Source organism: Pseudomonas sp. CFBP 8771 (genome assembly GCF_014841695.1).
GTDB classification, from domain to species: Bacteria; Pseudomonadota; Gammaproteobacteria; order Pseudomonadales; family Pseudomonadaceae; genus Aquipseudomonas; species Aquipseudomonas baltica.
On the sequence record NZ_JACYUJ010000004.1, the window covers coordinates 226,857 to 283,868 of the forward strand.

Annotated in this window: 52 protein-coding genes and 1 pseudogene (2 of these 53 running past the window's edge); 26 read left to right on the forward strand and 27 right to left on the reverse strand. The window is 63.0% G+C overall.

Features of this window, described 5'->3' with window-relative positions:
* Positions 1-646: the 5' portion of a murein hydrolase activator EnvC family protein gene (locus IFT80_RS10910; RefSeq protein WP_192137554.1), read on the reverse strand. 647 nt of this gene lie to the left of the window's left edge; the window shows 646 of its 1,293 coding nt (coding positions 1-646); the start codon lies at positions 644-646; its stop codon lies beyond the left edge, outside the window.
* A 3-nt stretch (positions 647-649) separates the two neighbouring features.
* The gene (gpmI, locus tag IFT80_RS10915; protein ID WP_122480490.1) at positions 650-2,185 is read right to left on the reverse strand and encodes a 2,3-bisphosphoglycerate-independent phosphoglycerate mutase; all 1,536 of its coding nucleotides are present in this window, start codon (positions 2,183-2,185) and stop codon (positions 650-652) included.
* 217 nt (positions 2,186-2,402) lie between these two features.
* Between gpmI and IFT80_RS10920 the strand changes: the two genes are divergently transcribed.
* The 3 genes from IFT80_RS10920 to secB are packed head-to-tail and all read left to right on the forward strand — an operon-like array spanning position 2,403 to position 3,603.
* On the forward strand, positions 2,403-2,816 hold the full coding sequence (locus IFT80_RS10920) for a rhodanese-like domain-containing protein (RefSeq protein WP_122480489.1): 414 nt from the start codon (positions 2,403-2,405) through the stop codon (positions 2,814-2,816).
* Between the two features lies 1 nt (position 2,817).
* Positions 2,818-3,072 (forward strand): glutaredoxin 3, encoded by a 255-nt coding sequence (gene grxC, locus IFT80_RS10925; RefSeq protein WP_122480488.1) that lies wholly within the window; start codon positions 2,818-2,820, stop codon positions 3,070-3,072.
* A 45-nt stretch (positions 3,073-3,117) separates the two neighbouring features.
* A complete protein-coding gene (gene secB, locus IFT80_RS10930; protein ID WP_122480487.1) occupies positions 3,118-3,603 on the forward strand; it encodes a protein-export chaperone SecB in 486 nt (161 codons plus the stop codon).
* 102 nt (positions 3,604-3,705) lie between these two features.
* On the opposite strand, the gene trmL is transcribed toward secB, so the two are convergent.
* Positions 3,706-4,161 (reverse strand): tRNA (uridine(34)/cytosine(34)/5-carboxymethylaminomethyluridine(34)-2'-O)-methyltransferase TrmL, encoded by a 456-nt coding sequence (trmL, locus tag IFT80_RS10935; RefSeq protein WP_122480486.1) that lies wholly within the window; start codon positions 4,159-4,161, stop codon positions 3,706-3,708.
* On the opposite strand from trmL, the gene IFT80_RS10940 reads away from it, so the two are divergent.
* The gene (locus IFT80_RS10940) at positions 4,160-4,600 is read left to right on the forward strand and encodes a hypothetical protein (RefSeq protein ID WP_192137555.1); all 441 of its coding nucleotides are present in this window, start codon (positions 4,160-4,162) and stop codon (positions 4,598-4,600) included. The two genes, trmL and IFT80_RS10940, sit on opposite strands and share 2 nt — an antisense overlap.
* An 856-nt stretch (positions 4,601-5,456) precedes the next feature.
* On the opposite strand, the gene ntrC is transcribed toward IFT80_RS10940, so the two are convergent.
* From ntrC to glnA, 5 genes are all read right to left on the reverse strand, one after another.
* Positions 5,457-6,893, reverse strand: a complete 1,437-nt coding sequence (gene ntrC / locus IFT80_RS10945; RefSeq protein ID WP_122480484.1) for a nitrogen regulation protein NR(I) — start codon at positions 6,891-6,893, stop codon at positions 5,457-5,459.
* Positions 6,890-7,975, reverse strand: a complete 1,086-nt coding sequence (gene glnL / locus IFT80_RS10950) for a nitrogen regulation protein NR(II) (protein WP_122480483.1) — start codon at positions 7,973-7,975, stop codon at positions 6,890-6,892. Before glnL ends, ntrC begins: the two co-directional genes overlap by 4 nt.
* 277 nt (positions 7,976-8,252) lie before the next feature.
* Positions 8,253-8,849, reverse strand: a complete 597-nt coding sequence (locus tag IFT80_RS10955) for a DUF4124 domain-containing protein (protein WP_192137634.1) — start codon at positions 8,847-8,849, stop codon at positions 8,253-8,255.
* Positions 8,849-9,364, reverse strand: coding sequence for a DUF4124 domain-containing protein (locus tag IFT80_RS10960; protein ID WP_192137556.1), 516 nt, complete (start codon positions 9,362-9,364; stop codon positions 8,849-8,851). The genes IFT80_RS10955 and IFT80_RS10960 overlap by 1 nt, the downstream gene beginning before the upstream one ends.
* Positions 9,365-9,496: 132 nt before the next feature.
* Positions 9,497-10,903, reverse strand: a complete 1,407-nt coding sequence (gene glnA / locus IFT80_RS10965; protein ID WP_122480480.1) for a glutamate--ammonia ligase — start codon at positions 10,901-10,903, stop codon at positions 9,497-9,499.
* Between the two features lie 422 nt (positions 10,904-11,325).
* Here glnA and thiI point away from each other — a divergent pair, with 422 nt between their 5' ends.
* From thiI to IFT80_RS10980, 3 genes are all read left to right on the forward strand, one after another.
* Positions 11,326-12,780 carry a tRNA uracil 4-sulfurtransferase ThiI gene (gene thiI / locus IFT80_RS10970; protein WP_192055847.1) on the forward strand — a complete coding sequence of 485 codons (1,455 nt, stop codon included), beginning with the start codon at positions 11,326-11,328 and terminating at the stop codon, positions 12,778-12,780.
* Positions 12,781-13,043: 263 nt separating this feature from the next.
* Entirely contained in the window at positions 13,044-14,864 is a 1,821-nt protein-coding gene (gene typA / locus IFT80_RS10975) for a translational GTPase TypA (protein ID WP_122480478.1), read from the forward strand.
* 194 nt (positions 14,865-15,058) lie between these two features.
* Positions 15,059-17,056, forward strand: a complete 1,998-nt coding sequence (locus tag IFT80_RS10980) for a methyl-accepting chemotaxis protein (RefSeq protein WP_192058982.1) — start codon at positions 15,059-15,061, stop codon at positions 17,054-17,056.
* Between the two features lie 69 nt (positions 17,057-17,125).
* Here IFT80_RS10980 and IFT80_RS10985 read toward each other — a convergent pair whose 3' ends face one another.
* A complete protein-coding gene (locus tag IFT80_RS10985) occupies positions 17,126-17,536 on the reverse strand; it encodes a YkgJ family cysteine cluster protein (RefSeq protein ID WP_122480476.1) in 411 nt (136 codons plus the stop codon).
* Positions 17,537-17,723: 187 nt separating this feature from the next.
* Between IFT80_RS10985 and IFT80_RS10990 the strand changes: the two genes are divergently transcribed.
* The 15 genes from IFT80_RS10990 (at position 17,724) to IFT80_RS11060 (ending at position 36,306) form a co-directional block, all read left to right on the forward strand.
* Positions 17,724-20,174, forward strand: a complete 2,451-nt coding sequence (locus IFT80_RS10990; protein WP_192048040.1) for a glycogen/starch/alpha-glucan phosphorylase — start codon at positions 17,724-17,726, stop codon at positions 20,172-20,174.
* Positions 20,175-20,504: 330 nt separating this feature from the next.
* A complete protein-coding gene (locus IFT80_RS10995) occupies positions 20,505-21,515 on the forward strand; it encodes a class 1 fructose-bisphosphatase (RefSeq protein WP_122714533.1) in 1,011 nt (336 codons plus the stop codon).
* Positions 21,516-21,882: 367 nt separating this feature from the next.
* Positions 21,883-22,371: a lipocalin family protein gene (locus tag IFT80_RS11000; RefSeq protein WP_446730990.1), complete on the forward strand. Its 489-nt coding sequence runs from the start codon at positions 21,883-21,885 to the stop codon at positions 22,369-22,371.
* A gap of 146 nt (positions 22,372-22,517) precedes the next feature.
* Positions 22,518-23,228, forward strand: coding sequence for a histidine utilization repressor (gene hutC, locus IFT80_RS11005; protein WP_240998863.1), 711 nt, complete (start codon positions 22,518-22,520; stop codon positions 23,226-23,228).
* A gap of 114 nt (positions 23,229-23,342) precedes the next feature.
* Positions 23,343-24,311: an ABC transporter substrate-binding protein gene (locus IFT80_RS11010; RefSeq protein WP_122480471.1), complete on the forward strand. Its 969-nt coding sequence runs from the start codon at positions 23,343-23,345 to the stop codon at positions 24,309-24,311.
* 45 nt (positions 24,312-24,356) lie between these two features.
* On the forward strand, positions 24,357-25,208 hold the full coding sequence (locus tag IFT80_RS11015) for an ABC transporter permease (protein WP_122480470.1): 852 nt from the start codon (positions 24,357-24,359) through the stop codon (positions 25,206-25,208).
* Complete coding sequence (locus IFT80_RS11020) at positions 25,205-26,026, forward strand: quaternary amine ABC transporter ATP-binding protein (RefSeq protein WP_192058986.1); 822 nt, start codon at positions 25,205-25,207, stop codon at positions 26,024-26,026. Before IFT80_RS11015 ends, IFT80_RS11020 begins: the two co-directional genes overlap by 4 nt.
* A 134-nt stretch (positions 26,027-26,160) precedes the next feature.
* Positions 26,161-27,306 (forward strand): PheS-related mystery ligase SrmL, encoded by a 1,146-nt coding sequence (gene srmL, locus IFT80_RS11025; RefSeq protein ID WP_192102835.1) that lies wholly within the window; start codon positions 26,161-26,163, stop codon positions 27,304-27,306.
* A gap of 104 nt (positions 27,307-27,410) precedes the next feature.
* Positions 27,411-28,382, forward strand: a complete 972-nt coding sequence (gene pip / locus IFT80_RS11030; protein ID WP_122480467.1) for a prolyl aminopeptidase — start codon at positions 27,411-27,413, stop codon at positions 28,380-28,382.
* Positions 28,379-28,816 carry a D-aminoacyl-tRNA deacylase gene (gene dtd / locus IFT80_RS11035; protein WP_122480466.1) on the forward strand — a complete coding sequence of 146 codons (438 nt, stop codon included), beginning with the start codon at positions 28,379-28,381 and terminating at the stop codon, positions 28,814-28,816. Before pip ends, dtd begins: the two co-directional genes overlap by 4 nt.
* A 262-nt stretch (positions 28,817-29,078) precedes the next feature.
* Positions 29,079-30,824, forward strand: coding sequence for a glucan biosynthesis protein G (locus tag IFT80_RS11040; RefSeq protein ID WP_342214340.1), 1,746 nt, complete (start codon positions 29,079-29,081; stop codon positions 30,822-30,824).
* Positions 30,817-33,393 carry a glucans biosynthesis glucosyltransferase MdoH gene (gene mdoH / locus IFT80_RS11045; protein WP_192058990.1) on the forward strand — a complete coding sequence of 859 codons (2,577 nt, stop codon included), beginning with the start codon at positions 30,817-30,819 and terminating at the stop codon, positions 33,391-33,393. The genes IFT80_RS11040 and mdoH overlap by 8 nt, the downstream gene beginning before the upstream one ends.
* A gap of 350 nt (positions 33,394-33,743) precedes the next feature.
* A complete protein-coding gene (locus tag IFT80_RS11050; RefSeq protein WP_122480464.1) occupies positions 33,744-34,541 on the forward strand; it encodes a transporter substrate-binding domain-containing protein in 798 nt (265 codons plus the stop codon).
* Between the two features lie 75 nt (positions 34,542-34,616).
* On the forward strand, positions 34,617-35,579 hold the full coding sequence (locus tag IFT80_RS11055) for an ABC transporter permease subunit (RefSeq protein ID WP_192137558.1): 963 nt from the start codon (positions 34,617-34,619) through the stop codon (positions 35,577-35,579).
* Positions 35,572-36,306: an ATP-binding cassette domain-containing protein gene (locus tag IFT80_RS11060; RefSeq protein ID WP_185795002.1), complete on the forward strand. Its 735-nt coding sequence runs from the start codon at positions 35,572-35,574 to the stop codon at positions 36,304-36,306. Before IFT80_RS11055 ends, IFT80_RS11060 begins: the two co-directional genes overlap by 8 nt.
* Positions 36,307-36,433: 127 nt before the next feature.
* Here IFT80_RS11060 and IFT80_RS21885 read toward each other — a convergent pair whose 3' ends face one another.
* From IFT80_RS21885 to ubiE, 11 genes and pseudogenes are all read right to left on the reverse strand, one after another.
* Positions 36,434-37,297 carry a methyl-accepting chemotaxis protein gene (locus IFT80_RS21885; RefSeq protein WP_425312022.1) on the reverse strand — a complete coding sequence of 288 codons (864 nt, stop codon included), beginning with the start codon at positions 37,295-37,297 and terminating at the stop codon, positions 36,434-36,436.
* Positions 37,289-38,350: pseudogene (locus IFT80_RS21890) on the reverse strand (methyl-accepting chemotaxis protein); the annotation flags it as partial. The pseudogene IFT80_RS21890 and the gene IFT80_RS21885, both read right to left, overlap by 9 nt.
* A gap of 128 nt (positions 38,351-38,478) precedes the next feature.
* A complete protein-coding gene (locus tag IFT80_RS11070; protein ID WP_185794931.1) occupies positions 38,479-39,186 on the reverse strand; it encodes a 16S rRNA (uracil(1498)-N(3))-methyltransferase in 708 nt (235 codons plus the stop codon).
* Positions 39,183-39,971, reverse strand: a complete 789-nt coding sequence (gene tatC / locus IFT80_RS11075) for a twin-arginine translocase subunit TatC (RefSeq protein WP_122480460.1) — start codon at positions 39,969-39,971, stop codon at positions 39,183-39,185. Before tatC ends, IFT80_RS11070 begins: the two co-directional genes overlap by 4 nt.
* Positions 39,968-40,444: a Sec-independent protein translocase protein TatB gene (tatB, locus tag IFT80_RS11080; RefSeq protein ID WP_192137560.1), complete on the reverse strand. Its 477-nt coding sequence runs from the start codon at positions 40,442-40,444 to the stop codon at positions 39,968-39,970. Before tatB ends, tatC begins: the two co-directional genes overlap by 4 nt.
* A 3-nt stretch (positions 40,445-40,447) precedes the next feature.
* Positions 40,448-40,708, reverse strand: coding sequence for a twin-arginine translocase TatA/TatE family subunit (locus IFT80_RS11085; protein ID WP_122480458.1), 261 nt, complete (start codon positions 40,706-40,708; stop codon positions 40,448-40,450).
* Positions 40,709-40,733: 25 nt separating this feature from the next.
* Positions 40,734-41,069 carry a phosphoribosyl-ATP diphosphatase gene (locus tag IFT80_RS11090; protein ID WP_122480666.1) on the reverse strand — a complete coding sequence of 112 codons (336 nt, stop codon included), beginning with the start codon at positions 41,067-41,069 and terminating at the stop codon, positions 40,734-40,736.
* A complete protein-coding gene (gene hisI / locus IFT80_RS11095) occupies positions 41,062-41,463 on the reverse strand; it encodes a phosphoribosyl-AMP cyclohydrolase (protein WP_122480457.1) in 402 nt (133 codons plus the stop codon). Before hisI ends, IFT80_RS11090 begins: the two co-directional genes overlap by 8 nt.
* A 52-nt stretch (positions 41,464-41,515) precedes the next feature.
* Positions 41,516-43,123 (reverse strand): ubiquinone biosynthesis regulatory protein kinase UbiB, encoded by a 1,608-nt coding sequence (gene ubiB, locus IFT80_RS11100; RefSeq protein WP_192137561.1) that lies wholly within the window; start codon positions 43,121-43,123, stop codon positions 41,516-41,518.
* Positions 43,120-43,743: a ubiquinone biosynthesis accessory factor UbiJ gene (locus IFT80_RS11105; RefSeq protein WP_192137562.1), complete on the reverse strand. Its 624-nt coding sequence runs from the start codon at positions 43,741-43,743 to the stop codon at positions 43,120-43,122. The genes ubiB and IFT80_RS11105 overlap by 4 nt, the downstream gene beginning before the upstream one ends.
* A complete protein-coding gene (gene ubiE, locus IFT80_RS11110; RefSeq protein WP_043191385.1) occupies positions 43,743-44,513 on the reverse strand; it encodes a bifunctional demethylmenaquinone methyltransferase/2-methoxy-6-polyprenyl-1,4-benzoquinol methylase UbiE in 771 nt (256 codons plus the stop codon). The genes IFT80_RS11105 and ubiE overlap by 1 nt, the downstream gene beginning before the upstream one ends.
* A 129-nt stretch (positions 44,514-44,642) precedes the next feature.
* Between ubiE and IFT80_RS11115 the strand changes: the two genes are divergently transcribed.
* Positions 44,643-44,921: a polyhydroxyalkanoic acid system family protein gene (locus IFT80_RS11115; RefSeq protein ID WP_043191383.1), complete on the forward strand. Its 279-nt coding sequence runs from the start codon at positions 44,643-44,645 to the stop codon at positions 44,919-44,921.
* Here the strand turns inward: IFT80_RS11115 and IFT80_RS11120 are convergent.
* The 6 genes from IFT80_RS11120 to IFT80_RS11145 all read right to left on the reverse strand — a co-directional run bounded on the left by IFT80_RS11120 (position 44,918) and on the right by IFT80_RS11145 (position 52,437).
* Positions 44,918-45,295: a gamma-butyrobetaine hydroxylase-like domain-containing protein gene (locus tag IFT80_RS11120; protein ID WP_122480453.1), complete on the reverse strand. Its 378-nt coding sequence runs from the start codon at positions 45,293-45,295 to the stop codon at positions 44,918-44,920. The two genes, IFT80_RS11115 and IFT80_RS11120, sit on opposite strands and share 4 nt — an antisense overlap.
* Before the next feature lie 153 nt (positions 45,296-45,448).
* On the reverse strand, positions 45,449-46,786 hold the full coding sequence (gene hslU, locus IFT80_RS11125) for an ATP-dependent protease ATPase subunit HslU (protein ID WP_122480452.1): 1,338 nt from the start codon (positions 46,784-46,786) through the stop codon (positions 45,449-45,451).
* Between the two features lie 87 nt (positions 46,787-46,873).
* Complete coding sequence (gene hslV, locus IFT80_RS11130) at positions 46,874-47,404, reverse strand: ATP-dependent protease subunit HslV (protein ID WP_043191380.1); 531 nt, start codon at positions 47,402-47,404, stop codon at positions 46,874-46,876.
* A 204-nt stretch (positions 47,405-47,608) separates the two neighbouring features.
* Complete coding sequence (locus tag IFT80_RS11135) at positions 47,609-48,298, reverse strand: SPOR domain-containing protein (RefSeq protein ID WP_122480451.1); 690 nt, start codon at positions 48,296-48,298, stop codon at positions 47,609-47,611.
* A 1-nt stretch (position 48,299) separates the two neighbouring features.
* Positions 48,300-50,036 carry an arginine--tRNA ligase gene (argS, locus tag IFT80_RS11140; protein WP_192137563.1) on the reverse strand — a complete coding sequence of 579 codons (1,737 nt, stop codon included), beginning with the start codon at positions 50,034-50,036 and terminating at the stop codon, positions 48,300-48,302.
* A gap of 181 nt (positions 50,037-50,217) precedes the next feature.
* On the reverse strand, positions 50,218-52,437 hold the full coding sequence (locus IFT80_RS11145; protein WP_192102838.1) for a primosomal protein N': 2,220 nt from the start codon (positions 52,435-52,437) through the stop codon (positions 50,218-50,220).
* A 303-nt stretch (positions 52,438-52,740) separates the two neighbouring features.
* Here IFT80_RS11145 and rpmE point away from each other — a divergent pair, with 303 nt between their 5' ends.
* The 3 genes from rpmE (at position 52,741) to IFT80_RS11160 (ending at position 55,213) form a co-directional block, all read left to right on the forward strand.
* Positions 52,741-52,959 (forward strand): 50S ribosomal protein L31, encoded by a 219-nt coding sequence (gene rpmE, locus IFT80_RS11150; protein WP_043193699.1) that lies wholly within the window; start codon positions 52,741-52,743, stop codon positions 52,957-52,959.
* 50 nt (positions 52,960-53,009) lie between these two features.
* Complete coding sequence (locus IFT80_RS11155) at positions 53,010-53,765, forward strand: thermonuclease family protein (protein ID WP_342214385.1); 756 nt, start codon at positions 53,010-53,012, stop codon at positions 53,763-53,765.
* Positions 53,766-53,944: 179 nt separating this feature from the next.
* The gene (locus IFT80_RS11160; protein WP_122714552.1) at positions 53,945-55,213 is read left to right on the forward strand and encodes a malic enzyme-like NAD(P)-binding protein; all 1,269 of its coding nucleotides are present in this window, start codon (positions 53,945-53,947) and stop codon (positions 55,211-55,213) included.
* 381 nt (positions 55,214-55,594) lie between these two features.
* On the opposite strand, the gene IFT80_RS11165 is transcribed toward IFT80_RS11160, so the two are convergent.
* A protein-coding gene (locus IFT80_RS11165; protein ID WP_446730991.1) for a penicillin-binding protein 1A crosses the window boundary here: on the reverse strand, positions 55,595-57,012 show its 3' portion. It continues 1,027 nt past the right edge of the window; only the last 1,418 of its 2,445 coding nucleotides appear in the window; its start codon lies beyond the right edge, outside the window; the stop codon is at positions 55,595-55,597.

Genomic DNA, 57,012 nt, shown 5'->3' on the forward strand with positions numbered 1-57,012 from the left:
GCAGCTTCTGGTCGCCTTGCTTGTACTGATCGTTGAGCTTGGCCAAGGCGACCTGACGCTCCTTGCGCACCTTGTCGAGGTCTTCGCGCTGGCTGTCCAGATTGCCTTGCTGCACCAGCAACTGCGCCTGCTGCAGATTGATGTCCTTTTCCACACCCGCCAGCTTGTGCAAGGTCTGGTTGAAGTTCTTCAGCTGTTCCAGGCGCGCCTGGCTCAGATAATCGTAATAAGTCAGGGTGCGGGCGAACTTCTCCGGATTCTGCTGATTGAGCAGCAGTTTCAGGTATTCCTGGCGCCCGCTCTGATAGGCCGCGCGGGCCTGGATGGCAATGAGACGTTGCTGTTCGACCCGGGCGGCCTGGAGCTTGGCTTTCTCGCCTTGCAGACGCTCCAGTTCGCCCTCAGTCTTTTTTAGTTCTTTCTGCAGGGCCTCCACCTGCTTTTCCAGCTTGCCCATCTCGGTTTCAGTGGTGCGCAGCTCTTTCTGCACCCCGGAGCGTTCCGCCTGCAGCTTGCCAAGGGTTTTCTGCAGCTCGGCGATGTCCTTGCGGGTGGCGTCGATCTGCTGCTGGGTTTGCGCGCGCTCGTCGGCGAAGGCCGGGCCGAGCAGGCATGTCAGGGTCAGGAACATCAGGACGCGGAGCATGGGTCAGCCTTGTACCAGGATCGAGGTGCCGGTCATCTCTTCGGGCTTGGGCAGGCCCATGAGCCAGAGCATGGTGGGCGCCACGTCGGCCAATACGCCGCCTGCGCGTACCTTGACGTCACGCTGGCCGACGTAGATGAACGGCACCGGCTCGGTGGTGTGCGCGGTATGCGCCTGGCCGGTGCAGACGTCTTCCATCTGCTCGCAGTTGCCGTGGTCGGCGGTGATCAACGCTTCGCCGCCGACCTTGTCGAGTGCCGCAGCGATGCGACCCACGCACGTGTCCAGGCACTCGACCGCCTTGATGGCTGCAGCCATGATGCCGCTGTGGCCGACCATGTCGCCGTTGGCGTAGTTGACCACGATGACGTCATAGCGCTGCTGCTCGATGGCTTCGACGATGCGGTCGGTCACTTCCGGCGCGCTCATCTCGGGCTGCAGGTCGTAGGTCGCCACCTTGGGCGAGGGCACCAGGATGCGTTCTTCGCCAGGGAACTCTTCTTCACGGCCACCGGAGAAGAAGAACGTCACGTGGGCGTACTTTTCGGTTTCGGCGATGCGCAGCTGGGTCTTGCCGTTCTTGGCCAGGTATTCGCCCAGCACGTTGGTCAGGCCGGTGGCAGCAAAGGCCGCCGGTGCCGGGATCTTTGCCGAATACTGGGTCAGGCCCACGTAGCCGGCCAGTTTGGGCTGGCGATTGCGCGGGAAATCGTGGAAATCGTCTTCGACGAATACGCGGCTGAGCTCGCGCGCACGGTCGGCGCGGAAATTCATGAAGATCATGGCATCGCCATCTTCGACGCGAACCGGCTCGCCGACCGTGGTGGCCTTGACGAATTCGTCGCTCTCGCCGCGCTCGTAGGCGGCCTGCAGGCCTTGCACGGCAGTGGCCGCGTGGAATTCGGAGGCAGCATCGACGATCAGGTTGTAGGCCGCGCTGACGCGCTCCCAGCGGTTGTCGCGATCCATGGCGAAGTAGCGGCCGATCAGGCTGGCGGTGCGCCCACGGCCAAGGCGGGCGAACGTGGCATCCATCAGTTCCAGCGAGGCCTGGGCGCTCTTGGGCGGAGTGTCGCGGCCGTCGAGGAAGGCGTGCAGGTAGATCTTCTGCGCACCGCGCCCGGCGGCCAGTTCGGCCATGGCCACCAGGTGATCCTGGTGGCTGTGCACGCCACCGTCCGACAGCAGGCCCATGAAGTGCACCGCCTTGCCGGCGGCCACGGCCTTGTCCACGGCTGCGCAGATAGTGGGGTTGGTGAAGAACTCGCCGTCGCGGATGGCTTTGGTCACGCGAGTGAAATCCTGGTACACCACACGCCCGGCCCCCAGGTTCATGTGGCCGACTTCCGAATTGCCCATTTGCCCGTCGGGCAGCCCGACATCCATGCCCGACCCCGAGATCAAGCCATTGGGCTGGCGTGCCATGAGGGCATCGAGCACCGGCTTGCGAGCCGAATAGACCGCGTTGTACTCGTGGTTTTCACTGTGACCGAAACCATCGAGGATGATCAGGACCAAGGGTTTGGGCGTGGCTGTCATGGATCCCACTCGCTATGTCAGAAGAGCATTCAGGAGAAGCCCGGCATTTTAGGGCATTGCGGGCCTGCGTGACGAATCATGGCGGTTTATTTCACCGCGGGTGCAAGAACAACAAGCACAGACCCGCAATCAGGCCGAGCGGTTCCGTCCGGCGGGCTTTGGCCGGACTTGGCGGCTGTGTATACTGGCCGACATTTTAACGCCCTGGAACCCGCTGATGGTCGCTCACCTGATTGAATTCGCCACAAATCACTATCTGCTCGTGACCGCGTTCGTGGTCCTGCTGGTCATGCTGATCATGCTGGAAATGAGCAAGGGCGCCAAAAGCCTCAGCCCCCGCGAGCTGACTGCGCTGGTCAACAGCGACCAAGGCGTGGTCGTGGATATCCGCAACAAGAAGGACTACGCCGCGGGCCACATCGTCGGCGCGCTGAGCATTCCCCAGGACAAGCTGGCCAGCCGCGTCGGCGAGCTGGAAAAATACAAGGGCAAGACCCTGATCGTGGTCGATGCCATCGGCCAGCACGCCGGCACTGCCTGCGCCGAGCTGGTCAAGGCCGGCCACACCGCCGCCAAGCTGGCCGGTGGCGTCTCGAGCTGGCGTGCCGACAACCTGCCAGTGGTGAAGTGACATGAAGCCGATCCTCGTCTACTCCAGCGACTATTGCCCGTATTGCTCGCGGGCCAAGTACCTGCTGGAAAGCAAGAAGGCGCCGTTCACCGAGATCAAGGTCGACGGCAAGCCCGAGCTGCGCCGCGAGATGGCGGCCAAGGCTGGCCGTACGTCGGTGCCCCAGATCTGGATCGGCGAGCTGCACGTCGGCGGCTGCGACGACCTGTTCGCCCTCGAGCGTGCCGGCAAGCTGGACGCGTTGCTGGGGGCCTGATCGGTCCCCTTACCCCCACACCTCTGAAGATCACAAGGATCTGCGATGACCGACCAAGCGAACAATGGCGCTGCTGCCGCCGAAAACGAACCGCAGTTCTCGCTGCAGCGCATCTACGTGCGTGACCTGTCGTTCGAGGCGCCGAAAAGCCCGGCGATCTTCCGCCAGCAGTGGGAACCCAGCGTTTCCCTGGACCTGAACACTCGTCAGAAAGGCCTGGAAGGGGACTTCCACGAGGTCGTGCTGACCCTGTCGGTCACGGTCAAGAACGGTGAAGAAGTCGCGTTCATCGCCGAAGTGCAACAGGCCGGCATCTTCCTGATCAAGGGCCTGGACGAGGGTTCGATGAGCCACACCCTGGGTGCGTTCTGCCCCAACATCCTGTTCCCGTATGCCCGCGAGACCCTGGACAGCCTGGTGACCCGCGGCTCGTTCCCGGCGCTGATGCTGGCTCCGGTGAACTTCGACATGCTCTATGCCCAGGAACTGCAGCGCATGCAGGAATCGGGCGAAGCGCCTGCGCCTCAGTAAGCGTTGGCTTGCAGTGAACAAAAAGCGCCTTTCGGGGCGCTTTTTCGTAGGTGCGTGGTGCCCATTTCGCAAGCCCTCTGCCCGCTAAGAGGCCCTCAAGCCCTACTCGAACCCCAGTTGCCGCCAAGCCTCATACACCGCCACTGCCACCGTATTGGACAGATTCAAACTGCGGCAGCCTTCGCGCATCGGCAGGCGCAGCTTGTGCTGGCTGTCCAGCGCGTCCAGCACCTCGGCGGGCAGCCCGCGGCTTTCCGGGCCGAACAGGAAGGCATCGCCCTTCTGGAAGCTGGCATCATGAAAAGGTCGCGAGCCCTTCGTGGTGAAGGCGAAAACCCGTGGCTGCCCCAGGCTTTCCAGGCAACTGGCCAGGTCGGCGTGGCGCTGCAGGGTGGCGTACTCATGGTAATCGAGGCCGGCGCGGCGTAGGCGCTTGTCGTCCAGCTCGAAGCCGATCGGCTCGATGAGGTGCAAGGCGCAGCCGCTGTTGGCGCACAGCCTGATAATGTTGCCCGTATTGGGCGGAATCTCTGGTTGAAAAAGGATCACGTGAAACATGCGCGGCACCGAACTGAAGGACGGGCAGCATTCTACTCCTGATCCGAGCGAGCGTTCGCAACTGTGGCCACGGGTGTTGGGCTCGCTGGCGATCATTGGCTTGCTGGTCGGACTGATGATCGGCCGCCTGGCAAATCCCGAGCCTGCCCGCTTGGACAACATCGAAGTGCACCGCGACCAGTTGGTGCTGTGGTTCAACGATGAGCCGCGGTTGCATGGCGAGGTGGTGGAAGGAACGGTGGCGATGCTGTTCGACGCCACCGGCGCTCCGGCCAGCGGGCGGTTGCTGGTGGGCGGCAAGCCGGTGACCTGGCGCATTCAGCGCAGTGATCAGGGGTTGTTGTTGACGGTGGTGGCAGCGCGTCCGTTGCAGATGCAATGGCGCGCGGTGCAGCTCGATGGACGCTGGCAAACCACCGTCGAGCTGCGCGAGCAATAAAAGAGGGGACCCCAGCCTGCCTGTACCGGGGCCCCCCAAGCGGGGTTGAAATACCAGGCCTTGCAGCCGGGCGTTTCGATGTAAAGAAGGGGAGTCCCGGCCTGCCTGTACCAAGGTCCCCAAAACAGTTGTGCGGTATTCCAGCCTTGGCTGGAGTCGCGGTGTAAAGAGGGAATCCCCGGCCTGCCTGTACCGAGGTTCCCGAAACTGGGTAATGGTTAGTACATTGCAGCGTGCGTGCCAGTTTTGTTGCAGAAGCTTTCTGAACGCCAAAAACGTTTTGTCTTGGAATCTATCTGATTGGAATGTAAGGGAAAATTATTTTTATCGGATAACAGTCTTTTAGCTCATTGAAACGGACGAGGTTTTATCCGAGCAATAAGCGATGTTCGCTAGCGCATCGTGTGGGTGCACTGCACAAGGCGAATGCACGAAAGCGGAGAGTTTCTTCAAACCCCCTGTAGCAGCGGCGCAAGCCGCGTCGGCGGTACGTGCGGTGCATCAGACCCAGCGCGGTGAGGCCGGACGCGGCTTGCGCCGCTGCTACAGAGATCGGGTATGCCGTGGGGTTGTGTGCTGGGCATCTGACGTACCGCTGTAGCAGCGGCGCAAGCCGCGTCGGCGGTATGTGCGGTGCGTCTGCCCCAGCGCGGTGAGGGCGGACGCGGCTTGCGCCGCTGCTACAGGGATCGGGTATGCCGTGGGGGTGTGTGCTGGGCATCTGACGTACCGCTGTAGCAGCGGCGCAAGCCGCGTCGGCGGTATGTGCGGTGCGTCTGCCCCAGCGCGGTGAGGCCGGACGCGGCTGGCGCCGCTGCTACAGGGATCGGGTATGCCGGTGGCGGTGTGCGGGACCTCAGGCTTCTTCGACTTCGTCTTCGTCGGCGCCGTCGACCTTCATGCCCAGCTCCTTGATCTTGCGCGTCAGGGTATTGCGACCCCAGCCCAGCAGCACGGCCGCATCACGACGTCGCCCGGCGGTGTGCTTCAGGGCGGTCTCGATCATGATCCGCTCGAAGCTGGGCACGGCGCTGTCGAGCAGGCTCGATTGCCCGCGTGCCAAGGCCTGGTCGGCCCATTGGCGCAACGCCTGCTCCCAGTTGGTCACCGGTGCCGCGTCCTGCGGCAGGCTCAGCAGCTCGGGCGGCAAGTCGCCGGTGTGCACTTCGCGGCCCGAGGCCATCACCGTGATCCAGCGGCAGGTGTTCTCCAGCTGACGCACGTTGCCAGGCCACGGCAAGTTCTTCAGGTAGTCCTCGGTCTCGCTCTTGAGCAGCTTGGGCTCGACCGCGAGTTCCTGGGCCGCGCGGCTGAGAAAATGTCGCGCCAGGGTCGGGATGTCTTCGCGACGGTCCGACAGACGCGGAATGTGGATGCGAATCACATTGAGGCGATGGAACAAGTCCTCGCGGAACTTGCCGGCGTGCACCAGGGTTTCCAGATTCTGGTGGGTGGCGGCAATGATGCGCACGTCGACCTTGACCGGTATGTGCCCACCGACGCGGTAGAACTCGCCATCGGCCAGCACGCGCAGCAGGCGCGTCTGGGTGTCGGCCGGCATGTCGCCGATTTCGTCGAGGAACAGTGTGCCGCCGTCGGCCTGTTCGAAGCGGCCTCGGCGCAGGTTGGCAGCGCCGGTGAAGGCGCCTTTTTCATGGCCGAACAGCTCCGACTCCATCAGGTCCTTGGGAATCGCCGCCATGTTCAGCGCAATGAACGGCGACGCGGCCCGCGGGCTGTGCCGATGCAGGGCGTGGGCGACCAGCTCCTTGCCGGTGCCCGACTCGCCATTGATCAACACGGTGATGTTGGAGTGGCTGAGGCGGCCGATGGCGCGGAAGACTTCCTGCATGGCCGGTGCTTCGCCGATGATCTCGGGCGTGCGGGTCAGTGCCGGTACTTCGGTCAGGCCTTGCTGTTCCTGGGCGTGCTGGTTGGCACGCTTGACCAGCGACACTGCCTCGTCGACGTCGAACGGCTTGGGCAGGTACTCGAACGCGCCGCCCTGGTAGGAAGCGACCGCGCTGTCCAGGTCCGAGTGCGCGGTCATGATGATCACCGGCAGGCGCGGATGCTGTTCGCGAATGCGCGCCAACAGGTCCAGGCCGCTGGCCCCGGGCATGCGGATGTCGGAGATGATCACGTCGGGCTGCTGGCGTGCCAGTCGGCTCATGACACCATCGGCGCTGTCGAAGCTCTGGGTGGTCATGCCTTCTTGCTGCAGGGCCTTTTCCAGTACCCAGCGGATGGAACGGTCGTCATCGACGATCCAGACAGTTTCACTACGGCTCATGACGAAGCGGCTCCTTGTTCCAGCGGCAGGAAGATCGAAAAGGTGGTGTGGCCGGGGTGGCTTTCACACTCGATCAAGCCCTGGTGCTGACTGATGATGTTCTGGGTAATGGCCAACCCCAGGCCGGTGCCGTCGGGACGGCCACTGACCATGGGGTAGAAGATGGTTTCCTGCAGTTGCGCAGGAATGCCCGGACCGTTGTCGGTGATCTCGATCTTGCTGACCAGGCGATGCCGCACATGGCCGATGGTGAACTGGCGCATGGCGCGGGTGCGCAGGCTGATGCGTCCCAGGCGTAGCTCGTTCTGGCCGCTGATCGCCTGCATGGCATTGCGCACGATATTGAGCACGGCCTGGATCATCTGCTCGCGGTCGATCAATACATCCGGAATGCTCGGGTCGTAGTCGCGCACCAGAGTGATGCAGCCCTGGCTTTCGGCCTCGACCAGGTTGGCCACGCGCTCCAGCACCTCGTGGATATTGGTCATGGCCAGCAAAGGCAGCTTGTTCGAACCGAGCATGCGGTCGACCAGATTACGCAGGCGGTCGGCTTCCTCGATGATGACGTTGGTGTAGTCCTTGAGGCTTTCCTCGGGCAGCTCGCGCGCCAGCAATTGAGCCGCGCCACGGATGCCACCCAGCGGATTCTTGATCTCGTGGGCCAGGCCGCGCACCAGCATCTTGGTGGTCTCCTGCTTGGACAGCTGGGCCTCTTCCTTGGTGATGCGCAGCAGACGATCGCGCGGATGCACTTCGAGCAGCAGCCAGGTGGCGCCGTTGCTGAGGATCGGCGTCACCGCGTAGTCGACCGTCAGCGTCTGCCCGGCCAGCGCGGTCAGCATCGCTTCGCGCTTGGTGAAGGGGTGAGCCTGTTCGACTGCCTGGCGCAGGGAGTTGAGGGCTTCGGTGGATTCGGTGAACAACTCGCTGATGAACTGACCATGGCTGCGTTGGCCACTGATCGCCAGCAGCATCTCGGCTGCGGGGTTCATGTACTCAAGGCGCAGGTCGGCATTGAGCAGAATGGTGGCAGTGGTGAGGTTGTCGAGTAACAGTCGGTGCAGGGCATCGCTGATGGTCATGGGGACAGGTGACCTCTTTTGGCACAGGGCGCCCGTGGCAGCGCCCGGGTTCGCGCGCGAAACAAACTCGCTGGTGCAGGGAAAATGCAAGAACCAAACCAAGGCTCCGAAAAGAAGCGCGGATCCTGCAAATGGGTACCATTAGTGCTTCGCAGCTGGGGATCTTCGGTCCGTCAAATGCCGCGGCGACCCAAAATGGCACGGCATGCCTGGCAATGACCAGCATAGCGCACCAAAAAAGTGCGGTCAGGTATATATCGTTTTCGGCTGTCGCTGCTCAGTCGTCTTCCGGCTTGTCCTTGAGTGGACATTCCGGGCGTACACCGTAGTCGGAAATTCGGCAGGGGTGAACCCGGCGTTTCTGGATCAGCGAGATGCGCTGCAGGTGAACCGGCTGGGCTGGCGTGCGCTCGATCACATGGTCGTCCTGATCGATGATCTCGGCGGCCAGGGTATGGGTGCCGCGGTCGACGTTGCTCAGGGCGAACACCGGACTGCGCCCCGGCGCCTGTGCCACTTCGCCGTCGAGCAACAGGCGGTAGCGATGGTTGGGCTGCAAGGCCGGCTCACTGGTCAGGGTCACGATCAGTGAACCGTCTTCCTCGCGCACGGCGGTGTCCGGCAGGGGCCCGAGGATGCGCAGCATCTGATAACGCGTCGCCGCGGTTCTGTTCGGCACTGGCACCTTGCTGGTGCGCGGCGGCATCACGGTAGCCGGGGCGGTGGGCGTGGCGCGTGCAGGCATCGGCACCCGTTCGGCGCCCTTGCGCGGTTGGTCGGTAAAGACCCGGTTGCCATTGGCGTCGACGTAGGTGTACACCGCGGCATGGGCCGACGCGGCGATCACTACCAGCCAGAGCAGCGTCCAGCGCATCACGGCAGGTGAACCCGCTGGACCGTGAAGGTGACGGTGGCGCTCTGCTGGATCACCGTTTCGCGGGCGTCGATGACCTGTACCGCCAGGCCATGTTCGCCGCGATCGACATTCACCAGTTGCAGGCGCGGCACGTTGCTTGGCTGACCATAGGGTTCGCCGTCGAGTACCAGGCGCAGGCGATCGCCCGAACGCAGGCGTGGCACGATCGCCACGCCGACATCGAAGGTGCCGTTGTTGGCCCGCAGCGCTTCGTCGGTTGGCAGCCCGGTCAGTTCCAGCTGGCTGTACTGGGTCTGCGGCACCGCGACGGTGGTGCTCGGCAGGGTGGTCGGCGCTGGCTTGCGCAGCGACTCCACGCTGTTGAGCGGCGGCAACTCGACCGTTTGGCTGGCACGCCCCTGGGGCGGCTGGTTGCTGTAGGCCGTGTTGCCCTCGGCGTCGGTGTATTTGTAGATCTGCGCCACGGCGGGCAGCGCGCACAGCAGCAACAGGCAGGCTAGGGGTGAGCGCATGGAAACTTCTCTGAGTGGCGCTTGCATGGTGGCCAGCATAGAGCAATTGAGGGGGTGCGTGCAGCGTTGCCATGGTAGGCGCAGAACGAAAAAAGGCCACCCGAGGGTGGCCTTTCTGTCACATCACAGGGATCAGACGCTGTAGTACAGGTCGTATTCCAGTGGGTGTACGAAGGTGCGGACCTTGATTTCTTCTTCGCTCTTGAGGGCGATGAAGGCGTCGATGAAGTCATCGCTGAACACGCCGCCCTTGGTCAGGAACGCACGGCCCTTGTCCAGCTCTTCCAGGGCTTCCTTCAAGCTGCCGCAAACCTGCGGGATTTCCTTGGCCTCTTCGGGCGGCAGGTCGTACAGGTTCTTGTCGGCGGCATCGCCGGGGTGGATCTTGTTCTGGATGCCGTCCAGGCCAGCCATCAGCAAGGCCGCGAAAGCCAGGTACGGGTTGGCTGCCGGGTCCGGGAAGCGCGCTTCGATACGACGGCCTTTCGGGCTGTTGACGTAAGGAATACGGATGGAAGCCGAACGGTTGCGGGCCGAGTAGGCGAGCATGACCGGCGCTTCGAAACCTGGGACCAGACGCTTGTAGGAGTTGGTCGACGGGTTGGTGAAGCCGTTCAGCGCCTTGCCGTGCTTGATGATGCCGCCGATGAAGTACAGCGCGGTGTCGGACAGGCCGGCATAGCCTTCGCCAGCGAAGGTGTTCTTGCCATCCTTGGAGATCGACATGTGCACGTGCATGCCCGAGCCGTTGTCACCGTACAGTGGCTTGGGCATGAAGGTAGCGGTGCGGCCGTAGGCGTCGGCAACGTTGTGCACGACGTACTTCAGGGTCTGCACTTCGTCGGCCTTGGCGACCAGGGTGTTGAACTTGACACCGATTTCGTTCTGGCCGGCAGTCGCCACTTCGTGGTGGTGAACTTCGACGACCTGACCCATCTCTTCCAGTGCGTTGCACATGGCGGTACGGATCTCGTGGTCATGGTCGACCGGTGGCACTGGGAAGTAGCCGCCCTTGACGCCTGGACGGTGGCCCTTGTTGCCGCCTTCGACGTCCTGGTCGGTCATCCAGGAAGCCTGTTCCGAGAAGATCTTGAACATGGAGCCGGAAATGTCGGACTTGAACTTCACTTCGTCGAAGATGAAGAACTCAGGCTCCGGACCGACGAACACGGTGTCGCCGATACCGGTCGACTTCAGGTATTCCTCGGCGCGATGGGCGATGGCGCGTGGGTCGCGATCGTAGCCCTGCATGGTGGACGGTTCGATGATGTCGCAGACCAGGATCAGGGTCGGCTCTTCGGTGAACGGGTCCAGAACGGCAGTGCTGTCGTCCGGAAGCAGGATCATGTCGGAGGCTTCGATGCCTTTCCAGCCTTCGATGGAGGAACCGTCGAACATCTTGCCGACTTCGAAGAAGTCGTCATCCAGGGCATCGCGCGCTGGCATGGTCACGTGCTGCTGCTTGCCTTTGGTATCAGTGAAGCGCAGATCAATCCACTTGACGTCATGATCTTTGATGAGTTGAACCGACTTCGACATGTTGTCCTCCGGGGTGGAATGGGGCCGATTGTGAAAGGGGGCCCCTAAATATGTGTGATGCCGGGCCCGATAGTCGGCCAAGGCAACCTGCCTCACAAGGGAGCAATTTGCATGCCAGTGCCCCGTGATGGGCGCAACGCTGATTCTCACTATCCGCAGGTTCGAACCCATTCCCCTGTAGCAGCGGGGCAAGCCGCGTCACGCTTCGTCCCCGGCATTAATAGGTATGAGCGCGGGACGCGGCTTGCGCCGCTGCTACCGGAGGTGGCGTTGAATAGGGGTGCGCTGGTTTGGTGCGTGTCTGTTTTGAGTGGTCAATATTGGTGCGTTTGCCCGTTCGTACGATAACTGGTCAAACCTTGAGCAATTTCCGCTATAATCCGCGCCCCTCTTTTCAGGCTGGCATTTCGCGCGCTGTTTTCATGAAACTTATCGTAAAAGTCTTTCCAGAGATCACCATCAAGAGCCCGCCGGTGCGCAAGCGCTTCATCCGCCAGCTCGCCAAGAACATCCGCATGGTGCTCCGTGACCTGGACCCGCAGCTGATGGTCACTGGCGTGTGGGACAACCTTGAAGTCCAGACCAAGCTGACGGACGCCAAGGTGTTGCGCGAGATGACCGAACGCCTGAGCTGCACGCCAGGTATCGCGCATTTCCTGCAAGTGGACGAATACCCGCTGGGCGATATGGATGACATCGTGGCCAAGTGCAAGGCGCACTTCGGCCCGCTGCTGCCTGGGAAGATCTTTTCGGTACGCGCCAAGCGTGCCGGCAAGCATGCCTTCAGCTCGATGGATGTGGAACGCACCGTCGGCAGCCAATTGCGCCGCGAGTGTGGTGCTGCCGGCATCGACCTGAAAAAGCCCGACGTGGTGGTGCGCCTGGAAATCCGCGACCAGCGCCTGTTCGTCATCCATGACCAGCATGACGGCATGGGTGGCTACCCCTTGGGCGCGCTGGAACAGACGCTGGTGTTGATGTCGGGCGGTTTCGACTCCACCGTTGCCGCCTACCAGATCATGCGCCGTGGCCTGATGACCCACTTCTGCTTCTTCAACCTGGGCGGTCGCGCCCATGAGCTGGGGGTGATGGAAGTTGCCCACTTCCTCTGGAAGAAGTACGGCAGCTCCCAGCGCGTGCTGTTCATCAGCGTGCCGTTCGAAGAAGTGCTGGGCGAGATTCTCGGCAAGGTCGACAACAGCCATATGGGCGTGATCCTCAAGCGCATGATGCTGCGGGCCGCCACGCGCCTGGCCGACCAACTGAAGATTCCCGCGCTGGTCACCGGCGAAGCCATCTCGCAGGTGTCCAGCCAGACCCTGCCCAACCTGTCGGCGATCGACAGCGCGACCGACAAATTGGTACTGCGCCCGCTGCTGGCGAGCCACAAACAAGACATCATCGATCAAGCAGTTGAAATTGGGACTGCCGATTTTGCCAAACACATGCCAGAATATTGCGGCGTGATTTCGGTCAACCCGACCACCAGTGCAAAATTGCCGCGCGTCGTCCATGAAGAGAAGTCTTTCGACATGGCCGTTCTTGAGCGAGCGCTGGAACGCGCCAAGCTGGTGTCCATTGATGAAGTCATCGACCAGCTGGGCCGGGATATCGAGGTCGAAGAGGTCAGCGAGGCGCTGTCCGGACAAGTCGTCATCGATATCCGCCACCCCGATGCCCAGGAAGACCAGCCGCTGTCACTGGCCGGCATCGAGGTCAAGGCAATGCCTTTTTATGCCCTGAACAGCCGCTTCAAGGAACTGGATTTCACTCGCCAGTACTTGCTGTATTGCGACAGGGGCGTCATGAGCCGACTGCATGCTCACCATCTGTTGAGTGAGGGACATGCCAATGTGCGCGTTTATCGTCCGACATAGAGTCCCAGGGTTGAATGGTGGAAGTATCCGCCATCGCCCTCCCGACCCCCAGACAGCGTAGGAACTACTGCGCTAGGCAATGCTGCGTCAGAAACAGGCTCGGAATGCTCATTTACAACCAGTAAACTGTGCTTCCTCGCCTATTTCTTCCTTGCCTTGCCGTCGCTCGCTACGTTCCTAAGCTGTCTGGCCCGGATAGCTTTTTGTTTAATATTCGCCACGTAGAATGCGCGGCAACCGAATCCCCTGATCGAGATACACAAGTGATCGAAAATCTACGCAACATCGCCATCATTGCTCACGTTGACCATGGCAAGACCACCCTGGTAGACAAACTCCTGCGTCAGTCCGGCACCCTGGAGCGCAACGAGCTCAACGACGAGCGCGTGATGGACTCCAACGACCAGGAAAAAGAGCGTGGCATCACCATCCTGGCCAAGAACACCGCCATCAACTGGAACGGCTACCACATCAACATCGTGGACACCCCGGGCCACGCCGACTTCGGTGGTGAAGTAGAGCGCGTGATGTCGATGGTCGACTCCGTGCTGCTGCTGGTCGACGCCCAGGACGGCCCTATGCCGCAAACCCGTTTCGTGACCAAGAAGGCGTTCGAAGCCGGCCTGCGTCCGATCGTCTGCATCAACAAGGTCGACCGTCCAGGCGCGCGTCCGGACTGGGTTCTGGACCAGATCTTCGACCTGTTCGACAACCTCGGTGCCACCGAAGAACAGCTGGACTTCAAAGTCGTCTACGCCTCGGCCCTGAACGGCATTGCCGGTCTGGAACACACCGACATGGCCGAAGACATGACCCCGCTGTACCAGTCGATCGTCGACAACGTACCGGCTCCGAAAGTCGACCGCGACGGCCCGTTCCAGATGCAGATCTCGGCACTGGACTACAACAGCTTCCTGGGCGTCATCGGTGTTGGCCGTATCGCTCGCGGCAGCGTCAAGCCGAACACCCCGGTGGTCGCCATCGGCGCCGACGGCAAGAAGCGCAACGGTCGTATCCTCAAGCTGATGGGTCACCACGGCCTGCACCGCATCGACGTTGAAGAAGCCTTCGCTGGCGACATCGTCTGCGTGAGCGGCATGGACTCGCTGTTCATCTCCGACACCCTGTGCCAGCCGGACAACGTCGAAGCGATGAAGCCGCTGACCGTCGACGAGCCAACCGTTTCCATGACCTTCCAGGTCAACGACTCGCCATTCTGCGGTAAAGAAGGCAAGTTCGTGACGTCCCGCAACATCAAGGAACGTCTGGACAAAGAGCTGCTGTACAACGTTGCCCTGCGCGTTGAAGAAGGCGACTCGGCCGACAAGTTCAAGGTCTCCGGCCGCGGCGAGCTGCACCTTTCGGTACTGATCGAAACCATGCGTCGCGAAGGCTTCGAAATGGGTGTCGGTCGTCCTGAGGTGATCATCCGCGTCATCGACGGCGAGAAGCAGGAACCGTTCGAAAACGTCACCATCGACACCCCTGAGGAATCCCAGGGCAAGGTCATGGAAGAGATGGGCCTGCGTAAAGGCGACCTGACCAACATGGTGCCGGATGGCAAGGGCCGTGTTCGTCTGGAATACAACATCCCTGCTCGCGGTCTGATCGGTTTCCGTAACCAGTTCCTGACCCTGACCAACGGTGCTGGCATCCTGACTTCGATCTTCGATCGCTACGCTCCGATGAAGTCGGGCCACATGTCCGGCCGTCAGAACGGCGTACTGGTTTCGGTCGAAACCGGCAAGGCACTGACCTACTCGCTGGAAACCCTGCAGGCGCGCGGCAAGCTGTTCGTCGAGCACGGCCAGGAGATCTACAACGGTCAGATCGTCGGCTTGAACAGCCGCGACACCGACATGGGCGTAAACCCTACCAAGGGCAAGAAGCTGGACAACATGCGTGCGTCGGGCAAAGACGAAACCATCGCTCTGGTTCCACCTGTTCGCTTCACCCTGGAACAGGCGCTGGAATTCATCCAGGACGACGAGCTGTGCGAAGTTACGCCGAAGTCGATCCGTCTGCGCAAGAAGATCCTGGACGAAGGCGAGCGTACCCGCGCTGCCAAGAAAGCCAAGAACTGATCCGTAGTTCCGGTTGATTGAAAAAGCCCCCGGCGCGAAAGCGTCCGGGGGTTTTTTTATGGCTGTGTGTTGGCAGGTCTGGCCGCGAAAGAACCGGCCCTGGCACCCTGCATACCTTCCATCGCCCACTTCTCGAGTTTCCTCGGACCGAGCCGATAGCGCAGGCAATATCGATTCCCTCCGAAGGGGGCCCCGTGAGCCTGCTACCTACCAAGATCATGTCCCGCTTCAGCTTGGGCATCCTGTTCATCCTTCTGGTCACGACGGTGGCCATCTACGCGGTCATGGTACTCAGCGGCGAGCCCAAGCTGATCCAGTCCAACACCAAGAGCGCCGAGCAGTCGGCCACGGCCATCGCTCGGCAGCTGTCGATCCAGCTGGCCGAGGTCGAGGGGCGCGTCGCCGCGCTGGCGAGTTTGGGCGCGACGCTGCGGGCCGACGTCGAGCTGGTGAAGGGTGCATTGGCACCGATCATCGACTCACAGGGCGATGCCGCCATTGCCGGTGGTGGCCTGTGGCCCGAGCCCAATGCGTTCAGCGCAGGCGTGCCGCGGCGCAGTTTCTATTGGGCGCGCAGTGGGCAGGGTTTGGGTTATTCCGAGGAATACAATGCCGGCGCCGTCGATGACTATCACGCCGCCGACTGGTACGTGCAGGGCAAGGCATCCGCGCCTGGCCGCTGCGCGTGGTCGGATGCCTACGAGGATCCGGTCAGCAAGATCCTGATGACCACCTGTACCGTGCCCTACAGTCGTGAAGGACGTTTCGCCGGTGTGGCGACCATCGACCTGACACTCACGGGCTTGGCCAACTTCCTCAAGTCCAACGGGCAGGTCACCGGGGGTTATGCGTTCGCCATCGACCCCTCGGGCAAGGTCCTGTATTTCCCGACCGCCAACGACAAACCGGCACCTGCCGACGAGGCGGCGATGCTCGCTGCCTACCCTTGGTTCAAGGGCGTTGCCGATTGGCGCAGCAGCGGCCAGCGCGAAGCGCAGACGTTTCATATCGATCAGGACGCGCAACTGGGTGGGGCGGGCTACATCAGTCTCACGCGGGTGCCGGCCAGTGGTTGGGTGGTGGGCCTGGCCACGCCGCAGGCACACATGACCGGCATTGCCAGCAAATTGACTGTGGATATCCTCACCACCTTGCTGCCGATCCTTGCATTGGTGTTCGGTCTGGCCTGGCTGGCCGGGCGCGCGGTGTTCAGTCAGATCAACGAAACCACGGCACAGATCGACAAGCTGGGCGAGCAGGGCGGTGGCGCCAGCGCCGAACTGGACGTGGCTCGCGCGGACGAGATCGGCCTGCTGCGCGGGGCGGTCAACCGTTACGCCGGCAACCTGCGCAGCATGCTCAAGGCCATCGCCGATGAGGCGCTGCGCCTGCAGAAACAGTCCGATGACGTTGCTCGGTTGTCGGTGATCATGGCCGAACGCGCCGAAACCCAGCGTCAGGACAACACCTTGCTGGCCACGGCGATTACCGAGATGTCGTCCAGTGCCCAGGAGGTTGCCTCCAACACCACGGAGTGTTCCGACACCGCGCAGCTGTCGCTGTCGACGGCGCGCCAGAGCCAGGGGCATGTTCAGCAGAACAGCCAGACGATCAATTCCTTGACCGGTGATATCGCCAGCGTGGCGCAGGCGATCACCAGCCTGGGTCAGGACATCGAAAGTGTCAGTGGCGTGCTCGACGTGATCAAGTCGATTTCCGCGCAGACCAACCTGCTGGCACTCAATGCCGCGATCGAAGCCGCTCGCGCCGGTGAGCAGGGGCGAGGTTTTGCAGTGGTTGCCGACGAGGTGCGCACCCTGGCAGGACGGACCCAGGCTTCGGCCGACGAGATCCAGGAGATGATCGGCGAACTGCGCCAGGCGTCGGTGAAGGCGGTCAATACCATGGTCGCGGGCGAGGACCGCACGCGGACCGTGGCGCAGCAAGCTGACGTGTTGAGCGTGTCGCTGGGGAGCACGGTGGTCGGTTTCGACGACATCGTCCAGCGCACCCAGCAGATCGCTGTGGCCGCCCAGGAACAGAGCCATGTCACCCAGGAGATCAACGAGCTGGCAGTGCGCATTCACGCAGCCAGCGAAGACGGCGCGCGCGATGCGTCGAGCCTCAGTGAACTGAGCCAGGGCATGCAGGCTCTGTCGACCCGTCTGGCAGGGCTGAGCCGACAGGGGTGACCGGCGGCAATTGGGCGGCGCTCCCTTCGCGGGCAGAGCCCGCTCCCACAGGGGTAGCAGGGACGTTACTCAGCCTTGGCGCGATACTGGCTTGGGCTGGTAGGCACAGAAGCCTGGGCGAGGCCCGATCTTCGGATGATTGCGGCAGGTGTCCGGACGCTTTTCATAGATGGTGCACAGGCGGCTTTTCTTGTCCAGGTACAGGCAATCGTTGTTGCTCATGCGCGTCAGGGTGAAAATGCCCGACTTCTGGTTGAAGCGCTCGACGATGCCTTCCTTCTGCAAACGCTTGGCAACGTTCTTGGGGGGATCGCCTTTCTCGAATTCATCCACCACGCCGATACGGATCAGGTCCTTGATCTTCACTTCCACCGGCAGCGTGCAGCAGGTCGAGATACAGGCGCCGCACATCGGCGCGGAATATTTCTGCCAGGTGTCCAGGCGGTCCACTTCGGCGGCGGCAATCAAAGAGCTTTTCATCGTCAGGTCATCAGGTAACGTGGATCAGGGCGCGCGATCATACCGGCATTGGTGAAAAAGTGAACAACCATCTGCCTGAAACCCTGCTAATCGTGCAAAGTTACGAACCTGAGCTTTCAGCGTGTGTCGAAGCGTCTAGGCTCAGGTATTCCATCTAGAATCGTCAATTTCCCCGAGGACGCATTGCATGTCTCAGGAACCGCTTGTCCGTGACGCCGAGGTGGCCGATTTCCGCGCTGCTGTACTCGCCAAACTCACCTACGCGGTGGGCAAGGACCCCGATCACGCATTCGACCATGACTGGTTCGAGGCCATTGCCCTGGCGGCGCGCGACCACATGGTCGAGCACTGGATGGATCACACCCGGCAGATCTACCGCAAGGGTCAGAAAAGGGTCTATTACCTTTCTCTGGAATTCCTCATCGGCCGGCTGCTCTACGATAGCCTGAGCAACCTCGGGCTGCTGGACATCGCCCGTGAAGCGTTGACCGACCTGGGCGTGGACCTGGAACGCATCCGTCTGCTCGAGCCCGATGCAGCGCTGGGCAATGGTGGCCTCGGCCGCCTGGCCGCCTGTTTCATGGAAAGCATGTCGACCCTGGGCGTCGCTGCCCACGGCTATGGCATCCGTTACGAACACGGCCTGTTCCGCCAGGCCATCGTCGACGGCTGGCAGCAGGAGCAGACGGAAAACTGGCTGAATTTCGGCAACCCCTGGGAGTTCGAGCGTCCTGAAGTGATCTATCCGATCAGCTTCGGTGGTCATGTGGAAACCGTCACCGACAGCGAAGGCCAGCAAAAGCAGGTGTGGTGGCCCAGCGAGACCGTTCGCGCGGTTGCCTACGACACGCCAGTGGTCGGCTGGCGTGGCTCCAGTGTCAACACGCTGCGCCTGTGGCGTGCGCGGGCACTGGAAGAGCTGCACCTGGAACGCTTCAACGCGGGCGACCACTTGGGCGCCGTGGCCGAAGTGGCACGCGCCGAGAGTATCTCGCGGGTCCTGTACCCCGCCGACAGCACCGAGGCGGGCCAGGAGTTGCGCCTGCGCCAGGAGTACTTCTTCGTTGCAGCCTCCCTGCAGGACCTGCTGCGTCGTCACCTCAATGGCAACGACAGCCTGCTCAACCTGTCCGACAAGGCCGCCATCCAGCTCAACGACACTCACCCCTCCATCGCCGTGGCAGAGCTGATGCGCCAGTTGGTGGACGAACATGGCCTGGCCTGGGACACGGCGTGGGAAATCACCGTCAACACCCTGGCCTACACCAACCACACACTGTTGCCCGAAGCGCTGGAAACCTGGCCGGTGGGCTTGATGGAACGCATGCTGCCGCGGCACATGCAGATCATCTACCTGATCAACGCCTATCACATCGATTCGCTGCGCGCCAAAGGCCAGGACGACGTCGATGTGCTGCGCGCGGTATCGCTGATCGAGGAAGACAACGGCCGTCGCGTGCGCATGGGCAACCTGGCGTTCCTCGGCTCGCACAGTGTCAACGGCGTGTCGGGCCTGCACACCCAGTTGATGCGCAGCACCGTGTTCTCCGAACTGCACAAGCTCTATCCCGACCGGATCAACAACAAGACCAACGGCATCACCTTCCGCCGCTGGCTGTACCAGTCCAACAGCGAGCTGACCGCCATGCTGGTCGACAAGCTCGGGCCGCAATTGCTCGACAACCCGGAAGGGCTGCTGAAAAACCTCGAGCCTTTTGCCGACCAGCCCGAGTTCCGCAAGGCGTTCGCTGCGCAGCGATTGAACAGCAAAAAGGCGCTTGCGCGCATCATTCATGAGCGCGTGGGGGTGGCGGTCAATCCGGAGGCGATGTTCGACGTTCAGGTCAAGCGCATCCACGAGTACAAGCGGCAGTTGCTCAACCTGATGCACACCGTGGCGCTCTACCAGGCCATTCGCGCCGAGCCGGAGACGAACTGGGTGCCGCGGGTGAAGATCTTCGCCGGCAAGGCCGCGGCCAGTTATCACCAGGCCAAGCTGATCATCAAACTGGCCAACGACATCGCCCGCGTGGTCAACAACGACCCGACCGTGCGCGGCCTGCTCAAGGTGGTGTTCCTGCCCAACTACAACGTCAGCCTGGCGGAAAGCATCATTCCGGCAGCGGATCTGTCCGAGCAGATTTCCACGGCCGGCTACGAAGCATCGGGCACCAGCAACATGAAGTTCGGCCTCAATGGCGCCTTGACCATCGGTACGCTGGACGGTGCCAACGTCGAGATGTGCGAATTCCTGGGCAAGGAAAACATGTTCATCTTCGGCATGACCGCCGCTCAGGTGGAAGAACGCAAGCATGCCGGGGGCTACAGTGCCCATGGCGATGTCGCGGCTTCCCATCGGTTGAACGATGTGCTGCAGGCCATCCGCGGTGGGGTGTTCTCGCCGGATGATCCATCGCGCTATGTCGGGTTGGTCGATTCGCTGACCAATTACGACCGCTTCCTGTTGTGCGCCGATTTCGACGCGTACTGGGATGCGCAGCGCAAGGTCGAGGACACCTGGCATGACGCCGACAAGTGGTGGCGCATGGCGGTATTGAACACGGCGCGCATGGGCTGGTTCTCTTCCGACCGGACCATCCGCGAGTATGCGCAGGATATCTGGCAGGCGTTGGAGTAGGGCCAGGATCGGCGGCGCTCTTTTCGCGGCCGAAGACCGCTCCTACGGATGTCTGTAGGAGCGGTTCATCGGCCGCGAAGAACGCACCGCGGTGTATCAAATACAGCGCACCAGCCTTTTCGCGGCCACAGACCGCTCCTTCGGATTTTTGTGTTCATCCGGTAGGAGCGGTCTTCGGCCGCGAAGGGCTCGCCGCATACTCAGCGGCGAACTATATTCCCTGATAGCGATCTGATGGCTGCCGCGGCGTGGCTAGCGCTCGCTAGGTTTGACCGCACCCGTGTAAACTGTGCGGGCTTTCCCCAACCCTTTTCTACTCCGGAGTCGTCCATGTCCCGCGTTACCCTGAGTCGCTACTTGATCGAGCAGACCCGCAGCAACAACACGCCGGCCGATCTGCGCTTCCTGATCGAAGTGGTGGCGCGCGCGTGCAAAGAGATCAGCCATGCGGTGTCCAAGGGCGCCCTGGGTGGCGTGCTTGGCAGCATGGGCACCGAAAACGTCCAAGGTGAAGTGCAGAAGAAGCTGGACGTGCTGTCCAACGACATCCTGCTCGAAGCCAACGAATGGGGCGGTCACCTGGCCGGCATGGCGTCCGAAGAAATGGACAACGCCTACCAGATTCCCGGCCAGTACCCCAAGGGTGCCTACCTGCTGGTATTCGACCCCCTCGACGGCTCTTCCAACATCGACGTCAACGTGTCGGTCGGCACCATCTTCTCGGTCCTGCGCTGCCCTACCGAGCACCTGAGCCAGAACGACAGCCTCAAGGAACAAGCCTTCCTGCAGCCAGGCACCGAGCAGGTTGCTGCCGGTTACGCCATCTATGGCCCGCAGACCATGCTCATCCTGACCCTGGGCAACGGCGTCAAGGGTTTCACCCTGGATCGCGAAATGGGCAGCTTCGTGTTGACCCACGAGAACATCCAGATTCCGGAAACCACCGCCGAGTTCGCCATCAACATGTCCAACAAGCGTCACTGGGAAGCCCCGGTGACCAAGTATGTGGACGAGCTGCTGGCCGGTGAAGAAGGCCCGTTGAAGAAGAACTACAACATGCGCTGGATCGCCTCGATGGTCGCCGACGTGCACCGTATCCTGACCCGCGGCGGCTTGTTCATGTACCCACGCGACAGCCGCGAGCCAGAGAAGCCAGGCAAGCTGCGCCTGATGTACGAAGCCAACCCGATGTCGTTCCTGGTGGAGCAGGCCGGTGGTGCTTCGACCGATGGCCGCCAGCGCATCATGGACATCAAGCCCGAGGGCCTGCACCAGCGTGTTGCCGTGTTCCTGGGTTCCAAGCAGGAAGTCGAGCGCGTCACCGGTTACCACACCGAGTAAACGCCGCAAGACCGCATTGAAGCCGGGCGCTGGTGCAGGGGTTGGCGGATTCTTCTGTAGCAGCGGCGCGAGCCGCGTCGGCGGTGCATGCGGTGGAGTTGAATCATTGCTGTGCCCCTGACGCGGCTTGCGCCGCTGCTACAGGGGCCGCGTTGAAGACAGGCGCTGGTGCATGGGGTGCCTCTGGCCCACCGCGGTAGGCGCACCGTTGCCAATTGGAACCCGCGCCGTTTGCGCTCTTCTAAGCAGCACATCCCCTGTGTCTGCCGTTCAAGGAGAGCCCCCCATGTCGTTGCGCACGTTTGCCTTGCTGCCTTTGTGCCTGTCGCTGTTGATCGCCGGTTGCAGCAATGCCCCCGACGCCAGCATGGCGCCACGTACCGTCGACAGCGTAGACCTGAAGCGCTACCAAGGCACTTGGTACGAAGTGGCCAGGTTGCCCATGTTCTTCCAGCGCAACTGCGCCCAATCCGAAGCCCATTACACCCTGCAGGCCGACGGCAACATCGGCGTGCTCAACCGCTGCCGCACCGACAGTGGCAAGTGGCAGGAAGCCAACGGCACCGCTTCGCCGCAGGTCCCCGGCAAGACCGACAAGCTGTGGGTGGTGTTCGACAACTGGTTCTCCAGAATGGCCCCAGACCTGGCCAAGGGCGACTACTGGGTATTGGACGTGGACGACGGCTACCAGCACGCGCTGGTCGGCAGCCCGAACCGCAAGTACCTGTGGCTGCTGTCGCGCACGCCGCAGGTGTCCACGGCCGTGCGCGAGCGCATGCTGACGAAAGCACGCCAGCAGGGCTATGACACCACGCGCCTGATCTGGCGCGCGGCGGATGCCGATATCGGCAAGTGATGGCGTGACCCCGCTCGCGCCCGGCCCGTGCAGAGTTGTCCTGCCCAGGCGCGAGTCGCGTTACAATGTCACTCGCTGTGCCCCACGAATCAATCCAAGGAATTCTTGTGCCGACTCCGCCCGTTGTCCCTGCGCTGGCTGCCCAGATGGGCGAAAGTCCGGCGCCCTTGTATGCCCGCGTCAAACAGATGATCGCGGTGCAGATCCTCAACGGTACCTGGCCACCGCACTACCGGGTGCCCTCGGAAAGCGAGCTGGTCAACCAGTTGGGCTTCAGCCGCATGACCATCAATCGCGCCTTGCGCGAGTTGACGGCCGAAGGCCTGTTGGTGCGCATGCAGGGCGTAGGGACGTTCGTGGCCGAGCCGAAAAGCCAGTCGGCGCTGTTCGAAGTGCACAACGTCGCCGACGAGATCGCCGCCCGCGGCCACCGCCACAGCAGCCGCCTGGTATTGCTGGAAGAAGAAGCGGCCGGCGCCGAGCGCGCCTTGACCTTGAACATGCGCGAAGGCCAACGCGTGTTTCATTCGATCATCGTCCACTACGAAAACGACATCCCGGTGCAGATCGAGGATCGCTACGTCAACGCCCAGATCGCCCCGCAATACCTGCAGCAGGACTTCGTCGAAGAGACGCCGTATGCCTACCTGACCCGTGTGGCACCGCTGACCGCCGGCGAGCACCTGGTGGAAGCCATGCTCGCCAACCCCAGCGAGTGCGAACTGCTGCAGATCGAGCGCGGCGAGCCCTGCCTGCTGATCCTGCGGCGCACCTGGTCGGGCAAGACGCCGGTCACGGCGGCGCGCTTGATCCACCCAGGTTCGCGTCATCGGCTGGAAGGACGCTTCACCAAATAGGCCTGCTGGCGACACAAATACGCCAATCTGCCACAGGTCGCGCAGAACAATGGCTCATCGCGCGGTCACAGCCATAGACCGCCGTGACCCATGGCCCATGTGGAGCAGGACCCGATGAAACTGAACAAGACCCTCCTGGCAACGACCCTTTCCCTGGGCTTGCTGGCCGCTGCCGGTAACAGCCAAGCCGCCGGGTGGTGCGAATCGGGCAAACCGGTGAAATTCGCCGGCCTGAACTGGGAGAGCGGCATGCTGCTCACCGACCTGCTGCAGTTCGTGCTGGAACACGGCTACGACTGCAAGACCGACAGCCTGCCGGGCAACTCCATCACCATGGAAAGTGCGTTGGGCAGCAACGACATCCAGGTATTCGCCGAGGAATGGGTCGGTCGCAGCGAGGTCTGGAACAAGGCCGAGCAGGCGGGCAAGGTGGTGGGTGTAGGCGCGCCGATCACCGGCGCCGTGGAAGGTTGGTACGTGCCGCGCTATGTGGTCGAAGGCGACGCCAAGCGCGGCCTCGACGCCAAAGCGCCCGACCTCAAAGCCATCGCCGACCTGGGCAAATACGCCCAGGTGTTCAAGGATCAGGAAGAACCGAACAAGGGTCGTTTCTACAATTGCCCGGCCGGCTGGACCTGCGAGCTGGAAAACAGCGAAATGCTCAAAAGCTACGGCCTGCTGGACAGCTACACCAATTTCCGCCCAGGCACAGGGCCCGCCCTCGATGCGGCGGTACTGTCGAGCTACAAGCGTGGCGAACCGATCCTGTTCTATTACTGGTCACCGACCCCTCTGCTGGGCCAGGTCGACGTCGTCAAGCTGGCGGAAAAACCCGGTGTGGACAAGACCATCAGCATCAAGGTCGGCCTGTCCAAGGCCTTTCACGACGGTGCGCCGGAATTGCTCGGCGTGTTCGAGAAGGTCAACCTGCCCATCGACCTGCTCAACCAGAATCTGGCGCGCATGAGTCGCGAGCGTATCGAGTCGCCCAAGCTGGCGCGCCTGTTCCTCAAGGAGCACCCGGACGTCTGGAAGCCATGGGTCAGCGAAGCGGCCGCCACCAAGATCGAAGCAGCGCTTTGACCTGGTCTTTGGTATCGACAAAGCCCCCAGCATCGAGAGCGCCCCATGTTTCCTGAAAGCTTCACTTTTTCCATCGCCAACTGGGTCAATGACGGCGTCGATGCGCTGGTGACCCGCTATGGCGATGTCTTCCGGCAGATATCCGACACCCTGCTATGGGCCATCGTCAACCTGGAAAGCCTGCTGCGCATGACGCCCTGGTGGCTGATGCTGGCAATTGTCGGCGGCATCGCCTGGCATGCATCGCGCAAGTGGCTGACCACCGCGGTCATCGTCGGCCTGCTGTTTCTGGTCGGCGCGGTGGGGCTGTGGGACAAGCTCATGCAGACCCTGGCATTGATGCTGGTTGCCACACTGATTTCCGTCGTGATCGCCATTCCCCTGGGCATCCTTGCCGCACGCAGCGACCGTCTGCGCGCGGTACTGATGCCGCTGCTCGACATCATGCAGACCATGCCCAGCTTCGTGTACCTGATCCCGGTACTGATGCTGTTTGGCCTGGGCAAGGTACCGGCCATCTTCGCCACCGTGATCTACGCGGCGCCGCCGCTGATACGCCTGACCGACCTGGGCATTCGCCAGGTCGATCGCGAGGTCATGGAAGCGATCAATGCCTTCGGTGCCAATCGCTGGCAGCAGCTGTTCGGTGTGCAATTGCCATTGGCCCTGCCGAGCATCATGGCCGGCATCAACCAGACCACCATGATGGCGCTGTCGATGGTGGTGATTGCCTCGATGATCGGTGCCCGTGGCCTGGGCGAAGACGTGCTGGTGGGTATCCAGACCTTGAACGTGGGCAAGGGGCTCGAGGCCGGGTTGGCAATCGTCATTCTGGCGGTCGTGATCGACCGCATCACCCAGGCCTATGGTCGTCCCCGTCACGAGGCAGGCCGATGAACGCGCCGAAGATCGAAGTGCGCAATGTCTACAAGGTGTTCGGCAAGCGCGAGAAAGAGGCGCTGGCGCTGAGCCAGCAAGGGCAGAGCAAGGAGCAGGTGCTGGCCGCTACCGGTTGCGTGGTCGGGGTCGACGACCTGTCGTTGTCGATCGCCGCAGGCGAAGTGTTCGTCATCATGGGGTTGTCCGGTTCGGGCAAGTCCACCCTGGTGCGGCATTTCAACCGACTGGTAGATCCTTCCAGTGGCCAGATACTGGTGGATGGCGAGGATATCCTGCGTTACGGCATGCCGGCGCTGCGCGAATTTCGCCGTCGCAAGATCAGCATGGTGTTCCAGAGCTTCGGCCTGTTGCCGCACAGAAGCGTGCTGGACAACGTCGCCTATGGCCTCAAGGTGCGGGGCGAGAGCAAGGCGCTGTGCGAGGAGCGCGCGCAGCACTGGGTCGAAGCGGTGGGCCTCAATGGCTACGAACACGCCTACCCGCAGCAGCTTTCCGGCGGCATGCGCCAGCGTGTGGGCCTGGCGCGGGCACTGGCCGCCGACACCGACATCATTCTCATGGACGAAGCATTCAGTGCCCTGGACCCCTTGATCCGCGCCGAAATGCAGGACCAGCTGCTGGAATTGCAGACCCGCCTGCACAAGACCATCGTGTTCATCACCCACGATCTGGACGAAGCGCTTCGCCTGGGCAACCGGATCGCCATTCTCAAGGACGGACGCCTGATCCAGGCCGGCACCGCCAGGGAAATCCTGCACAACCCGGCCGACGACTATGTGGACCGGTTCGTCCAGCGGCGCAGCGTCGCGATCTGAAGCTCCAAACGGCCTGTTATTCAGAAACGTCCGACAGACGTTTCTGAATAACAGGCCTTTCAGACTTTTCTGATTGTGGTCCCCCAATACCCTGCCTAGCGTGCAGGCATTCGCCTCGAACAAGGAATGCCTGCATGCCCGTCACCAAGCACTATCTCAGCCATGAAGCGATACACAAGGCGCTGCGCATTGCCGACCTGACCGACGCCTGCGAGCCGCCCCATGCCGTGCGCCTGCTGGTCAAGGATCTGCTTGCCGGCCTGGTGCGACAAGGCTGGCCCTTGGCCGAGGTGCACAAGGGGCCGCGGATCATCTCTGCCGTGGAAAACTTCCAGCTGTGCGGCGACGATCCCCAGGTGATGGATGAGGTAGGCAACCACAGCTGCTGGGTGGATGACGAACTGCTGCTGCGCACCCAGACCAGCAGCGCGATCATCACCGGCCTGCAAGCGGCGGCGGCGCGTCGGGCACCGGGCGAAACCATCATGCTCGCCGCACCGGGCATCACTTTCCGTCGCGATATCCGTGATCGCTGGCATTGCGCCGAGCCGCACCAGATGGACATCTGGGTACTGGGCGACGCCGAACTGGGCAATCGTCAGGATCTGCTGCGTCTGGTCGGTGATGTGCTGGACATCGCCGTGCCGGGGCGAATGTGGGGGCACAGCTGCGGAGCCTGCGGTTTTACCCGCGATGGCCTCAACGTCAGTTTGGTGACCCGCCAGGCACCGGTGGACATCCTCGCCTGCGGCTGCATCTGCCCGGCGTTCCTGCAGCGTCTGGAGGTCGATCCCCAGGCCCATGGTGGTCTGGTTCTGCGCCTTGGGCTGGACCGCCTGGCCATGCTGCGCAAGGGCGTTCCGGACATCCGCCTGCTGCGCGACGGCCATCCCCAGGTGCAGGCGCAGATGGGCGACCTCAAGGCCTGGCAGCCCCTGTACCGCCAGCCGGCGATCAGCCGTGACCTGTCGCTGGCGGTGGCACCGGGGTTGGGGATCGAGGACATCACCGAGCAGGTCCTGCAGGTGGCCGGCTACCGCGCCAGCTGGATCGAGGAACTGCACATACGCGGCTGCTGGCCGTTCGAGGAATTACCCGCGCTGACCATCAAGCGCCTGGGCATCGTTCGCGGCCAGCACAACCTGGTGCTGCAGGTGGTGCTGCGCGACCACGCCCAGTCCCTGACTGCGCAGCAGGCCGACGGCTTGTATCGCGATATCCGCACGGCTTTGCACCAGGGCGTGCCGGGTGGCGCCTATCTGGTAGGGGAGCGCTTGTGAAACCCTGCAGTGGAAACCCTGCAATGAATAGGGAGAATGCGCCGAGCGGTCATTCGGGTTTATGATGGCCAACGGCAGAGACCCAACATCCAACGGAGCGCACGATGCAAACCTTGTACCCGCAGATCAAACCCTACGCCAGGCATGATCTGGCCGTGGAAGAGCCGCACGTGCTGTATGTCGACGAAAGCGGCTCGCCCAAGGGCTTGCCGGTGCTGTTCATCCACGGCGGCCCGGGCTCCGGGTGCGACGCGCAGAGCCGTTGCTACTTCGATCCCAACGTCTATCGCATCGTGACCTTCGACCAGCGCGGCTGCGGCCGCTCCACGCCTCATGCCAGCATCGAGAACAACACCACCTGGCGGCTGGTGGCAGACATGGAGCGCATTCGCGAGCACCTTGGCATCGACAAGTGGGTGCTGTTCGGCGGTTCCTGGGGCTCCACGCTGGCCCTGGCCTATGCCCAGACCCATCCCGAGCGGGTCCACGGCCTGATCCTGCGCGGCATTTTCCTCTGCCGCCCGCAGGAAATAGAATGGTTCTACCAGGCCGGCGCCAGTCGCCTGTTCCCCGACTATTGGCAGGACTACATCGCGCCGATACCGCTGGATGAGCGCGGCAACCTGTTGCAGGCTTTCCACAAGCGTCTTACCGGCAACGACCAGATTGCCCAGATGCATGCGGCCAAGGCCTGGTCCACCTGGGAAGGGCGCACCGCGACCCTGCGGCCCAACCCGCTGGTGGTCGATCGTTTCTCCGAGCCGCAGCGTGCGCTGTCGATCGCGCGCATCGAAACCCATTACTTCGTCAACAATGCCTTCCTCGAACCCGACCAGCTGATCCGCGACATGCCGCGCATCGCCCATCTGCCGGCAGTCATCGTACACGGCCGCTACGACGTGATCTGCCCGCTGGACAACGCCTGGGCGCTGCATCAGGCCTGGCCAAACAGCGAGCTGCAGGTCATTCGCGACGCGGGTCATGCCGCTTCGGAGCCGGGCATTACCGACGCCCTGGTGCGCGCCGCCGAGCAGATGGCGCGGCGTTTGCTGGACCTGCCCCTGGAAGAAGCGTGAAGGGGCTGCTGCAGCGGGTCAGCCAGGCCCGCGTCGAGGTGGCCGGGCAAACCATCGGGGCCATCGACCAGGGGCTGTTGGTGCTGGTAGCGGTCGAGCCGGACGACACCGCCGCCAGCGCCGACAAGCTCCTGCACAAGCTGCTCAACTATCGAGTGTTCAGCGACGAGCAAGGCAAGATGAACCTGTCGCTGAAAGATGTTGGCGGCGGCCTGTTGCTGGTGTCGCAATTCACCTTGGCGGCGGACACCCGCAGCGGCCTGCGCGCAGGCTTCTCCACTGCAGCCGTGCCGGCCTTGGCGCAGGCGCTTTTCGAGCACCTCGTGGACGCTGCAAAAAAAGCGCATCCACAGGTTCAGGTCGGGCAGTTCGGTGCCGATATGCAGGTAAGCCTGACTAACGATGGCCCCGTAACCTTTTTGTTACAAATTTAATGGCCTATTGCTGGCGAGTTTGCAGTCGTCGTCCGTTTCTCACAGCATAAATACTTGAGCTACCCTGATGCGTTGTGACGCGACGTACTAGATAATCGCGCGCCAGGGGGCCACATTTCGCTACCCGGTATGTCCAGTTTGAAGCGTGTCCGGCTCCGCTTGGGGAATCATTGTGCCCTTTTGGAGTCGGAACAGTGCTCGCCAACCCGGCGCAAGACTGCTGGCCGTTGGTTTTTCGATATGTTTTCGGCGAGGGTTGCTCGTGATTGTTAGTCCTTTAAATGCTTCAAGAACACCCCGCACTCGGTTGCGCAATGCGATGCTGGCCGGGTCTGCACTGTTCTGCCTGTTCAGCGCCAGCCAACTCTGGGCTTTCAGCCTGGATGATGTTGCCGGACGCGCCAAGGAGCTCGCCGGTCAGAAATTCGAAACTCCGCGCAGCAATCTGCCCAAAGAGTTTCGCGACATGAAGTTTGCGGACTACCAGAAGATCCGTTTCCGCAACGAAAACGCCGAATGGGCCGACGCCAAGACCCCGTTCAAGCTGTCCTTCTATCATCAGGGCATGCACTTCGACACCCCGGTGAAGATCAACGAAGTCACCGCTACCACCGTCAACGAAATCAAGTACGACCCAGCGCGTTTCGATTTCGGTGACCTGCAGTTCGATCCCAAATCCACCGATCAGTTGGGCTACGCCGGTTTCCGCGTCTTGTTCCCGATCAACAAGGCGGACAAGCAGGACGAAATCATGACCATGCTGGGCGCGAGCTACTTCCGCGTCATCGGCAAAAACCAGGTCTACGGTCTGTCGGCCCGCGGCCTGGCCCTTGATACGGCATTGCCGTCGGGCGAAGAGTTCCCGCGGTTTCGCGAGTTCTGGGTCGAACGGCCGAACGAAGGCGACAAGCAGCTGGTGATCTTCGCCCTGCTCGATTCGCCACGTTCAACTGGTGCCTACAAATTGACCTTGCGTCCGGGCAAGGACACGACCGTCGACGTCGAGTCGCGGGTGTTCCTGCGTGACCGTGTCAGCCGCCTGGGCATTGCGCCGCTGACCAGCATGTTCCTGTTCGGCTCGAACCAGCCGTCCCGTGTGCAGAACTACCGTCACGAGTTGCACGACTCCACCGGCCTGTCCATCCATGCCGGCAACGGCGAGTGGCTGTGGCGCCCGCTGAACAATCCCAAGCACCTGGCCGTGAGCAGCTTCACCGTGGAGAACCCGCGCGGTTTCGGTCTGCTGCAGCGTGGCCGCGAGTTCTCCCGTTACGAAGACCTTGATGACCGCTATGACAAACGTCCGAGCGCCTGGATCGAGCCCAAGGGCGATTGGGGCAAGGGTACCGTCGACCTGGTTGAAATTCCGACCGCCGACGAAACCAACGACAACATCGTGGCTTTCTGGAACCCGGAAAAGATCCCGGAGCCCGGTCAGGCGCTGGAGCACAACTACCGCCTGCACTGGACCACGGACGAAGACGAGTTTCACTCGCCCGACGTTGCCTGGGTCAATCAGACCCTGCGTTCGACCGGCGACGTGAAGCAGTCCAACCTGATCCGTCAGGCCGATGGCAGCATTGCCTTCCTGATCGACTACGAAGGTCCGGTGCTGGCCGCTTTGGCTGAAGACACCGCCGTTCGCAGTCAGGTCAGCGTCGATGACAACGCCGAGCTGGTCGAGAACAACGTCCGCTACAACCCGCTGACCAAAGGCTGGCGCCTGACCCTGCGGGTCAAGGTGAAGGATCCGAACAAGGCCGTGGAAATGCGTGCAGCGCTGGTCAAGGATCTGCCGGTGGAGCCTGTCAAGGCAGCCGAGCCGGTCGAAGACAAGGCTGCGCCCAAGCATGACAAGGCACACGGCAAGGCCGAGAAGGCTGCCGAGGTTGCACAGGCTCCGGCACCCGCCGCGCCTGAAACCGCTCCTGTCACACCGACCGAACCGGTCAAGACCGAGCAGGTCCTGACTGAAACCTGGAGCTACCAGTTGCCCGCCGATGACTAATTCTCCAGCTCGGCCAGAATCGCTTGGCGAATATCTGGCTCATTTGCCCCTGGGGGACGCACAGCGCGCAGAACTTGCCGACTGCACGTCCTTCACCGAACTGCACGAGCGCCTGTCCGGGCGCCCGTCGCACGATGCCGTGCTTGGCGCACAGAACTCGGTCGAGCAGCGCCTGCGGCTGGACTCGGCTGCCGAGCTGGAAGAGGCCGAGATGCTTGGCGTCGACGCCAGCGGTCGCCTGCAGCTCAAGGCCACGCCACCGATCAACCGCACGCTGGTGATTCCCGAGCCGTGGCGCACCAACGTGCTGGTGCGGGTGTGGCGCAAGCTGACCGGCAAGGCCAGCAAGCCCGAGCCCACCAGCGACAAGCGGGTGCTGCCGAAGGCACGCTGGCGCTGGGTCGGTTCGATGCGTCGCTACATTCTGCTGGTTCTGATGCTGGGCCAGACCATCGTCGCCGGCTGGTACATGAAAGGCATCATGCCGTACCAGGGCTGGGGCATGGTCGACCTCGACGAAGTGGTTCGTCAGCCGATCATGCAGACCGCTACGCAGGTTCTGCCGTACTTCCTGCAGACCAGCATCCTGATCCTTTTCGGTATCCTGTTCTGCTGGGTATCGGCGGGTTTCTGGACGGCGTTGATGGGCTTCCTCGAACTGCTAACCGGTCGCGACAAGTACCGCATCTCCGGCGCCAGCGCGGGCAACGAGCCGATCGAGGCAGGCGCGCGCACCGCGCTGGTCATGCCGATCTGCAACGAAGATGTGACACGCGTCTTCGCCGGTTTGCGCGCCACGTTCGAGTCGGTCAAGGCGACCGGTGACCTGGATCGTTTCGACTTCTTCGTGCTCAGCGACACCAACGACCCCGATATCGCGGTTGCCGAGCAACAGGCGTGGTTGGAAGTGTGCCGCGAAGCCGGTGGTTTCGGGCATATCTTCTACCGTCGTCGCCGCCGTCGGGTCAAACGCAAGAGCGGCAACCTCGACGACTTCTGCCGTCGCTGGGGCAGCGAATACCGCTACATGGTGGTACTCGACGCCGACAGCGTAATGAGTGGCGAATGCCTGACCAGCCTGGTTCGCTTGATGGAAGCGACCCCGGATGCGGGCATCATCCAGACCGCGCCCAAGGCTTCGGGCATGGACACCCTGTACGCGCGCATGCAGCAGTTCGCTACCCGCGTGTACGGTCCGCTGTTCACCGCCGGCCTGCACTTCTGGCAGTTGGGCGAATCGCACTACTGGGGGCACAATGCGATCATTCGCATGAAGCCTTTCATCGAGCACTGCGCCCTGGCGCCGTTGCCGGGCAAGGGTGCGTTCGCCGGTGCGATTCTTTCTCACGACTTCGTCGAGGCGGCACTGATGCGCCGCGCCGGCTGGGGCGTATGGATCGCCTATGACCTGCCGGGCAGCTACGAAGAACTGCCGCCCAACCTGCTCGACGAGCTCAAGCGCGATCGCCGCTGGTGCCACGGCAACCTGATGAACTTCCGGCTGTTCCTGGTCAAGGGCATGCACCCGGTTCACCGGGCGGTATTCCTCACCGGCGTGATGTCGTACCTGTCGGCACCGTTGTGGTTCTTCTTCCTGGTGCTGTCCACCGCGCTGCTGGCGGTGAACACGCTGATGGAGCCGACCTACTTCCTGGCGCCGCGTCAGCTGTACCCGCTGTGGCCGCAATGGCACCCGGACAAGGCGGTGGCGCTGTTCTCCACCACCATCGTGCTGCTGTTCCTGCCCAAGCTGCTGAGCATCATCCTGATCTGGGCCAAGGGCGCGAAAGAATACGGCGGCCGTTTCAAGGTCACCTTGTCGATGCTGCTGGAAATGCTCTTCTCGATGCTGCTGGCGCCGGTGCGCATGCTGTTCCATACCCGTTTCGTGCTCGCCGCGTTCCTGGGTTGGGCCGCGACCTGGAACTCGCCGCAGCGTGACGACGACTCCACGCCCTGGAGCGAGGCGATCAAGCGTCATGGCTCGCAGACGCTGCTGGGCGCGGCCTGGGCTGCCCTGGTGATCTGGCTGAACCCCAGCTTCCTGTGGTGGCTGACTCCGATCGTGGGTTCGCTGATGCTGTCGATCCCGGTGTCGGTGATCTCCAGCCGGACCAATCTGGGCATGCAGGCACGCGATGAGAAGTTGTTCCTGATTCCCGAGGAGTACGACACGCCACAGGAGCTGCTGTCCACCGATCGCTATACCCAGGCAAACCGTGATAACGCGCTCAAGGATGGTTTCGTGCGTGCCGTTGTCGATCCGCGCCAGAATGCCTTGGCCTACGGCCTGGGCACGGCGCGGCACGGCAAGGCTGCGCCGATCGAAAGCATGCGCGCGCAGTGGGTGCACCAAGCGCTCGAAGGTGGCCCTCAGAAGCTCGACAACAGCACGCGCATGTCGCTGCTCAGCGATCCGGTAGCGATCTCGCGTCTGCACGAGCATGTCTGGGCTGATCAGAACGTCGCGTGGCTGGAAGCGTGGCGTCAGTCCAAGCAGGCGGAGCGGCAATCGCCGGCTGTGCCAACGCTGGACACCGCTGCAGCGGCAGGCTTGCAGAACGCCTGACCGTGTTGGCCTCATTCGCGGGCAGAGCCCGCTCCCTCAAGTAGCAAAAGCACTCCTGTGGGAGCGGGGCGGGCGGCTGAGCCCTCTGCCCGCGAATGCTGCACCTCGATATTCCTGCCATGCCCCCCAACAGCGCCATCTGGCACCCACAGGCATGCTGCAGTTCTTTGTAGGAGCGGTCAGCGGCCGCGAAGGCCGCACCACGGTTACTCCGCCATGCCCTCCAATAGTGCCACCTGGCACTCATTTCATCGCCAAACTTTGTTCAACCCCCTGTTTGAGTTAGGATCGCACCCCGAAATGGTGCGCCCAGGCTTGGCCGTGCCCGAAGTTGGCTAGGGGAATTGGTAATGAACAAGTATCTGTCGCGGCTGCTGCTCGGCGTCATGGCCATGGCGGTCGTGGGTTCGGCGCAAGCGGGCGCTATCGACGAAGCGGTCAAGCGCGGCACTTTGCGCGTGGGCATGGACCCGACCTACATGCCGTTCGAAATGACAAACAAGCGTGGCGAAATCATCGGTTTCGAAGTCGACCTGCTCAAGGCCATGGCCAAGTCCATGGGCGTCAAGCTGGAGCTGGTATCGACCAGCCTGGATGGCATCATTCCAGCGCTGATGACCGACAAGTTCGACATGATCGGCAGCGGCCTGACCCTGACCCAGGAGCGCAACCTGCGCATCAACTTCAGCGACCCGTTCATCGTCGTCGGCCAGACCCTGCTGATCCGCAAGGAATTGGCCGACAAGGTCAAGACCTACAAGGACCTGAACTCGCCGGACTACCGCATCACCTCCAAGGTCGGCACGACCGGCGAGTTCGTGGCGCGCAAGTTGATCGCCAAGGCGCAGTACCACGGCTACGACAACGAGCCTGAAGCGGTACTCGACGTGGTCAACGGCAAGGCGGATGCGTTCATCTACGATTCGCCCTACAACGTGGTGGCGGTGGACAAGGTCGGTAATGGCAAGCTGGTCTACCTCGACGAGCCTTTCACTTACGAGCCCTTGGCGTTCGGCTTGAAGAAGGGCGACTACGACAGCCTCAACTTCATCAACAACTTCCTGCGCCAGGCCCGTGAAGACGGCAGCTACGATCGTATCCACAAGAAGTGGTTCGTGAGCAAGAACTGGCTCGACGAAATGCAATGACTGCGCCTCTGGCCAGACTCTCCCTGACGCGCAGGCCTGCCCTGCGCGGCGGTCTTCTAGCGGATTGAACCCCCTGTGATCAAACACCACAAAGCTCAATGGCCCTGGCACGGGCTCACCGCGCTGGTGCTCATCGGCCTGGCTTTCAGCTTGTACGCTGCCACCTCGCGCATTTCCTATGAGTGGCATTGGAATCGAGTGCCGCAGTACTTCGTCTATCAGGCCGAGCTGCCGCAGCGCGCCGAGGGCTATGGCAGCGTCGAGCGGATCGTCCGGCAGGGCGGGCAGGCACGGGTCACCCTGCGCGACGAAGACGGTGGCGAACAGGTGTTGCTGGCGGACAGTGGCAGTGTCGTACTCGAAGAGGGCGATGACGTCTCCGAAGGCGACCAGATCGGCGTGACGCGCCACTGGACCGCCGGGCCGATCGCCTGGGGGCTGTGGACCACGCTGTGGCTGTCGCTGGTGTCGGGCGTGGCCGGCCTGCTGCTGGGCCTGGTCACCGGGCTGTGCCGGCTGTCGAGCAACCCCACCTTGCGCCACCTGTCGACGGTGTATGTCGAGCTGGTGCGGGGTACGCCGCTGCTGGTGCAGATTTTCATCTTCTATTTCTTCATCGGTACCGTGCTCAACCTTTCGCGCGAATTCGCCGGGGTGGCGGCGCTGGCGCTGTTCACCGGTGCCTACGTGGCAGAGATCGTACGCTCGGGCGTGCAGTCCATTGCCAAGGGGCAGGGCGAGGCCGCCCGCTCCCTGGGCCTGGATGCCGGACAGTCGATGCGTCACGTCATCCTGCCGCAGGCTTTCAAGCGTGTTCTGCCACCCCTGGCCGGGCAGTTCATCAGCCTGGTCAAGGACACGTCGCTGGTGTCGGTGATTGCCATTACCGAGCTGACCAAGAGCGGTCGCGAAGCCATCACCACGTCGTTCTCGACGTTCGAGATCTGGTTCTGCGTGGCGGCCCTGTACCTGGTCATCAATCTGCCGCTGTCGTATTTCGCCAGCCGGCTCGAGCGGAGGCTTGCGCAAAGTGATTGAAGTACGCGACCTGTTGAAGGTGTTCAATACCCGTGGCCAGGTGGTGCGCGCGGTCGATCAGGTGAGCACCCAGGTGGCCAAGGGCGAGGTGCTGGTGGTACTGGGCCCCTCGGGCTCGGGCAAGTCCACCTTCCTGCGTTGCCTCAATGGCCTTGAGGCGTTCGATGAAGGCTCGGTGAGCATCGATGGCCTGCGCCTCGACGATCCCAAAACCAACATCAATGCCTACCGGCGCGAAGTCGGCATGGTGTTCCAGCACTTCAACCTGTTTCCGCACATGACCGTGCTGGAAAACCTGTGCCTGGCGCAGAAAGTGGTGCGCAAGCGCGGCAAGGCCGAGCGCGAGGCCAAGGCACGCGCATTGCTGGCCAAGGTAGGCATCGGCGAGAAGGCCGATGCGTTTCCTTCACGGCTCTCCGGTGGCCAGCAGCAGCGCGTGGCCATTGCCCGGGCGCTGTGCATGGACCCGAAGGTCATGCTGTTCGACGAGCCGACATCGGCGCTCGATCCGGAGATGGTCGGTGAGGTGCTGGAAGTGATGAAGACCCTCGCCGAAGAAGGCATGACCATGGTGTGCGTCACCCATGAAATGGGCTTCGCCCGTGAAGTGGCGGACCGTGTGCTGTTCTTCGACCATGGCCGTTTGCTGGAAGATGCGCCCCCGGCCGAGTTCTTCGACGCACCCAAGGACCCAAGGGCACAGGCGTTTTTGCGCCAGGTGTTGTAGCCCGGGTTCCTGCGCCGATCCGCAGACCGCTTTCGCGGGCAGAGCCCCGCTCCCACAAGATCGCTGCAGGCTCCTGTGGGAGCGGGGCTCTGCCCGCGAAGAGGCCCTCAGGCTCACCCAACCAGGGTCAGACCTTGAACTGACCCACCAACCCCTGCAGATGTGTGCCCAGACGCGCCAGCTCGATGCTCGACGCTGCCGTTTCCTCGCTCGCCGCCGATGTCTGCTCGGAAACGTCGCGCACGTTGAGCACGCTGCGGTTGATTTCTTCGGCCACCACGCTCTGTTGCTCCGCCGCGGCGGCGATCTGCTGGTTCATCGCCTGGATCGTCGACACGGTACGGGTAATGTCGCTCAACGACTCACCGGCACGCCGGGCCAGTTGCACACTGCTGTCGGTCATCGCCCGGCTGCTGTCCAGTGCGCTGGAAACCTCATGGGTACCGGTCTGCAGCGAAGCGATCAACGACTGGATCTCTTCGGTCGATTGCTGAGTGCGTTGGGCCAGGCTGCGCACTTCATCGGCCACCACGGCAAAACCGCGGCCTGCCTCGCCGGCACGGGCCGCCTCGATTGCCGCGTTCAGAGCCAACAGGTTGGTCTGCTGCGCCACCGACTTGATCACATCGAGCACGCCGCCGATCTTGCTGCTTTCCTGTTTCAACTGATTCATGGCCTCGCTGGAATGCAGCACCTCGGCTGCCAGTCGCTCGATCTGGCCCACGGCCTGGCTGACCACTCGATCACCTTCACGGGCCTGCTGATCGGCAGCCACGGCAGCTTCCGAGGCTTCCTCGGCGTTGCGCGCCACTTCCTGCACTGTCGCCGCCATTTCATTCATGGCCGTGGCCACCTGGTCGGTTTCGACTTTCTGCGCGTTGACCCCGGCGCTGGTCTGCTCGGTGACCGCGGAAAGCTCCTCTGCGGCACTGGCCAGCTGCGTGACGCCCTCGCTGATGCCACCCACCAGTTCGCGCAGGTTCAGGGTCATGCGCTGCAGGGCCAGTTGAACCTGGCCCAGTTCGTCACGTCGGGTGATGGCGGGCGACTGCCGCAGGTCGCCGGAAGCGACGCGTTCGACGCTCGCCAGGGTCTGCCGCAACGGGCCGACGATCTGCGCGGTGATCGCCCATGCCGCAGCGATACCAAGCAGTGTGGCCAGGGCGGCTGCAGTGGCCAGCCACGCCTTGGCCTGGGCCGTGTCGGCATCGCGCTTGGCCGTCTGCGAGTCGCCCAGTCGGTCGCTGAGCTCGAGCAGGGTGGTGCCCAATGCCGTCATCTTGTCGATGCTCTGCAGCGTGGCCTGCTGGTTTTCGCTGAACTGCGCCACCGCCGCGCGATAGGCACGCAGGGACTCGCCGGCCTGTTGCAGCCGACCGGTGAACTCGCCGGAGACACTGGCCCCCGCAGAGGCGACCGAAGCGATCGCCTGGTCGATGGCCGCCAGCGCCGGCTGACGTGCTTCGTCCTTGGCGCTATAGGTGTAGCCACGCACTTGAAAGCGCGCCTGCTGGATCAGCCGGCTGGTTTCCACCAGGGTGCTGTAGGCCGTCAGCTCGCCCTGGCTCAGCAGCGCTGCCTGCGCCTGATTGACTTCGGCCACGGCGCGGTCGGCGGTGCTGCCCAGTTGGCTGCGGGCTGCTTCGCGACCCTGGATCGACGCCAGCGATGCGGTGAATTCCCGGCGATAGGCTTGGGTGGTGGCTATTTCCTGCTCGACGAGCGCGATGTCTTCGGGCTGCACCAGAGTGTGTTGGGCGGCCGCAAGATCGGTGTCGAGCTGGTCGAGAAGACGGGTGACATTGTCGGCACCGGAACTGCCTTTCTGCAGTTCGAACGACTGAGCGGCAATGCGCAGGTCACGCATGCGGTCGTCGAGTATGGAAATGCTGGTGATCTTGTCGGCGCGCTCGATCAAGCGGGTCAGGCCAGACCAGCCCGTGGCGGCAATCAAAAGAGTAAGCAGTAGCACCACACCGAAACCAATCCCCAGTTTCAGGTTGACGCTCAGATTGCCCAGGTAGCGGGCAAAGGTGTTGGACATGATGAAGCTCCCTGACAGGCCGACAGCATGATTGTCGGCAGTTCAGGGGCATCGGCAGGTGTCGCCGAAACTCGATGGTGGCTAAGTGACGTGACCCACCGGGAATCGTCAAGCCTGGACGACGTGGGTCAGAACAGCCGCGCGAGCAGCACCGCCACGGCGGTTTCAACCCGCAGGATGCGTTCGCCCAGCTGCACTGGCTGCAAACCTGCAAGGCCCAGCAGGTCGACCTCGTAGGGAATCCAGCCACCTTCCGGGCCGATGGCCAGGGTCACTGGCTGCTCCGGATGACGCGGGCAGGGCGGGTAGTCGCCCGGATGCCCGACCAGCCCCAGGGTGCCGGCGCTCACAGCAGGCAGGCGATCCTCGACGAAGGGCTTGAAACGCTTTTCGATCAGCACTTCGGGGAGCTGGGTATCGCGTGCCTGTTCCAGGCCCAGAATGAGCTGCTCGCGAATGGCAGCCGGCTCGAGAAAAGGGGTTTGCCAGAAACTTTTCTCGACCCGATAGCTGTTCACCAGGACCAGCTTGGCCACCCCCATGGTGGCAATGGTCTGGAACACTCGGCGAAGCATTTTCGGGCGGGGCAGCGCAAGGACCAGTGTCAGCGGCAGTTTCGCCGGTGGCGGTTGGTCGAGCACCACGGCAAGTTCGGCCTCGTGATCTTCCAACCTTGTGACCTGGGCACGCCCCATCAAGCCATCGACCTTGCCCACCCGCAGGCTGTCGCCCAGCTCGACACGGTGCACGGCCTGCATGTGGGTGAAGCGTCGATCACGCAGCACTACCTTGTCCGGCGCGGTGAAGTCGGCCGTTTCTAGCAGCAGCAGGTTCATGCCTGAGTCGCAGGCGGCTGGCCGTTGCGGTCATCGTCCTCGGTCGGTTCATCACCGCGCTTGCGGATCAGGGCACCGAACAGGATGCCGATCTCGAACAGCAACCACATCGGCACGGCCAGCAGTGTCTGCGAAAAAATGTCCGGTGGGGTCAGAATCATGCCGACCACGAAGCAGCCGATGATCACGTACGGGCGGATCTTGCGCAGGTACTTGACGTCGACCACGCCGATCCACACCAGCAGTACCACGGCCACCGGAATCTCGAACGCCACACCGAAAGCGAAGAACAGCGTCATGACGAAATCGAGGTAACTGGCGATGTCGGTGGCCATGGTCACGCCCACGGGCGTGGCACTGGCGAAGAACTTGAAGACCAGCGGAAACACCAGAAAGTAGGCGAAGGCCATCCCGGCATAGAACAGGAAGATGCTCGACACCAGCAATGGTATGGCAATGCGTTTTTCGTGCTTGTACAGGCCCGGTGCGATGAAGCCCCAGACCTGGTGCAGGATGATCGGCACGGCCAGGAACAGCGAGACCATCATGGTCAGCTTGAATGGCGTGAGAAACGGCGAGGCCACGTCGGTGGCGATCATCGTTGCCCCTTCGGGCAGGTACTCGCGCAGCGGCGCCGACACCAGGGTGTAGATCTGTTGGGCGAAGGAAAACAGCCCGGCGAAGACCAGGAAAATCACGGCAACGCAACGCAGCAGGCGCGTGCGCAATTCGGTCAAGTGCGAGACCAGCGGCATGGGCTGGTCGTTTTCCGGAATTTCGCTCATGGGGCCCGCGGTGGCTGTGTAGGTTCATTGGAGGATACGGGTATCGCAACAGCCTGGGCGCTGCTCGTGTCACGGTCAACCACAGCCCGTGTCTGCGTGGCAGTGGGCACCGTGGTAGGCGTCACATCGGTGCTCACCGCATCACGATCAAGCACCGGTTGCGCCTGGGCGCCGGGTGGAATCGGATCGGCCAGCGGTGCGGGCGGCTCGCTCGGACGCGCAGCGCGCTGCGGATCGAGGATCTTGCGCGCCTGCTCCTCAAGCGAAAGCACGTGCTCGTTGTGCAGTTGGCGACGGATTTCGTCGGCGCCTATCTCGCGTTCCACTTCGGTCTTGATCGCGTTGAAGCTGCGTTTCAGGCGCCCGATCCACAACCCTGCGGTGCGCGCGGCACCGGGCAGTCGCTCAGGGCCCAGCACCAACAGGGCGATGAGGCCCACGAGCATGAGTTCGCTGAAGCTGATACCGAACATTGATCAGTCTTTCCTGATGGGTTCTTCGACTTTCTGATGCTGGCCGTCGAGGGTATGCGGCGGAGTCAGCGGCGAGCTGGCCTGCGGGTGCACCGGCTGTGTCGGCTGCTCGGCACCCGGTTTGTCGTCGTCGTTCATGGCTTTGCGAAAGCCCTTGATCGATTCACCGACGTCGGTGCCCAGGTTCTTGAGTTTCTTGGTGCCGAAGACCAGTACCACGACAATCAGGATGACGATCCAGTGTTTCCAATCAAACAGACCCATGATTCAACTCCTCCAAAAAGACATTTCAGGCTGACGGCAGGCGGGCGGCTTTCTCATCGTGACCGGACAGGCCGAATCGGCGATCCAGTTCATCGAGTACAGCCTGTGGGTGTTGGCCCAGTTGTGCAAGCATGACCAGGCTATGGAACCACAGATCGGCGGTTTCGTAGATGACATCACTGCAGTCGCCGCTGTGGGCGGCATCCTTGGCGGCAATGATGGTCTCGATCGATTCTTCGCCGAGCTTTTCCAGAATCTTGTTCAATCCCTTGGCGTACAGGCTGGCGACATACGAGCTGTCGGCGCTGGCGCCCTTGCGTTCTTCGAGCACCGCAGCGACGCGGTCCAGAGTGTCATTCATGGCCATGGCCTGCGGAATAGATGGCAGCGGGATCTTTCAGGACGGGGTCGACGACGGTCCATTGGCCGTTCTCGAAGACCCGATAGAAGCAGCTTTGGCGGCCAGTGTGACAGGCGATGTCACCGACCTGCTCGACGCTGAGCACGACCACGTCGGCGTCGCAGTCCAGGCGCAGCTCGTGCAGTTTTTGCACGTGGCCGGATTCCTCGCCCTTGCGCCACAGCTTGCCACGCGACCGGGACCAGTAGATCGCCCGGTTTTCGGCAGCGGTCAATGCCAGTGCCTCGCGGTTCATCCAGGCCATCATGAGGATGCGCCCGGTGTGGTGATCCTGGGCAATCGCCGGCACCAGGCCGTCGCGGTCCCATTTGATCTCGTCCAGCCAGTCTTTCATGTGCGACTCCGACAACAGAGAGGGCTAGTGTGCCAGCCGATGGCGCGACTGGCTATCGGCGCACGACCAGGTACAAGCCCGATGCCAGCATCAACCAGGCGGGCCATGCCTGGACGCTGTCCAGGGCTATGCCGGAGACGGCGGTGACCGTTCCACCCACCAGCAAGGCGACGCCGAGCAGCCGCAGGGCCCAGCGATCGTGGCGTTGCTCCCAGGGCGGCGGTGGATCCTTGCGATGGGGCTGAGACATTCGTTCGAGTAGATCGCGGGTCATATTGGCCAGGTGAGGCAATTGTTCGACCTGCGATTGAACATTCTGAAACAAAGATTTCGGGCTGACCCGCTGGCGCATCCAGCGTTCCAGGAACGGCTGGGCGGTGCTCCACAGGTCGAGGTCCGGGTACAGCTGTCGACCCAGGCCTTCGATGTTGAGCAGGGTTTTCTGCAGCAGCACCAGTTGCGGCTGGACTTCCATGTTGAAGCGTCGTGCGGTCTGGAACAGGCGCATGAGCACCTGGCCGAAGGAGATGTCCTTCAGTGGCTTCTCGAAGATCGGCTCGCAGACGGTGCGGATCGCCGCTTCGAATTCGTTGAGCTTGGTCTCGGCCGGTACCCAGCCCGAATCGATGTGCAGCTGCGCCACGCGGCGGTAGTCGCGCTTGAAGAAGGCGAACAGGTTGCGCGCCAGGTAATCCTGATCTTCAGGGGTCAGGCTGCCGACGATGCCGCAGTCGATGGCGATATAGCGCGGGCTCCACGGTGCCACGGTGCTGACGAAGATGTTGCCGGGGTGCATGTCGGCATGGAAGAAACTGTCGCGAAACACCTGGGTGAAGAAAATCTCGACGCCGCGCTCGGCCAGTAGCTTCATGTCGGTGCGCTGGTCGGCCAGGGCAGCCATGTCGGTGACCTGCACGCCGTAGATGCGCTCCATCACCAAGACCTTCGGCCGGCACCAGTCCCAGTAGACCTGGGGCACGTAGAGCAGGTCGGAGTCTTCGAAATTGCGCCGCAGCTGGCTGGAGTTGGCCGCTTCGCGCAACAGGTCGAGTTCGTCGTAGATGGTACGTTCGTAGTCGGCGACCACGTCGACCGGGTGCAGCAGGCGCGCGTCGGCGGACAGCCGCTCGGCCTGGCGGGCGAGCAGGAACAGCCAGGCCAGATCCTGGCTGATCACCGACTTGAGCCCCGGGCGAACGACCTTGACCACCACCTCTTCACCGGTCTTGAGCCGAGCGGCGTGAACCTGGGCCACCGAGGCCGACGCCAATGGCTCGACGTCGAAGCGACTGAACACGTCGGTGATCTTCGCACCCAGTTGCTGCTCGATGAGGGCCATGGCCTGCTTGGGGTCGAACGGCGGCACCCGGTCCTGCAGCAGCATCAGCTCATCGGCGATGTCTTCGGGCAGCAGGTCGCGGCGGGTGGAAAGGATCTGCCCGAACTTGATGAAGATTGGCCCCAGGTCCTGCAAGGCCAGGCGCAGGCGCGCGCCACGGTTGAGTTCCTGGCGGCTGCGCGGCAGCCAGCGCCAAGGCATGGCGAAACGGGTGATTTTCAGCCACCACGGCAGTGGCAGGGCGAACATCAGGTCATCGAGGCGGTAACGAATGATGACGCGCTGGATGCGCAACAGACGGCGGACGGCAAGCAGCTTCATGCGTTATCGCTGGAATTGTGGGATCGGGCGAGGCGCTCAATACGCGCCTCGAGGCGTTCGACGTCGACTTTCAAAGCATCCAGCTCACTGAAACGGGCCTGGGCTTCCTGCTCGCCCACCAATGTACGCGCTTCCTCGGCCAGGTATTCGCCCAGGTTCTGCGCCGCCGTGGCCAGGCTCTCACGGGTCCAGCCCGTGCGGCTGCGCAAATGCCCGGCCAACAAGGCGGTGGGCACCGGACCCAGCCAGCGTGAGACTTCGTATTCCCAGTCCAGTTCAAGGTCCTGCAGCACCTTGACCAGGTCCAGCAGCGCGGCGCTGTCGCCGTCCAGATCGACCTGCGGGCTGTGCAGCACCGCGGTCTTGTCCTTGCGCAGTGCCAGTTGCACCAGGCTGGCAGCCGGCGCGCGCAACGTGCAGTCGGGCGGCGTGGCCCACTGCTGGGCCAGCATCAGGCCATGGGCACTGGGCAGTATGTACAGGGTAAAGGCGGGCTGGCGGCCCTGGATGGCAATCACCTTGCCGTGCAGGTGCGCCAGGCGCGGCAACGCCGTGGCGTCCAGGCGCAGCACACGGTTCAGACCGTGTTCGACACTGGCGATCAGGCCACCGAGCAGCATCAGGGCTTGATCCCGCGGTGCAGGGCAACGATGCCACTGGTCATGTTGTGGTACGTGACGCGGTCGAAACCGGCCTGCACCATCATGGCCTTGAGGGTTTCCTGATCGGGATGCATGCGGATCGATTCGGCCAGGTAACGGTAGCTTTCCGAATCGTTGGTGATCAGCTTGCCGGCCAGCGGCATGAACGCGAATGAATAGGCGTCGTAGACCTTGGACATCAGCTTGTTGGTAGGCTTGGAAAACTCCAGCACCAGCAGGCGCCCGCCTGGCTTGAGCACGCGCAGCATGGAAGCGATGGCCGCTTCCTTGTGGGTGACGTTGCGCAGGCCGAAGGCGATGGTCACGCAATCGAAGTGATTGTCGGGGAACGGCAGCTTTTCCGCATCGGCCTGGACGAATTCGATGTTGCCGGCCACGCCGCGGTCGAGCAGCCGGTCGCGACCGACCTTGAGCATCGAGGCGTTGATGTCGGCGAGCACCACCTGGCCGGTAGGCCCTACCAGGTCGGAGAACTTGCGTGCCAGATCGCCCGTGCCGCCGGCGATGTCGAGCACCCGGTTACCCACGCGCACGCCCGAGAGCTCGATGGTGAAGCGCTTCCACAGCCGATGCATGCCGCCGGACAGCACGTCGTTCATCAAGTCGTACTTGGCCGCTACCGAGTGGAACACCTCGGCGACCTTTTCGGCCTTCTGGCTTTCCGGTACGTGCTTGTAGCCGAAGTGAGTGGTGGGTTCGGCATCGCCGCCTTTGCGCTGATCATTCATATCGCTGTCACCAGGAAAAATTACGCACCATTCTAAGCCGCACAAGGGCGCTTTGTCTTGGCACGATGGATTGCCGGGGCAACCGGGTTAAACTGTGCGCCATTGAACCCTTACCTGTTGGAATCCCCGATGACCCAGATCAACGTCGAACGCAAACACAATCTGGGCCGCGACGCGGCGCGGCAGAAAGCTGAAGTGGTGGTCCAGAAGCTGATCGACCGCTATGACGTGCAGGCTACCTGGCAAGGTGACACGGTGGCGGTCAAGCGCAGCGGTGCACAGGGCACCGTGCAGATCGACGACGAAGCGATTCGAATCGATCTGAAGCTGGGCATGATGCTGGCGATGATGAGCGGCACCATCCAGAGCGAGATCGAAAAGGCCCTGGACAAGGCCCTGGCGGCTTAAAGCATCAACCTGACCACGGATTCGGCGGGGTCGCGGGATTTGCCGGCCGCGCGCAATTGTTCCAGGTAGTCGGCCCAGAGCTGCTCCTGGCGCAGCGCCAACTGGTACAGGTAGTCCCAGGTGAACAGGCCGCTGTCATGGCCGTCGTCGAAGGTCAGTTTCAAGGCGTACTGGCCTGCAGCTTCGACCTTGGCCAGGCCAACCCCCAGTTTGCCGACCTGCAGGATCGGCTTGCCGTGGCCCTGGACCTCGGCGGACGGCGAGTGCACGCGCAGGAACTCGGCGGGCAGGTGAAACACCTCGTCGGGGCCATAGGTCAGGCTCAAAGTCTTGGAGGCCTTGTGCAAATTGATGGCGCTGGGGATTCTGGTCATGGTGGGTCTCGAAGTCGCGCGGTGTCTGTTTCGCGGCCACGGACCGCTCCTGCGAACCCGGCCTGTGCGAACGATCATTGACGTCGCCCGCGAGCCGCGTTCCGTAGGCGCGGTCAGCGGCCGCAAAGGCCGCACCGCGCATGACAGGCCGTCTTACAGAATGTAGCGCGACAGGTCTTCGTTCTGCGCCAGCTCACCCAGGTGGCTGTTCACGTACTCGGCATCGATCTGGATCGGCGCCTCGCTGTGCGCAGCGGCCATGTCGCCGGCGCTGAACGAGACTTCCTCCAGCAACCGCTCGAGCAACGTGTGCAGGCGGCGCGCACCGATGTTCTCGGTCTTCTCGTTGACCTGCCAGGCGATCTCGGCCAAACGCTTGATCCCTTCGGGCACGAACTCGATGTTCAAGCCTTCGGTCTTCAGCAACTCGCGATACTGCTCGGTCAGCGAGGCATGTGGCTCGCTGAGGATGCGCTCGAAGTCCTGCGGGCTCAACGCCTTGAGTTCGACGCGAATCGGCAGGCGACCCTGCAGTTCGGGAACCAGATCGCTCGGCTTGCTCAGGTGGAACGCACCCGAAGCAATGAACAGGATGTGGTCGGTCTTGACCATGCCCAGCTTGGTGTTGACCGTGCAGCCTTCGATCAACGGCAGCAGGTCGCGTTGCACGCCTTCACGGGACACGTCGGCACCGCCCACATTGCCGCGCTTGGCCACCTTGTCGATTTCATCGATGAAGACGATACCGTGCTGCTCGACGGCTTCCAGTGCCTTGGCCTTGAGCTCTTCCTCGTTGACCAGGCGGCCGGCTTCTTCGTCGCGGACCATTTTCAGCGCGTCCTTGACCTTGAGCTTGCGGCTCTTCTTCTTGCCCTTGCCCATGTTGGCGAACAGGCTCTGCAGCTGGTTGGTCATTTCTTCCATGCCGGGAGGCGCGGAGATGTCCACGCCACCCATCTGCTCGGCCACCTCGATCTCGACTTCCTTGTCGTCCAGCTGGCCTTCGCGCAGGCGCTTGCGGAACAGCTGACGGGTGTTCGAATCGTTGCTCACCGGCTCTTCGTTGAAGCCTGCACGGGCGGCGGGCAACAGCGCATCGAGAATGCGCTCTTCGGCCGCATCCTCGGCGCGGTGGCGAACCTTGACCATTTCCTGCTCGCGCAGCAGCTTGATAGCCGCATCGGCCAGGTCGCGGATGATCGATTCGACATCGCGGCCGACATAGCCAACTTCAGTGAACTTGGTCGCTTCGACCTTGATGAACGGTGCATTGGCGAGCTTGGCCAGGCGCCGCGCGATTTCGGTCTTGCCGACGCCGGTAGGGCCGATCATCAGGATGTTCTTGGGCGTCACTTCGACGCGCAGTTCTTCGGGCAGCTGCATGCGCCGCCAGCGGTTGCGCAGGGCAATGGCGACAGCGCGCTTGGCATCGTCCTGGCCGATGATGTGGCGATTGAGTTCGTGGACGATTTCGCGGGGGGTCATGGACATGGTGTGTTCCGGACTCGGAGGTTCAGGCAGGGAAGGGGTGAAGGCTTGCGACGCATAGCGTGCAGGCCTGGCACCACAACCGTCTGATCACTCGGCGAGATCCTGCTCCTCGATGGTCATGTTGTGATTGGTGAACACGCAGATGTCGCCAGCGATGCCCAGGGCGGTCTCGACGATTTCCCGTGCGCCCAGCTCGGTCTTCTTCAGCAGCGCACTGGCCGCGGCCTGCGCGAACGCGCCGCCGGAGCCCATGGCGATCAGGCCGTCTTCGGGCTCGACCACGTCACCGTTGCCGGTGATGATCAAGGAAGCGTCCTTGTTGGCCACCGCCAGCATCGCCTCGAGACGGCTGAGCGAGCGGTCGGTGCGCCATTCCTTGGCCAGTTCCACGGCGGCACGGACCAGATGGCCCTGATGTTTCTCCAACTGGCCTTCGAAACGCTCGAAGAGCGTGAAGGCGTCGGCGGTGGCCCCGGCAAAGCCGGCGATGACCTGGCCGTGGTACAGGCGACGGACTTTCTTGGCGTTGCCTTTCATCACGGTATTGCCGAGAGAAACCTGGCCGTCGCCGCCCATGACGACTTTGCCATGACGGCGGACTGAAACGATGGTGGTCAAGGGGAGAGTCTCCACGCAGCGGGGCGAAAATGCCCTGATGGAAACGAATATGGGGGTGGGTGAGGAGATTTCAACCTTTGTCGGTTGTGCGGGGTGGTGGGACAGCTTGCGGGTATCGGGAGGTCCGTGTCACGGCTTTCGCGGCCGCTGACCGCTCCTACGGTCTGCAGGAGCGGTCAGCGGCCGCGAAGGGCGCGCCGCGGTTTACTGCCGGATCTGCCTTTGCTGCAACAGCAGGTTACTAAAGCCACTGCCGGCCAGCTGTTTCTGCGCCACGGTCAGCTGCTCGCGGTTGCTGAACGGACCCACCAGCACCCGGTACCAGGTGTCTTCCTTGACCGTCCCGGATTCCACGTTCACCGACTGCCCCAGCAGGATGATCTGCGCCCGCACCCGGTCGGCGTCCGCCTGCTTGCGGAACGAACCGGCCTGCAGGTAGAACTGCGTGGTTGCGGCAGGCTTGATCACCGGCGGGGCCGGCGGCGGGGTCGCGCCACTGAGCGCGGCCTGAGCCCGGGCAGTGTCGATCTTGGCTGCCTCGGCCGGGGTTACCGGCGCCTGGGCCGGAATCGGTGGGGTTTTCTCGGGCACCGCTTCGGGTGGCACGATCACTTCGGATTCCGGCAGCAGCGTATAGAAGTCGTACTTGGGCTTGACCGGTGCCTGCGGGCTGGGCGGCGTCTTGTTCGCCTCGGCGATCTTTTCCGCTTTCAGTTGCTCGGCCTTGACCCGCTTGACGTCGCTGTTGCCCGGCTCGAGCTTCATCAGGAACACCACGAAGGCCCCCACGCTCAGGCCGATCGCCAGCCACAGCCAGCCTGGGATGGGCTTCTTCGCAGGTGCGGAATTGCGGCTGGCGCCGCGTTTGGGTGCGGGTTTTTTCTTGGCAGCCAACTTACATACGCTCCAGTGTTTCCAGGCCCAACAGAGCCAATCCTTGCTTGAGGGTGCGACCGGTCAGCGCCGCCAGGCGCAGGCGGCTGTGTTGCTGAGGGGGGTGTTCGGCCGCCAGAATCGGGCAGTTCTCGTAGAAGCTGGAGAACAGCCCGGCCACATCGTACAGGTAAGTGCACAGCACATGGGGCGTGCCTTTCTCGCCGACGTTGTTCAGTACTTCGGTGAACTGCGCCAGCTTGGCAGCCAGTTCCTTCTCGTGCTCGGCTTCCAGCACGATCTGTCCTTCGACGTCCGCGAAGTTCTTGCCCAGCTTGCGGAACACACCGGCCACGCGGGTATAGGCGTAGAGCAGGTAGGGCGCGGTGTTGCCTTCGAAATTGAGCATCAGGTCGAAGTTGAAGCTGTAGTCGCTGGTGCGGTGCTTGGACAGGTCGGCATATTTCACCGCCCCGATGCCCACGGCTCGGGCGATCACGCGCAGGTCGGCCTCGGCGGTCTCGGGGTTCTTTTCCTTGACCAGGGTGTAGGCGCGTTGCTCGGCTTCATCGAGCAGGTCGACCAGTTTCACGGTGCCACCGTCACGGGTCTTGAACGGACGTCCGTCGGCGCCGTTCATGGTGCCGAAACCCATGTGCTCCGGCTGCATGCCGTTGGTGATGAAACCGGCACGGCGCGCGACCTCGAACACCTGCTGAAAGTGCAGGGCCTGGCGCTGGTCGACGAAGTACAGCGCGCGGTCGGCCTTGAGCACGTTGCTGCGATAGCGCACCGCTGCCAGGTCGGTGGTGGCGTACAGATAACCGCCACCGGCCTTCTGCACGATCACCGGCAGGGGCGTGCCTTCGGCCGTCTTGAATTCTTCGAGGAACACGCACTGCGCGCCGTTGCTTTCCACCAGCAGACCCTTGGCGCGTAGGTCCGCGACCACGTTGGCGAGGTCGTCGTTGTAGGCGCTTTCGCCCATCACGTCGGCCGGCGTCAGTTTGACGTTCAGGCGCTCGTAGGTGCTTTGGCAGTGCGACAGGGAAATTTCGTTGAAGCGCTTCCACAAGGCCAGGCATTCGGCATCGCCGGCCTGCAATTTGACCACCAGGCCGCGGGCACGCTCGGCGAACTCTGCGGATTCATCGAAGCGCTGCTTGGCCGCGCGGTAGAAATTCTCGAGGTCGGAGAGCTCGTCGCTGGTGGCGGGCTTTTCCTGGAGATAGGCCAGCAACATGCCGAACTGCGTGCCCCAGTCGCCGACATGGTTCTGGCGGATCACGGTATCGCCAAGAAACTCCAGCACATTGGCCACGCCGTCGCCAATGATGGTCGAGCGCAGGTGGCCTACGTGCATTTCCTTGGCCAGGTTGGGTGCAGACAGATCGACCACCACACGCTGCGCGGGGCCGGCCTTGCGCACGCCGATGCGGGCATCGGCCAGGGCGGCGTCCAGGCGCGCGGCGAGGGCCGCACTGTTCTGGAAGAAATTGAGGAAGCCGGGGCCGGCGATTTCCACCTTGCTCACCTGCTCGTCGGTCGGCAGTGCGGCAATCAGCTTTTCTGCCAGGTCGCGCGGCTTCATGCCGGCAGGCTTGGCCAGCATCATGGCGATGTTGCTGGCGAAATCGCCGTTCTTCTTGTCGCGCGAGTTTTCCACCTGGATTGCCGGCGTCAGACCTTCTGGCAGCACACCTTCGGCGACAAGGTGGGTCAGGGCTTGTTGAATCAGCTGGCGAATGGTGTCTTTCATGGGGTTCTCGGTCGACCGCAGGTACGGCGGTGCTGGATGCACGGGTGGAAAAACTGGGCATTATCCGGTTGTTGGCCGGGGTTGCCAACCCGCAAATCCCCCCTGCAAACCACCACCCCTGTAGCAGCGGCGCCAGCCGCGACGGCGGACGCCGCCGATCCCTGCCTCAGGTGCGCCTATCTCAATACAAATCCACCGGGTCCACATCCAGCGACCAACGCACCTGTCGCCCGCTCGGCAGTTGCTCCAGTTGCAGCATCCAGGCATTGAGCAGGCGGTGCAGCGGGGCGCGCAGCGTTGCCTGGACCAGCAACTGTGCGCGATAGCGTCCGGCGCGCCGTTCCATGGGTGCCGGGACCGGCCCCAGCAGCTCCAGGCCGCCCAGGGCCAGTTGCGCCACCAGCACTTCGGCTGCCGCACAGGCCTCATCCAGAAAGGCTTCGGCCTGGCCCGGCTTGTGCGCTTCGGCACGCAGTAGCGCCAGGTGCGCGAACGGCGGCAGGCCTGCGCCCCGTCGCTCGGCCAGGGCCTGCTCGGCGAAAGCGAAGTAGCCCTGCTCGGTCAGTTGCACCAGCAGCGGGTGGTCGGCCAGGTGGGTCTGAATGATCACCTTGCCCGGTTCCTCCGCGCGACCGGCGCGGCCTGCCACCTGAACGATCAACTGTGCCATGCGCTCGCTGGCGCGGAAGTCGCCGGAGAACAGCCCGCCGTCGGCATCCAGAATCGACACCAGGGTGACCCGTGGAAAGTGATGCCCCTTGGCAAGCATCTGGGTGCCGACGAGGATGCACGGATGGCCTTTCTGGATGGTTGCGAACAGCTGGTTCATCGCGTCCTTGCGCGAGGTGCTGTCGCGGTCGACGCGCAGCACCGGGTAATCGGGAAAGAGGATCGCCAGGCGTTCCTCGGCGCGCTCGGTGCCTGCGCCGACCGGACGCAGGTCTACCGTGCCGCACTTGGGGCACTGGCGCGGCACGCGTTCGACATGCCCGCAATGATGGCAGCGCAACTCGCCCGAGCGTTGGTGGACCGTGGTACGGGCATCGCAGCGTGGGCACTCGGATAACCAGCCGCAGTCGTGGCACAGCAGGGTGGGCGCGAAGCCGCGGCGATTGAGAAACACCAGCACCTGTTGGCCATTGGCCAGGGTCTGGCCGATGGCCTGCTGCATCGGTCCGCTGATGCCGCTGTCCAGCGGCCGGCTCTTTACATCCAGGCGCATGAACTTGGGTTGCTGGGCGCCACCGGCGCGATGGTCGATGCGCAGCAGGCCGTAGCGGCCGGTATGGGCGTTGTGCAGGCTCTCCAGGGAAGGCGTGGCCGAGCCCAGCACAATGGGAATGTTCTCTTGGCTGGCGCGCACCAGCGCCAGGTCGCGTGCGTGGTAACGCAGGCCTTCCTGCTGTTTATAGGAGCCGTCATGTTCTTCGTCGATGATGATCAGCCCAGGGTTCTTCATCGGCGTGAACAGCGCCGAGCGGGTGCCGATGATGATGTCGGCCTCGCCATCGCGTGCCGCCAGCCAGGCGTCGAGGCGGTCGCGGTCATTGACCGCCGAGTGCACCAGCGCGATGCGTGCGTTGAAGCGCTGCTCGAAGCGCGCCAGGGTTTGCGGGCCGAGGTTGATTTCCGGGATCAGCACCAACGCCTGTTTGCCGGCTTCCAGGCATTCGTGGATCAGTTGCAGGTACACCTCGGTCTTGCCGCTGCCGGTCACGCCCGCCAGGAGAAACGCATGGAAGCCGCCGAGGCTGGCGCGAATCGCCTCGAAAGCCGCGCGTTGCTCTTCGTTGAGCGGCAGTTCCGGTTGCGCCAGCCAGTGTTCGGCCCGCGGCCCGGGGCCGTGGCGGCGAACTTCCACGCTGACCAGTTGCTTGGCCAGCAGCAGGTCGAGGCTGTCCTTGTTCAGTTGCAGCTTGCTCAACAGCTGATGGGCGACGCCATGGGGGTGCTGGGCCAGGGTCTTGAGGGCATCGCGCTGCTTGGGTGCGCGGGCGATGCGCGGGTCGTCCAGGCGGGCATCGGCGGCGGCGTGCCAGAAGCGCTCCTGGCGCGCTTCGGCCGGTTCGCCCTGACGCAGCAGCACCGGCAACGCCCAGCTGAGGGTGTCCCCCAGGCCGTGCTGGTAGTACTGCGAAGTCCACAGGCATAACTTGAACAGCGCAGGTGGCAGGGGGCTTACCGCATCGAGCAGGGCAATGGCGGGCTTGAGCTTGTCGGGCGGTACATCGCTGTGGCTGGCCACTTCGATCAGGATGCCGATCATTTCCCTCCGCCCGAATGGTACCCGCAGGCGCATGCCGGGCATGAACACGGTGTGCGCAGTGTTGGCGGGCGCCTTGTAGTCGAACAGGCGTCGCAGCGGCGAGGGCAGGGCGAGGCGCAGGATGACGTCGGGCACGCGGGAGTTCTCTTGAGTGGGAGCAACTGCAGTCGCAGGAGCGGTCATCGGCCGCGAGGGCTGCGCCGCGGTGTTACCGAAATGACGCGGTACGCCATTCGCGGCCGGAGACCGCTCCTACGTGATTTACGGGTCGCGGCTGGTTGCCGCTCGCACGGGGTTCGAGGTGCGCAGACTAGCAGACGACGGCCGGTGCGAGCGACACCTTGCGTGTTCGCCCTGTTCTGTTAATATACGCGGCCTAATTACGTGCGGTACTCGACAATGGTGTCGGGTGGCGGCACGCAGCCTGAGGAAGTCACCATGAAAGCCGATATCCATCCAGTATACGAAGCCATCGACGCTACCTGCAGCTGCGGTAACGTCATCAAGACCCGTTCGACTCTGGCCAAGCCACTGAGCCTCGACGTCTGCTCCGAATGCCACCCGTTCTACACTGGCAAGCAGAAGACCCTGGACGTTGGCGGTCGTGTTGACCGTTTCAAGCAGCGTTTCGGCGGCTTCGGCGCCAAGAAAGCTTGATTGGTTTGCTCTCGCTGTTGAAGAAGGCGCCCCTTGCGGGCGCCTTTTTTGTGGGCGTTTTCTGGCTTGGCGCCGCTCAGGCCGAGGCCTTCTGCCCGGCTCCGAGCGGGCTGGGCACCGCCCAGGTCCGCCAGGTCATCGACGGCGATACCCTGCGCCTGCAGGATGGCCGCAGCGTCCGCCTGATCGGTATCAATGCGCCTGAGATCGGTCGCCAGGGGCGCGGCGACGAGCCCTACGCCGTGGCCGCGCGGCGCCGATTGCAGGCGCTGGTCGATGACAGCGACGGCCTGGTCGGCCTGCAGTTGGGCCGCGAGAGCCAGGATCGCTACCAGCGCACCCTGGCCCATGTCTATGGCCGCGGTGGGCTGAACTTCGAGGCGCAATTGCTGGCCGAAGGGCTGGCCCTGCAGGTCGCGGTGGCGCCCAATGTCGAGCAGGTGGCCTGCCAGCAGCAGGCCGAGCACGCCGCTCGAAAGGCCGGGCTGGGGCTGTGGCGTCAATCGCCGGCCATCGCCGCCGCGCAGGTGGAGCGTGCCGGCTTCGCCCTGCTCGGCGGGCGGGTCAGCAAGGTCGAACGCAACCGCGCCGGGGCCTGGATCGAACTGGACGACTCGGTGGTCCTGCACGTCGCGCCCAAGGTGTTCGCGCTGTTCCCCGAAGGCTGGCTCGATGCCCTCAAAGGCCAAAAGGTCGAGGCCCGCGGCTGGGTGCTGGATCGCAATCGGCGCGGCAATCGGGCTGCCGGGCAGTTGCGCTGGATGTTGCCGGTGAGCACCCCGCAGATGGTGCAGATACAGCCGTGAACCGGCCAGAGGCGCCTGTGCATGGGCTGCCTCGCAGGCCCTCGACGGCCCTGTCGGTACCCGCCGAAAGTCGTAGGCCAGGGGCCTTGACGCATGTGACCGGGTAGTCTTGTCGGGTGTAGGCATCTTGCGTATCCTCGCGGGTCTCGTCAGACCAACGTAAAAGCGGAACGCCCCCAATGTCAGATTTGAAAACTGCCGCTCTCGAGTACCATGCCCATCCACGCCCAGGCAAACTGAGCGTCGAACTCACCAAGCCCACTGCAACCGCCCGCGACCTGTCGCTGGCCTACAGCCCCGGTGTAGCCGAGCCCGTTCGCGAAATCGGTCGCGATCCCGAGCTGGCCTACAAGTACACCGGCAAGGGTAACCTGGTAGCGGTCATCTCCGACGGCACCGCCATTTTGGGCCTGGGCAACCTCGGCCCGCTGGCTTCCAAGCCGGTCATGGAAGGCAAGGGCGTTCTGTTCAAGCGTTTCGCCGGCATCGACGTCTTCGACATCGAAGTCGACTCGGAAAGCCCGCAGGCCTTCATCGACACCGTCAAACGTATCTCGATCACCTTCGGTGGCATCAACCTGGAAGACATCAAGGCGCCCGAGTGCTTTGAAATCGAACGCGCGCTGATCGAGCAGTGCGACATTCCGGTATTCCACGATGACCAGCACGGTACCGCGATCGTCACCGCAGCCGGCATGATCAACGCCCTGGAAATCGCCGGCAAGACTCTGGAAGACGCCAAGATCGTCTGCCTGGGCGCGGGTGCCGCCGCTATCTCGTGCATGAAGCTGCTGGTCAGCATGGGCGCTCGCATCGAGAACATCTTCATGATCGACCGCACGGGCGTGATCCACGCCGGCCGCGACGACCTGAACCAGTACAAGGCGGTCTTCGCCCACACCACCGAGAAGCGCACCCTGGCCGATGCCCTGCAGGGCGCCGATGTATTCGTCGGTCTGTCGGGCCCCAACCTGCTGAGCGCCGAAGGCTTGAAGTCGATGGCCGCCAATCCGATCGTGTTCGCCTGCTCCAACCCCGATCCGGAGATCTCACCGGAACTGGCGCACGCCACCCGCGACGACGTGATCATGGCCACCGGTCGTTCCGACTACCCGAACCAGGTCAACAACGTGCTGGGCTTCCCGTTCATCTTCCGTGGTGCCCTGGACGTTCGCGCCAAGCGTATCAACGAAGAAATGAAGATCGCCGCCGCCAACGCCCTGCGTGAACTGGCCAAGCTGCCCGTGCCCCAGGAAGTCTGCGACGCCTACGGCGGTATCTCGCTGGAATTCGGTCGCGAGTACATCATTCCCAAGCCGATGGACCCACGGCTGATCACCCTGATCTCCGACGCCGTGGCCAAGGCTGCGATCGAGACCGGTGTGGCCACCCTGCCGTACCCCAAGCATTACCCGCTGCAGAGCGTGGATGACGTGTTCAACGGCTAAGCCTTTGGAAGCGCCATGAAAAAGCCCCGGCTCGCGAGAGTCGGGGCTTTTTTTGTGATCCGAGTGACGCCTTCGCGGCCACTGACCGCTCCTACGGGTGTGCACGATCTGACGCCTTCGCGGCCACTGACCGCTCCTACGGGTGTGCACGATCTGACGCTTTCGCGGCCACTGGCCGCTCCTACGGGTGTGCACGATCTAGCGCCTTCGCGGCCACTGACCGCTCCTACGGGTGTGCACGATCTGACGCTTTCGCGGCCACTGGCCGCTCCTACGGGTGTGCACGATCTGGCGCCTTCGCTGCCACTGACCGCTCCTACGGATGTCCACAAACCGTGTAGGAGCGGCCAGTGGCCGCGAAGGGCTCGACGCGGTCTGGTATCAGAACAGGTCGATCGGCGCCGATTCGTCTGCCGGGAGCGGGCTGCCCGGTGCGCTGCCGCCACCGAACTCGCTGTTGGAAGGCGGTGTGTCTTCGCTCTTGAACAGCTCGAAGTAGGCGCCCGGCGTGCCCGGTGCGGCCGCGCGGCCGCTGATCGGGTCTACCCGCAGGCTGAGGATGCCGTCGGGCTCGGGCTGCACATGAGCCGGCTTGTCCTTGAGCGCGGCGGCCATGTAGGTCATCCAGATCGGCAGTGAAACGGTGCCGCCAAACTCGTGCCGGCCCAGGGTTTCAGGCTGGTCGAAGCCCGACCAGACAGTGGTCATGTAGTCGGCGTTGTAGCCCGAGAACCAGGCATCCTTCGAGTCGTTGGTAGTGCCCGTCTTGCCGGCCAGGTCGGTGCGACCCAGGGCCATGGCGCGGCGCCCGGTGCCCTTCTTGATGACGTCCTCGAGCATGCTGGTGAGGATGAACGCGGTGCGCCCGTCGATAATCCGCTCGGCAATCACCGGGGCCGGGGCGGCGCCTGGCATCAAGGTGGCGTCCACCGCGATGGGGGCCGATACCGTGGTCGCGCTGGCCGGTGCGGCCTGGGGCGTGGCGGCGGCGATGTCGTCGGCCGGTACCGTCGGCGGATTGGCGCGGAACAGAGTCTCGCCGTTGCGGCTGTCGATACGCTCGATCAGGTACGGTGAAACCTTGTAGCCGCCATTGGCGAACACGCTCCAGCCCGTGGCAATTTCCATTGGTGTCAGGGTGGCGGTGCCCAGTGCCAGCGACAGGTTGCGGGGCAGGTCCTGCTTGTTGAAGCCGAACTTGCTGATGTAGTCGATGGTGCTGTCTACACCCAGGCTCTGCAGCACGCGGATCGAGACCAGGTTGCGCGACTTGTACAGCGCTTCACGCAAACGGATCGGGCCCAGAAAGGTATTGGTGTCGTTCTTGGGGCGCCAGACCTTGTCCACCGACTCGTCGACGAACACGATGGGGGCGTCGTTGACCAGGCTGGCGGGCGTGTAGCCCTTGTCCAGTGCCGCGCTATAGATGAACGGCTTGAAGCTGGAGCCCGGCTGCCGCTTGGCCTGCATCGCACGATTGTAGTTGCTCTGTTCGAACGAGAAACCACCGACCAAGGCACGGATGGCGCCGGTGCGCGGGTCCAGCGACACCAGCGCGCTCTGCACCGTCGGTACCTGGCTGAACTTCAAGGTGTCATCGTCTTGACGCTGTACGCGGATCAGATCGCCTACCTGCGCAACGTCCGACGGCTGCGCAGGCGTGCGCCCGACACTGTTGGTGTTCATGAAGGGGCGCGCCCATTTCATGCTGTCCCAGGCAATCGACTCCTGCTTGTCGTCGCGGGTGAGCACGACGATGCCCGTCTTGTCGACCTTGGTGACGATGGCAGGCTCCAGGC

Excerpts from the sequence above, each read along its gene's own strand:
- IFT80_RS11085 (WP_122480458.1), bottom strand. The coding sequence starts at position 40,708 with ATGGGTCTGTTTGATTGGAAACACTGGATCGTCATCCTGATTGTCGTG.
- IFT80_RS11050 (WP_122480464.1), top strand. The coding sequence starts at position 33,744 with ATGAACAAGTATCTGTCGCGGCTGCTGCTCGGCGTCATGGCCATGGCG.
- IFT80_RS10955 (WP_192137634.1), bottom strand. The coding sequence starts at position 8,849 with ATGCGCTGGACGCTGCTCTGGCTGGTAGTGATCGCCGCGTCGGCCCAT.
- mdoH (WP_192058990.1), top strand. The coding sequence starts at position 30,817 with ATGACTAATTCTCCAGCTCGGCCAGAATCGCTTGGCGAATATCTGGCT.
- thiI (WP_192055847.1), top strand. The coding sequence starts at position 11,326 with ATGAAACTTATCGTAAAAGTCTTTCCAGAGATCACCATCAAGAGCCCG.
- argS (WP_192137563.1), bottom strand. The coding sequence starts at position 50,036 with ATGAAAGACACCATTCGCCAGCTGATTCAACAAGCCCTGACCCACCTT.
- IFT80_RS11015 (WP_122480470.1), top strand. The coding sequence starts at position 24,357 with ATGTTTCCTGAAAGCTTCACTTTTTCCATCGCCAACTGGGTCAATGAC.
- IFT80_RS11000 (WP_446730990.1), top strand. The coding sequence starts at position 21,883 with ATGGCGCCACGTACCGTCGACAGCGTAGACCTGAAGCGCTACCAAGGC.
- IFT80_RS21885 (WP_425312022.1), bottom strand. The coding sequence starts at position 37,297 with ATGACCCTGAACCTGCGCGAACTGGTGGGTGGCATCAGCGAGGGCGTC.
- IFT80_RS11105 (WP_192137562.1), bottom strand. The coding sequence starts at position 43,743 with ATGCTGCTCGGTGGCCTGATCGCCAGTGTCGAACACGGTCTGAACCGT.
- IFT80_RS11070 (WP_185794931.1), bottom strand. The coding sequence starts at position 39,186 with ATGAACCTGCTGCTGCTAGAAACGGCCGACTTCACCGCGCCGGACAAG.
- rpmE (WP_043193699.1), top strand. The coding sequence starts at position 52,741 with ATGAAAGCCGATATCCATCCAGTATACGAAGCCATCGACGCTACCTGC.
- ubiE (WP_043191385.1), bottom strand. The coding sequence starts at position 44,513 with ATGAATGATCAGCGCAAAGGCGGCGATGCCGAACCCACCACTCACTTC.
- IFT80_RS11090 (WP_122480666.1), bottom strand. The coding sequence starts at position 41,069 with ATGAATGACACTCTGGACCGCGTCGCTGCGGTGCTCGAAGAACGCAAG.
- IFT80_RS11020 (WP_192058986.1), top strand. The coding sequence starts at position 25,205 with ATGAACGCGCCGAAGATCGAAGTGCGCAATGTCTACAAGGTGTTCGGC.
- hutC (WP_240998863.1), top strand. The coding sequence starts at position 22,518 with ATGGGCGAAAGTCCGGCGCCCTTGTATGCCCGCGTCAAACAGATGATC.
- pip (WP_122480467.1), top strand. The coding sequence starts at position 27,411 with ATGCAAACCTTGTACCCGCAGATCAAACCCTACGCCAGGCATGATCTG.
- IFT80_RS10990 (WP_192048040.1), top strand. The coding sequence starts at position 17,724 with ATGTCTCAGGAACCGCTTGTCCGTGACGCCGAGGTGGCCGATTTCCGC.
- IFT80_RS10960 (WP_192137556.1), bottom strand. The coding sequence starts at position 9,364 with ATGCGCTCACCCCTAGCCTGCCTGTTGCTGCTGTGCGCGCTGCCCGCC.
- ntrC (WP_122480484.1), bottom strand. The coding sequence starts at position 6,893 with ATGAGCCGTAGTGAAACTGTCTGGATCGTCGATGACGACCGTTCCATC.
- grxC (WP_122480488.1), top strand. The coding sequence starts at position 2,818 with ATGAAGCCGATCCTCGTCTACTCCAGCGACTATTGCCCGTATTGCTCG.
- IFT80_RS11160 (WP_122714552.1), top strand. The coding sequence starts at position 53,945 with ATGTCAGATTTGAAAACTGCCGCTCTCGAGTACCATGCCCATCCACGC.
- glnL (WP_122480483.1), bottom strand. The coding sequence starts at position 7,975 with ATGACCATCAGCGATGCCCTGCACCGACTGTTACTCGACAACCTCACC.
- hslU (WP_122480452.1), bottom strand. The coding sequence starts at position 46,786 with ATGTCCATGACCCCCCGCGAAATCGTCCACGAACTCAATCGCCACATC.
- IFT80_RS11115 (WP_043191383.1), top strand. The coding sequence starts at position 44,643 with ATGACCCAGATCAACGTCGAACGCAAACACAATCTGGGCCGCGACGCG.
- IFT80_RS10985 (WP_122480476.1), bottom strand. The coding sequence starts at position 17,536 with ATGAAAAGCTCTTTGATTGCCGCCGCCGAAGTGGACCGCCTGGACACC.
- IFT80_RS10995 (WP_122714533.1), top strand. The coding sequence starts at position 20,505 with ATGTCCCGCGTTACCCTGAGTCGCTACTTGATCGAGCAGACCCGCAGC.
- secB (WP_122480487.1), top strand. The coding sequence starts at position 3,118 with ATGACCGACCAAGCGAACAATGGCGCTGCTGCCGCCGAAAACGAACCG.
- tatB (WP_192137560.1), bottom strand. The coding sequence starts at position 40,444 with ATGTTCGGTATCAGCTTCAGCGAACTCATGCTCGTGGGCCTCATCGCC.
- gpmI (WP_122480490.1), bottom strand. The coding sequence starts at position 2,185 with ATGACAGCCACGCCCAAACCCTTGGTCCTGATCATCCTCGATGGTTTC.
- IFT80_RS11120 (WP_122480453.1), bottom strand. The coding sequence starts at position 45,295 with ATGACCAGAATCCCCAGCGCCATCAATTTGCACAAGGCCTCCAAGACT.
- trmL (WP_122480486.1), bottom strand. The coding sequence starts at position 4,161 with ATGTTTCACGTGATCCTTTTTCAACCAGAGATTCCGCCCAATACGGGC.
- hisI (WP_122480457.1), bottom strand. The coding sequence starts at position 41,463 with ATGAAAGACTGGCTGGACGAGATCAAATGGGACCGCGACGGCCTGGTG.
- IFT80_RS10940 (WP_192137555.1), top strand. The coding sequence starts at position 4,160 with ATGCGCGGCACCGAACTGAAGGACGGGCAGCATTCTACTCCTGATCCG.
- tatC (WP_122480460.1), bottom strand. The coding sequence starts at position 39,971 with ATGAGCGAAATTCCGGAAAACGACCAGCCCATGCCGCTGGTCTCGCAC.
- srmL (WP_192102835.1), top strand. The coding sequence starts at position 26,161 with ATGCCCGTCACCAAGCACTATCTCAGCCATGAAGCGATACACAAGGCG.
- IFT80_RS10920 (WP_122480489.1), top strand. The coding sequence starts at position 2,403 with ATGGTCGCTCACCTGATTGAATTCGCCACAAATCACTATCTGCTCGTG.
- IFT80_RS11010 (WP_122480471.1), top strand. The coding sequence starts at position 23,343 with ATGAAACTGAACAAGACCCTCCTGGCAACGACCCTTTCCCTGGGCTTG.
- ubiB (WP_192137561.1), bottom strand. The coding sequence starts at position 43,123 with ATGAAGCTGCTTGCCGTCCGCCGTCTGTTGCGCATCCAGCGCGTCATC.
- glnA (WP_122480480.1), bottom strand. The coding sequence starts at position 10,903 with ATGTCGAAGTCGGTTCAACTCATCAAAGATCATGACGTCAAGTGGATT.